The 55,179-nt window shown below is 71.5% G+C and carries 57 protein-coding genes and 2 pseudogenes (1 of these 59 running past the window's edge); 32 read left to right on the top strand and 27 right to left on the bottom strand.

What is annotated here, in order from left to right:
* The 8 genes in view from ACZ7OU_RS22280 to ACZ7OU_RS22245 are tightly spaced (at most 3 nt apart) and all read right to left on the bottom strand, a layout consistent with a single transcriptional unit that may run on beyond the window.
* Window positions 1-730: the 5' portion of an SDR family oxidoreductase gene (locus ACZ7OU_RS22280; protein ID WP_470238199.1), read on the bottom strand. It extends 41 nt beyond the left edge of the window; the window shows 730 of its 771 coding nt (coding positions 1-730); the start codon lies at window positions 728-730; its stop codon lies off the left edge, out of view.
* A complete protein-coding gene (locus ACZ7OU_RS22275; protein WP_470238200.1) occupies window positions 727-1,788 on the bottom strand; it encodes a zinc-dependent alcohol dehydrogenase in 1,062 nt (353 codons plus the stop codon). The genes ACZ7OU_RS22280 and ACZ7OU_RS22275 overlap by 4 nt, the downstream gene beginning before the upstream one ends.
* Window positions 1,785-2,624, bottom strand: a complete 840-nt coding sequence (locus ACZ7OU_RS22270) for an amidohydrolase family protein (protein WP_470256488.1) — start codon at window positions 2,622-2,624, stop codon at window positions 1,785-1,787. Before ACZ7OU_RS22270 ends, ACZ7OU_RS22275 begins: the two co-directional genes overlap by 4 nt.
* Window positions 2,621-3,559, bottom strand: coding sequence for an aldo/keto reductase (locus ACZ7OU_RS22265; RefSeq protein ID WP_470256487.1), 939 nt, complete (start codon window positions 3,557-3,559; stop codon window positions 2,621-2,623). Before ACZ7OU_RS22265 ends, ACZ7OU_RS22270 begins: the two co-directional genes overlap by 4 nt.
* The gene (locus ACZ7OU_RS22260; RefSeq protein ID WP_470256486.1) at window positions 3,556-5,475 is read right to left on the bottom strand and encodes a DUF8034 domain-containing protein; all 1,920 of its coding nucleotides are present in this window, start codon (window positions 5,473-5,475) and stop codon (window positions 3,556-3,558) included. The genes ACZ7OU_RS22265 and ACZ7OU_RS22260 overlap by 4 nt, the downstream gene beginning before the upstream one ends.
* A 3-nt stretch (window positions 5,476-5,478) precedes the next feature.
* A complete protein-coding gene (locus tag ACZ7OU_RS22255) occupies window positions 5,479-6,414 on the bottom strand; it encodes a carbohydrate ABC transporter permease (protein ID WP_470256485.1) in 936 nt (311 codons plus the stop codon).
* A complete protein-coding gene (locus ACZ7OU_RS22250; protein WP_470256484.1) occupies window positions 6,404-7,309 on the bottom strand; it encodes a carbohydrate ABC transporter permease in 906 nt (301 codons plus the stop codon). The genes ACZ7OU_RS22255 and ACZ7OU_RS22250 overlap by 11 nt, the downstream gene beginning before the upstream one ends.
* Window positions 7,306-8,658, bottom strand: a complete 1,353-nt coding sequence (locus ACZ7OU_RS22245) for an ABC transporter substrate-binding protein (protein ID WP_470256483.1) — start codon at window positions 8,656-8,658, stop codon at window positions 7,306-7,308. Before ACZ7OU_RS22245 ends, ACZ7OU_RS22250 begins: the two co-directional genes overlap by 4 nt.
* A gap of 229 nt (window positions 8,659-8,887) precedes the next feature.
* Here ACZ7OU_RS22245 and ACZ7OU_RS22240 point away from each other — a divergent pair, with 229 nt between their 5' ends.
* A complete protein-coding gene (locus ACZ7OU_RS22240) occupies window positions 8,888-9,673 on the top strand; it encodes a FadR/GntR family transcriptional regulator (protein ID WP_470256482.1) in 786 nt (261 codons plus the stop codon).
* A 156-nt stretch (window positions 9,674-9,829) separates the two neighbouring features.
* Complete coding sequence (locus tag ACZ7OU_RS22235; protein ID WP_470256481.1) at window positions 9,830-10,201, top strand: DUF742 domain-containing protein; 372 nt, start codon at window positions 9,830-9,832, stop codon at window positions 10,199-10,201.
* Between the two features lie 304 nt (window positions 10,202-10,505).
* On the opposite strand, the gene ACZ7OU_RS22230 is transcribed toward ACZ7OU_RS22235, so the two are convergent.
* Both ACZ7OU_RS22230 and ACZ7OU_RS22225 read right to left on the bottom strand, forming a co-directional pair.
* The gene (locus tag ACZ7OU_RS22230) at window positions 10,506-10,655 is read right to left on the bottom strand and encodes a hypothetical protein (RefSeq protein ID WP_470256480.1); all 150 of its coding nucleotides are present in this window, start codon (window positions 10,653-10,655) and stop codon (window positions 10,506-10,508) included.
* A gap of 251 nt (window positions 10,656-10,906) precedes the next feature.
* A complete protein-coding gene (locus tag ACZ7OU_RS22225) occupies window positions 10,907-12,034 on the bottom strand; it encodes a hypothetical protein (RefSeq protein WP_470256479.1) in 1,128 nt (375 codons plus the stop codon).
* On the opposite strand from ACZ7OU_RS22225, the gene ACZ7OU_RS22220 reads away from it, so the two are divergent.
* Window positions 12,033-12,242 (top strand): hypothetical protein, encoded by a 210-nt coding sequence (locus tag ACZ7OU_RS22220; protein ID WP_470256478.1) that lies wholly within the window; start codon window positions 12,033-12,035, stop codon window positions 12,240-12,242. The genes ACZ7OU_RS22225 and ACZ7OU_RS22220 overlap by 2 nt on opposite strands.
* A gap of 16 nt (window positions 12,243-12,258) precedes the next feature.
* On the opposite strand, the gene ACZ7OU_RS22215 is transcribed toward ACZ7OU_RS22220, so the two are convergent.
* From ACZ7OU_RS22215 to ACZ7OU_RS22205, 3 genes are all read right to left on the bottom strand, one after another.
* Window positions 12,259-12,417 (bottom strand): hypothetical protein, encoded by a 159-nt coding sequence (locus ACZ7OU_RS22215; protein WP_470256477.1) that lies wholly within the window; start codon window positions 12,415-12,417, stop codon window positions 12,259-12,261.
* Window positions 12,418-12,630: 213 nt separating this feature from the next.
* Window positions 12,631-12,888, bottom strand: a complete 258-nt coding sequence (locus ACZ7OU_RS22210) for a hypothetical protein (RefSeq protein WP_470256476.1) — start codon at window positions 12,886-12,888, stop codon at window positions 12,631-12,633.
* Window positions 12,889-12,984: 96 nt separating this feature from the next.
* Window positions 12,985-14,175 carry an AI-2E family transporter gene (locus tag ACZ7OU_RS22205; RefSeq protein ID WP_470256475.1) on the bottom strand — a complete coding sequence of 397 codons (1,191 nt, stop codon included), beginning with the start codon at window positions 14,173-14,175 and terminating at the stop codon, window positions 12,985-12,987.
* A 307-nt stretch (window positions 14,176-14,482) separates the two neighbouring features.
* Here ACZ7OU_RS22205 and ACZ7OU_RS22200 point away from each other — a divergent pair, with 307 nt between their 5' ends.
* Window positions 14,483-14,674, top strand: a complete 192-nt coding sequence (locus ACZ7OU_RS22200) for a hypothetical protein (RefSeq protein ID WP_470256474.1) — start codon at window positions 14,483-14,485, stop codon at window positions 14,672-14,674.
* Between the two features lie 3 nt (window positions 14,675-14,677).
* Here the strand turns inward: ACZ7OU_RS22200 and ACZ7OU_RS22195 are convergent, their stop codons facing one another.
* Together ACZ7OU_RS22195 and ACZ7OU_RS22190 are read right to left on the bottom strand one after the other, a co-directional pair.
* Entirely contained in the window at window positions 14,678-15,373 is a 696-nt protein-coding gene (locus tag ACZ7OU_RS22195) for an SDR family NAD(P)-dependent oxidoreductase (protein WP_470256473.1), read from the bottom strand.
* Between the two features lie 33 nt (window positions 15,374-15,406).
* Complete coding sequence (locus ACZ7OU_RS22190; protein WP_470238214.1) at window positions 15,407-15,772, bottom strand: DoxX family protein; 366 nt, start codon at window positions 15,770-15,772, stop codon at window positions 15,407-15,409.
* Between the two features lie 83 nt (window positions 15,773-15,855).
* On the opposite strand from ACZ7OU_RS22190, the gene ACZ7OU_RS22185 reads away from it, so the two are divergent.
* Window positions 15,856-16,347 (top strand): MarR family winged helix-turn-helix transcriptional regulator, encoded by a 492-nt coding sequence (locus tag ACZ7OU_RS22185; protein ID WP_470238215.1) that lies wholly within the window; start codon window positions 15,856-15,858, stop codon window positions 16,345-16,347.
* Window positions 16,348-16,529: 182 nt separating this feature from the next.
* On the opposite strand, the pseudogene ACZ7OU_RS22180 reads toward ACZ7OU_RS22185, so the two are convergent.
* The 3 genes and pseudogenes from ACZ7OU_RS22180 to ACZ7OU_RS22170 all read right to left on the bottom strand — a co-directional run.
* A pseudogene (locus ACZ7OU_RS22180) lies at window positions 16,530-17,537 on the bottom strand (MFS transporter); the annotation flags it as partial.
* Window positions 17,538-17,690: 153 nt separating this feature from the next.
* Window positions 17,691-19,607, bottom strand: coding sequence for a WD40 repeat domain-containing protein (locus tag ACZ7OU_RS22175; protein ID WP_470256472.1), 1,917 nt, complete (start codon window positions 19,605-19,607; stop codon window positions 17,691-17,693).
* Between the two features lie 45 nt (window positions 19,608-19,652).
* Window positions 19,653-21,188, bottom strand: coding sequence for an nSTAND1 domain-containing NTPase (locus tag ACZ7OU_RS22170; protein WP_470256471.1), 1,536 nt, complete (start codon window positions 21,186-21,188; stop codon window positions 19,653-19,655).
* A 185-nt stretch (window positions 21,189-21,373) separates the two neighbouring features.
* Here ACZ7OU_RS22170 and ACZ7OU_RS22165 point away from each other — a divergent pair, with 185 nt between their 5' ends.
* The 3 genes from ACZ7OU_RS22165 to ACZ7OU_RS22155 all read left to right on the top strand — a co-directional run bounded on the left by ACZ7OU_RS22165 (window position 21,374) and on the right by ACZ7OU_RS22155 (window position 23,437).
* Window positions 21,374-21,856 (top strand): carboxymuconolactone decarboxylase family protein, encoded by a 483-nt coding sequence (locus ACZ7OU_RS22165; protein WP_470238218.1) that lies wholly within the window; start codon window positions 21,374-21,376, stop codon window positions 21,854-21,856.
* 121 nt (window positions 21,857-21,977) lie between these two features.
* Window positions 21,978-22,523, top strand: coding sequence for a CGNR zinc finger domain-containing protein (locus tag ACZ7OU_RS22160; protein WP_470256470.1), 546 nt, complete (start codon window positions 21,978-21,980; stop codon window positions 22,521-22,523).
* Window positions 22,524-22,603: 80 nt separating this feature from the next.
* On the top strand, window positions 22,604-23,437 hold the full coding sequence (locus ACZ7OU_RS22155) for an SDR family NAD(P)-dependent oxidoreductase (RefSeq protein WP_470256469.1): 834 nt from the start codon (window positions 22,604-22,606) through the stop codon (window positions 23,435-23,437).
* A gap of 86 nt (window positions 23,438-23,523) precedes the next feature.
* Here ACZ7OU_RS22155 and ACZ7OU_RS22150 read toward each other — a convergent pair whose 3' ends face one another.
* A complete protein-coding gene (locus tag ACZ7OU_RS22150) occupies window positions 23,524-24,315 on the bottom strand; it encodes an SDR family NAD(P)-dependent oxidoreductase (protein WP_470256468.1) in 792 nt (263 codons plus the stop codon).
* Window positions 24,316-24,421: 106 nt separating this feature from the next.
* On the opposite strand from ACZ7OU_RS22150, the gene ACZ7OU_RS22145 reads away from it, so the two are divergent.
* The gene (locus ACZ7OU_RS22145) at window positions 24,422-24,991 is read left to right on the top strand and encodes a TetR/AcrR family transcriptional regulator (RefSeq protein ID WP_470256467.1); all 570 of its coding nucleotides are present in this window, start codon (window positions 24,422-24,424) and stop codon (window positions 24,989-24,991) included.
* 113 nt (window positions 24,992-25,104) lie between these two features.
* Here ACZ7OU_RS22145 and ACZ7OU_RS22140 read toward each other — a convergent pair whose 3' ends face one another.
* The gene (locus ACZ7OU_RS22140) at window positions 25,105-25,821 is read right to left on the bottom strand and encodes a TetR family transcriptional regulator (RefSeq protein WP_470256466.1); all 717 of its coding nucleotides are present in this window, start codon (window positions 25,819-25,821) and stop codon (window positions 25,105-25,107) included.
* 107 nt (window positions 25,822-25,928) lie between these two features.
* On the opposite strand from ACZ7OU_RS22140, the gene ACZ7OU_RS22135 reads away from it, so the two are divergent.
* From ACZ7OU_RS22135 to ACZ7OU_RS22070, 14 genes and pseudogenes are all read left to right on the top strand, one after another.
* Entirely contained in the window at window positions 25,929-26,342 is a 414-nt protein-coding gene (locus tag ACZ7OU_RS22135; RefSeq protein ID WP_470256465.1) for a hypothetical protein, read from the top strand.
* The gene (locus ACZ7OU_RS22130) at window positions 26,339-27,943 is read left to right on the top strand and encodes a multicopper oxidase family protein (RefSeq protein WP_470256464.1); all 1,605 of its coding nucleotides are present in this window, start codon (window positions 26,339-26,341) and stop codon (window positions 27,941-27,943) included. The genes ACZ7OU_RS22135 and ACZ7OU_RS22130 overlap by 4 nt, the downstream gene beginning before the upstream one ends.
* Before the next feature lie 268 nt (window positions 27,944-28,211).
* Window positions 28,212-28,526 (top strand): annotated as a pseudogene (locus ACZ7OU_RS22125) (undecaprenyl-diphosphate phosphatase); the annotation flags it as partial.
* A gap of 216 nt (window positions 28,527-28,742) precedes the next feature.
* Window positions 28,743-29,684 carry a Rieske (2Fe-2S) protein gene (locus ACZ7OU_RS22120; protein WP_470257645.1) on the top strand — a complete coding sequence of 314 codons (942 nt, stop codon included), beginning with the start codon at window positions 28,743-28,745 and terminating at the stop codon, window positions 29,682-29,684.
* A gap of 153 nt (window positions 29,685-29,837) precedes the next feature.
* Window positions 29,838-30,776, top strand: a complete 939-nt coding sequence (locus tag ACZ7OU_RS22115) for an ABC transporter ATP-binding protein (protein WP_470238228.1) — start codon at window positions 29,838-29,840, stop codon at window positions 30,774-30,776.
* A complete protein-coding gene (locus tag ACZ7OU_RS22110) occupies window positions 30,773-31,612 on the top strand; it encodes an ABC transporter permease (RefSeq protein ID WP_470256463.1) in 840 nt (279 codons plus the stop codon). The genes ACZ7OU_RS22115 and ACZ7OU_RS22110 overlap by 4 nt, the downstream gene beginning before the upstream one ends.
* Window positions 31,613-31,649: 37 nt before the next feature.
* Entirely contained in the window at window positions 31,650-32,957 is a 1,308-nt protein-coding gene (locus ACZ7OU_RS22105; RefSeq protein ID WP_470256462.1) for a sensor histidine kinase, read from the top strand.
* Window positions 32,954-33,631, top strand: coding sequence for a response regulator (locus ACZ7OU_RS22100; protein WP_470256461.1), 678 nt, complete (start codon window positions 32,954-32,956; stop codon window positions 33,629-33,631). The genes ACZ7OU_RS22105 and ACZ7OU_RS22100 overlap by 4 nt, the downstream gene beginning before the upstream one ends.
* A 165-nt stretch (window positions 33,632-33,796) precedes the next feature.
* Complete coding sequence (locus ACZ7OU_RS22095; RefSeq protein WP_470256460.1) at window positions 33,797-35,761, top strand: right-handed parallel beta-helix repeat-containing protein; 1,965 nt, start codon at window positions 33,797-33,799, stop codon at window positions 35,759-35,761.
* A gap of 275 nt (window positions 35,762-36,036) precedes the next feature.
* Window positions 36,037-36,966, top strand: a complete 930-nt coding sequence (locus ACZ7OU_RS22090) for an ABC transporter ATP-binding protein (RefSeq protein ID WP_470256459.1) — start codon at window positions 36,037-36,039, stop codon at window positions 36,964-36,966.
* Complete coding sequence (locus tag ACZ7OU_RS22085) at window positions 36,963-37,802, top strand: ABC transporter permease (protein WP_470256458.1); 840 nt, start codon at window positions 36,963-36,965, stop codon at window positions 37,800-37,802. The genes ACZ7OU_RS22090 and ACZ7OU_RS22085 overlap by 4 nt, the downstream gene beginning before the upstream one ends.
* Window positions 37,803-37,823: 21 nt before the next feature.
* Window positions 37,824-39,071 carry a sensor histidine kinase gene (locus ACZ7OU_RS22080; RefSeq protein ID WP_470256457.1) on the top strand — a complete coding sequence of 416 codons (1,248 nt, stop codon included), beginning with the start codon at window positions 37,824-37,826 and terminating at the stop codon, window positions 39,069-39,071.
* Complete coding sequence (locus ACZ7OU_RS22075; protein ID WP_470256456.1) at window positions 39,068-39,739, top strand: response regulator; 672 nt, start codon at window positions 39,068-39,070, stop codon at window positions 39,737-39,739. Before ACZ7OU_RS22080 ends, ACZ7OU_RS22075 begins: the two co-directional genes overlap by 4 nt.
* A gap of 180 nt (window positions 39,740-39,919) precedes the next feature.
* A complete protein-coding gene (locus tag ACZ7OU_RS22070; protein ID WP_470256455.1) occupies window positions 39,920-41,188 on the top strand; it encodes a hypothetical protein in 1,269 nt (422 codons plus the stop codon).
* Between the two features lie 50 nt (window positions 41,189-41,238).
* Here the strand turns inward: ACZ7OU_RS22070 and ACZ7OU_RS22065 are convergent, their stop codons facing one another.
* A complete protein-coding gene (locus ACZ7OU_RS22065; RefSeq protein WP_470256454.1) occupies window positions 41,239-41,874 on the bottom strand; it encodes a lysozyme family protein in 636 nt (211 codons plus the stop codon).
* Between the two features lie 30 nt (window positions 41,875-41,904).
* On the bottom strand, window positions 41,905-42,174 hold the full coding sequence (locus tag ACZ7OU_RS22060; RefSeq protein WP_470256453.1) for a hypothetical protein: 270 nt from the start codon (window positions 42,172-42,174) through the stop codon (window positions 41,905-41,907).
* 93 nt (window positions 42,175-42,267) lie between these two features.
* Between ACZ7OU_RS22060 and ACZ7OU_RS22055 the strand changes: the two genes are divergently transcribed.
* The 7 genes from ACZ7OU_RS22055 to ACZ7OU_RS22025 all read left to right on the top strand — a co-directional run bounded on the left by ACZ7OU_RS22055 (window position 42,268) and on the right by ACZ7OU_RS22025 (window position 49,775).
* Complete coding sequence (locus ACZ7OU_RS22055; RefSeq protein ID WP_470256452.1) at window positions 42,268-42,957, top strand: phosphatase PAP2 family protein; 690 nt, start codon at window positions 42,268-42,270, stop codon at window positions 42,955-42,957.
* Between the two features lie 84 nt (window positions 42,958-43,041).
* Window positions 43,042-43,665, top strand: coding sequence for a hypothetical protein (locus ACZ7OU_RS22050; RefSeq protein WP_470256451.1), 624 nt, complete (start codon window positions 43,042-43,044; stop codon window positions 43,663-43,665).
* Window positions 43,665-44,354 carry an ABC transporter ATP-binding protein gene (locus ACZ7OU_RS22045; RefSeq protein WP_470256450.1) on the top strand — a complete coding sequence of 230 codons (690 nt, stop codon included), beginning with the start codon at window positions 43,665-43,667 and terminating at the stop codon, window positions 44,352-44,354. Before ACZ7OU_RS22050 ends, ACZ7OU_RS22045 begins: the two co-directional genes overlap by 1 nt.
* A complete protein-coding gene (locus tag ACZ7OU_RS22040) occupies window positions 44,351-45,028 on the top strand; it encodes an ABC transporter ATP-binding protein (RefSeq protein WP_470256449.1) in 678 nt (225 codons plus the stop codon). Before ACZ7OU_RS22045 ends, ACZ7OU_RS22040 begins: the two co-directional genes overlap by 4 nt.
* Window positions 45,025-47,655, top strand: a complete 2,631-nt coding sequence (locus ACZ7OU_RS22035; RefSeq protein WP_470256448.1) for an ABC transporter permease — start codon at window positions 45,025-45,027, stop codon at window positions 47,653-47,655. Before ACZ7OU_RS22040 ends, ACZ7OU_RS22035 begins: the two co-directional genes overlap by 4 nt.
* A 59-nt stretch (window positions 47,656-47,714) precedes the next feature.
* Window positions 47,715-48,455, top strand: a complete 741-nt coding sequence (locus tag ACZ7OU_RS22030; protein ID WP_470256447.1) for an ABC transporter permease — start codon at window positions 47,715-47,717, stop codon at window positions 48,453-48,455.
* Between the two features lie 84 nt (window positions 48,456-48,539).
* Window positions 48,540-49,775: a COG4705 family protein gene (locus ACZ7OU_RS22025; RefSeq protein WP_470256446.1), complete on the top strand. Its 1,236-nt coding sequence runs from the start codon at window positions 48,540-48,542 to the stop codon at window positions 49,773-49,775.
* Window positions 49,776-49,791: 16 nt separating this feature from the next.
* Here ACZ7OU_RS22025 and ACZ7OU_RS22020 read toward each other — a convergent pair whose 3' ends face one another.
* The gene (locus ACZ7OU_RS22020) at window positions 49,792-50,178 is read right to left on the bottom strand and encodes a DUF1707 SHOCT-like domain-containing protein (RefSeq protein ID WP_470256445.1); all 387 of its coding nucleotides are present in this window, start codon (window positions 50,176-50,178) and stop codon (window positions 49,792-49,794) included.
* 15 nt (window positions 50,179-50,193) lie between these two features.
* Here ACZ7OU_RS22020 and ACZ7OU_RS22015 point away from each other — a divergent pair, with 15 nt between their 5' ends.
* The gene (locus ACZ7OU_RS22015) at window positions 50,194-50,325 is read left to right on the top strand and encodes a hypothetical protein (protein ID WP_470256444.1); all 132 of its coding nucleotides are present in this window, start codon (window positions 50,194-50,196) and stop codon (window positions 50,323-50,325) included.
* A gap of 120 nt (window positions 50,326-50,445) precedes the next feature.
* On the opposite strand, the gene ACZ7OU_RS22010 is transcribed toward ACZ7OU_RS22015, so the two are convergent.
* From ACZ7OU_RS22010 to ACZ7OU_RS22000, 3 genes are all read right to left on the bottom strand, one after another.
* On the bottom strand, window positions 50,446-51,276 hold the full coding sequence (locus ACZ7OU_RS22010; protein ID WP_470257644.1) for an undecaprenyl-diphosphate phosphatase: 831 nt from the start codon (window positions 51,274-51,276) through the stop codon (window positions 50,446-50,448).
* 105 nt (window positions 51,277-51,381) lie between these two features.
* Complete coding sequence (locus tag ACZ7OU_RS22005; protein ID WP_470256443.1) at window positions 51,382-51,825, bottom strand: DUF1707 SHOCT-like domain-containing protein; 444 nt, start codon at window positions 51,823-51,825, stop codon at window positions 51,382-51,384.
* A gap of 82 nt (window positions 51,826-51,907) precedes the next feature.
* Window positions 51,908-52,591 carry a response regulator transcription factor gene (locus ACZ7OU_RS22000; protein ID WP_470256442.1) on the bottom strand — a complete coding sequence of 228 codons (684 nt, stop codon included), beginning with the start codon at window positions 52,589-52,591 and terminating at the stop codon, window positions 51,908-51,910.
* Between the two features lie 139 nt (window positions 52,592-52,730).
* Between ACZ7OU_RS22000 and ACZ7OU_RS21995 the strand changes: the two genes are divergently transcribed.
* Window positions 52,731-54,026 (top strand): sensor histidine kinase, encoded by a 1,296-nt coding sequence (locus ACZ7OU_RS21995; RefSeq protein ID WP_470256441.1) that lies wholly within the window; start codon window positions 52,731-52,733, stop codon window positions 54,024-54,026.
* Here the strand turns inward: ACZ7OU_RS21995 and ACZ7OU_RS21990 are convergent.
* A complete protein-coding gene (locus ACZ7OU_RS21990) occupies window positions 53,977-55,071 on the bottom strand; it encodes a hypothetical protein (RefSeq protein ID WP_470256440.1) in 1,095 nt (364 codons plus the stop codon). The two genes, ACZ7OU_RS21995 and ACZ7OU_RS21990, sit on opposite strands and share 50 nt — an antisense overlap.
* Window positions 55,072-55,179 lie beyond the last annotated feature (108 nt).

Here is a 55,179-nt window from a genome sequence, read left to right as displayed (position 1 = left end):
CGTGGACGTAGTCCGACGCCGCGGAGGCGAGGAAGACGGCGACGCCGCCGAAGTCCTCGGGGGTCGCCCAGCGGCCGGCCGGGATGCGGTCGAGGATCGCGGCGAAGCGGCCGGGATCGGCTCGCAACGCCTGGGTGTTGTCGGTTTCGACGTAGCCGGGGACGATCGCGTTGACGTTCACGCCGCGTCCCGCCCATTCGTTGGCCAGGGCGCGGGTGAGACCCGCGATCCCCGACTTCGCCGCGGCGTACCCGGGAACGTTGATGCCGCCTTGGAAACTCAGCAGCGACGCGGTGAACACGATCTTGCCGCGGCCGCGCTCGATCATGCGCCGGCCGACCTCCCGGGCGAGGGTGAACTGGCTCGTGAGGTCGACGGTCAGGACGCGGTCCCAGTCGGCGTCGGAGTGTTCGGCGGCCGGGGCCCTGGCGATGGTGCCGGCGTTGTTGACGAGGATGTCCACCGGTCGCCCGAGATCGGCGAGGACGTCCGCCAGCTCCGCGACGGCGGCCCGGTCGGCGAAGTCGGTGCTCAACGCGGTGCAGGTGCGGCCGAGCGCGGTGACGCGCTTCTCGACCTCGCTGCCCGACGGCTCCTGCTGCGCGCTGACGGCCACGATGTCCGCCCCGGCGGCGGCCAGCGCCTCGGCGATGCCGAGGCCGATCCCCCGGCGGGCGCCGGTGACCACCGCCAACCGGCCGGTGAGGTCGAACGGGGAAAGCGGAGTCATCCCGCCTCCCCGGAAGCGCCGCAGTCGATGAGGACCTTCATCACGCCCGCGCCGGATTCGAGGGCCGCGAAGGCCTCGCCGGCCCGCTCGAGGGGTTCGGTCCGCGAGATCAGGGCACCGGCCGGGATCGCCCCCTCGCCGAGGAGCCCGATCGCGGCGGTGAAGTCGTCGCGGTCGTAGAGGCGGGCGCCGACCAGCGTCAGTTCGCGCCAGAAGAACCGGTGGAGGTCCACCTGCCGGGGCGCCGGGTGGATGGCCACCTGGACCAGCCGGCCTCTCGTGGCCAGTGCCCCGACCGCCGTCGCCACACCCGCTTCGGCTCCGGACACCTCGAAGGCCACCGCGGCACCTTCCCCGCCGGTCCACCGGTCGACGGTTCCGGAGAAGCCTTCGGCACGCGGGTCGAGCGCGGTCAGGCCGAGTCCTTCCGCGACCGACCGGCGGAACGGGTCCGGCTCGGCCAGCAGGACGGCCGCCCCGGACCGGCGTGCGACGACGGCGATGAGCAGCCCGATCGGCCCGCCGCCGACCACCAGTGCCCGCTCCCCCGGCCGCAAGGCGGCCTGCCGGACGTCGTGCACGGCCACCGCGACGGGTTCGACCAGCGCGGCGTGGTCGAGCCGGAGGTCGTAGGGCAGGCGCACCAGGGTTTCGGCGGGGACCGTCCAGCTGCTCTGCATCGACCCGGGCGCGTCGATGCCGAGGAACACCAGGCGGTGGCAGACGTGGGAGTGACCGGCCCGGCAGGCCGGGCACTCGCCGCACCACCGCAGCGGCATGACCGTCACGGAATCGCCGGGCCGCCAGCCTTCGACACCGGCGCCGAGCTCCGCGACCCGCCCGGACATTTCGTGGCCGAGCACGCCGGGCGGATGGACGCGGCTGTCCATGTCCCCGTGGTAGATGTGCAGGTCGGTGCCACAGATCCCGGTGTAGGCCACGTCGATCCGGACGTGGCCGGGCGGCGGCGCCACGGGATCCACCGCCTCGACGACGAGGCTCCGGTGGCCGGAGTAGGCGACCCGCCGGGTGGGCGGGTCCTGCGGTGGAGCGTTCATTCCGGGTCCTTTCCTGCTGCTTGCCCGAGGGCTGCGCGGGCGAGGTAGGTCTGCTCGGCGTTGCGGCGGAGCACGGCTTCGGCGGGGTGGCCGTCGAGTGCGGCGTGGACGACGTCCAGCCACGCCTCGGGGTCGGTGGCCAGGGTCATGACGGGCCAGTCGCTGCCGTAGAGGCACCGGCCGGGCCCGAAACTGTCGAGGGCTTCCTTCAGGGTGTCGACCACCTGCGCGCGCGGGGTGCCCGGGGCGGTCTCCGTGGCCAGGCCGGACAGCTTGCACCGCACGTTGGCGTGCCGGGCGAGCCGGCGCAGGGCCCGGCGCCACCGCTCGTACCCGGGGCCGCCGGGCGATGGCTTGCCGAGGTGGTCCAGGACGATGGTGGTCCGCGGGCAGGCTTCGGCCAGCGCGGTCAGTTCGGGCAGCTGGTGCGCGCGGACGCAGGCGTCGAACGGCAGCCCCGCCTCCCCGAGCGAGCGGACGCCCGCGCGGAAGCCCGCACCTTCGAGGAAGCCGGGGGCCTCGTCCTGCACGTTGCGCCGGACGCCGACCACGAACGGGTCGCCGGCGAACCGGCCCGCTTCCTCAGGACGCTCGAGGTCGGCGTGCGCCACGATCCCGCGGATCCAGGGGTACCGCCGCGCTTCCCGTCGCAGCCAGGCGATCTCGGCCCCGGCGTCCCCGGGGATCCGCCCGGCCTCCACGACGATGACGTCGTGCCGGACGGGGAAGTGCTCCGGGGTGAACGGCCGGTTCAGCCGGGCGACGTCGTCGAGCCACGGGTAGCGCAGCCGCCGTGGGTCCCAGAAGTGGACGTGGGAGTCGAGGACCGCGGTCATGCCGCCACCTCCGGTTCCTGGTTTTCCGCGCGGCCGCTGGGCCACGAGCGGTCGCGGACCGGCTCGAGGCACTCCTCGACGGCGCGCAGCAGGTCGTCGTCCACCGGCTCGGTGATCCAGCGGACGTCCCGGCGCACCTCCTCCGGATCGGCCGCACCGACCAGCGTCGAAGCGAAGCCTCCGGTCCCCACCGCGAACCGGAGGGCGACGCGCGCGAGGTCTTCGCCCCGGTCCCGGCACAGCGCGGCGGCCTCCGCGCACCGCCGGAGGATGTCTTCCGGTGCGGGGTGCCAGGACGGTGCCCCGCGGTCGGTGAGCGCTCCCATCGACAGCGGCGACGCGGTGATGACGGCCGTTCCGTGGCGCGCGAACCATTCCCGCCACGCGGCGAGCCGCCGGTTCTGCAGCGTGTACTGGCAGTAGGAGATGACCGTGTCGACCCGGGTCCGCCCGACGACGTGGGCGAGCGCGGGCAGCGGGAAGCCGGTCACGCCGACGGCGCCGATCACACCGGTCTCCTGCAGGGCCCGCAGGGCGGGAATCGTCTCGTGCACGACCTGGTCGAGGTCGCCGAACTCGACGTCGTGGCACTGCACGAGGTCGAGGTGGCCGGTCCCCAGCCGGTCGAGGCTTTCCCGCACGCTCCGGGTGACCCGCTCGGCGCCGAAGTCGAACTCCGTCTCGCCGTACCGGCCGACTTTGGTGGCCAGCACGTAGTCCGAGCGTTCGACACCGCGCAACGCCTTGCCGAGCACGGTTTCCGCGTTCCCGTAGAACGGGGAGACGTCGAAGAAGGTGATGCCGAGCTCGAGTGCGGTGTGGACGGCGTCGATGCCGCGGTGTTCCCCGCCGCGGGGCAACCGGCCCAGCGGGGCGGCGCCGAAACCGAGTTCGGAGACCGTCAGCCCGGTGTCGCCGAGTGGCCGTCGGTTCACGCGGCACGCTCGTCGAACGGGGTGACGTAGGACGGCGTCCGGGCCCGCAGGGCGATCCGCAGCGTCAACCGGATCCGGCTGGACCGGGGCAGGTCCACCCGCAGCCACGGGCCGTCGAGCTCGATCGACGCGGTCGTCACGGCCGGTTCGCGGTGGCCGTAGTCGTAGAGATCGCCGATCCACGACGGGTCCTCGCACGCGTCGTACTCCACGCCGCGGATGTGGTGCTCGGCGAACGCGCCGGCCTGGACGACCACCGACCGCGGCTCCCGCGGGTCGAGGTTGACCAGCTCGACGACGGTCGCCTCGGGGTCGATGCCGGACACCAGCGCCGCCACGGACGGCGGCAGGCCCGGCCGTTCCGCCCGCGCGTCGTAGTAGCGGACGCGGGCCTGCTGCAGCCCGCCGTTGTAGACGACCTGCGGAGCGCCCCAGGTGAGCTGGACGAGGGCTTCGGTCACCACGGGGTTGGACTGCTGCCACAGGTGGATGTCGGCTTCGGTCACGGCCCGGCCGCGGTAGCGCTCCATGCGGGTCAGCCGGTGCCGTACCTGGGCCTGGGCGGCGGCCAGGATGCGCTCCGGGTAGTCCGGGTTGTCACCCGCGAGGTAGGCGAGCCACGGCTCCTCGTGCCCGGCTTCCTCCTTGCTGCGGAACGGCCGCACGGTTCGCCAGTCGTGGCCACCGGCCACCCGCAGCCGTTCGAGGCGTTCGCGGTCTTCCGGCGCGGCCGTGTGGTGCCACAGCGCGGCCGGGACGCCCATCAGCATCGGGTTGTAGTCGAACCAGCCCCGGTCGTCGTAGCGGAAGGGGACGTGCAGCGCCGGGGTGTCCACGTCTTCCCGCAGCTGCACCGACCACTTGGAGCCGAGGCTGGAATCCGCCTCGGTGAACGCCATGACCTTGCCGTGGGCGATGATCTCGTCCAGTGCCGGGCGCACCAGGTCGGTGAACGTCTCGTCGCCCGTGGCGAGCGCGGCCGCCAGGGCGGCGACGACGGCGGCGTGCCCGACGCTGTACCAGCCGTGCGGCCAGGACCACCCGTAGTGCCCGCCGTACCAGCGTCCGTCCAGCAACCCGCCCACCGTCCCGTCCGGGCCGACGTTGTCGGGGAGGATGCCGTTGTTGGCCGACGCGCGGTCCCGCCACGCGCCCACGTACTCCGCGAGCCAGTCTCGGTAGCGCGGGTCGCCGGAGAGCAGGAAGGCGTTGAAGACGAGCCCGGAGGCGGCCAGGTTGACCGCGGTGTCCCCCTCCCCCGTTCGCCGCCGCATCTGCTCGCCCAGCCGCGGGTCGCGATCCCGCGGGGGCTCCTCGGCGTCCGCGGGCAGCAGCCACTCCAGCGGAAAGCCGTACGTCGCGGCCTCTCGGGGCAGCCACGGGTACGAGCCACCGTCGAAGATCCCCTCGCGCGCCGGATCGCTGCCGTTGTGCGGCCGACGGATGATGCGGTGCACGGGGTCGTAGTTGCCGTGAGCCGGGTCGACGTAGAGCTCCGCGAACCGCAGCGCGCGCTCCCGCCACCGCTCGGGCGCCGCCATGCACAGGAAGTACAGCAGCAGCAGGCTTTCGCCCTGGTGGAACCAGTCGTAGCCGCGTTCGTACTCGTCCTTCAGCATGTCCAGTTCGGTCAGCTGCCGGGTGACACCCTCCCAGTGCAGCTCCGACTCGGCGAGCAGGTCGTCGGCGCCGCCCAGCAGGTAGAGCTGCGGCCAGTTGAAGAAGGTTTCGTAGAAGTCGTCGACGCCGTCGCGGGTGCTGAGCCCGTCGTCGTAGGCCAGCCGTCCGTCCGGGCCGGTGAAGTCGCGGGCGAACCGGCGCCAGGCCTGGTCGAGCAGGGCGAACAGCTCTCGCTGGGCGATCGCCCAGCCCGGTGGTTCGAGCAGGGGTACCGAAGCCGTGATGACGGGGTACATCGGCTACTCCTTGGTTGCGCCGGCCAGCATCCCCGTGACCAGGAAGCGCTGGGAGAAGAGGAAAACGACGAGGACGGGCGTGATCGCCAGCAGCGTGGCCAACGCCAGTTCGGGGCGCTGCACCGCCGCGGTACCGACCGTCGGGTTGAACTGGGGAACCGAGTTCAGCAGCGTGCCCAGGCCGACCTGGACCGGGAACTGGTCGCTTTGCGGCAACAGGACGTAAGGCAGGAAGTAGTTGGTCCAGTTGGCCACGAAGCTGAAGAAGCCGACGAGGGCCACGATCGGCGCGGCGAGCGGCAGGGCAATCCGGCGGAACACGCCGAACTGCGAGCAGCCGTCGAGCTTCGCCGCATCGATCAGGTCCCGCGGCACAGCGGTGGTGAAGTAGATGTAGGTCAGGTAGACGCCGAAGGGGTAGAACGCGTACGGCAGGATGATCGACCACATCGAGCCGATCAGTCCCACCGCGTTCACCTCGAGGAACAACGGCACCACGAGGGTGGCGTTCGGCATCAGCATCACCACGAGCGTCGCGACCAGCAACGTGCGCCGGCCGCGGAACTCGGTCATCGCGAGGGCGTAGCCGGCCGGGATCGCCACGCACAGCGTGATCGCCAGCGCCACGAACGAGTACACCGCGGAGTTGCCCAGCCACTGGAAGATCGCGTTGTCCTGGAAGGACGTGAGCGCGTTCCAGTTGTCCGCCAGCGCGTGCCACGACCCGAAGGACAGGGGGTTTCCGCGCACGAGCTGGTCGTCGGTCTTCGTGGCCGCCAGCAGGAGCCACAGCACCGGCAGGACGAAGAAGACGAGGAACAGCACGAGCACCAGGGCCGCGAGCGGGTTCGGCAGTTTCCGGGCGCGACGCCGCCGTGGAGCGGCCGCGGGGCGCACCGGCTCGTTCACGTGCGCGGGACGACGGGTGTCAGTCGGCATCGAAGAACCCCGATCGGGCGACGAACACGCCGGCGACGACGAGCCCGACCAGCAGCAGCTCCACCGAGATGGCCGCGGCGGTGTTCACGTTGTTGTTCTGGAAGGCGAAGTCGTAGGAGAGCTGGTTGAGCGAATAGTCGCGGCCGGCGACCCCGACGCTCGCCTGCGAGAGCAGCTGCGGTTCGACGAACAGCTGGGTTCCGCCGGCGAAGGCGAGGATGACCATGTAGACGATCCACTTGCGCAGCAACGGGATCTGGATGCGCCACGCCGTCTGCCACGCGCCCGCGCCGTCGATCCGGGCCGCCTCCAGCAGATCGGGCGAGATGTTGTTCAGTGCGCCGAACATCACCACGATCCAGCCACCCGCCCCGGTCCAGAAGGCGATCAGGGTGAACAGGACCGGGAGGTGGTCCGGCGCGACGACCTGGCCGAAGGTGTCGAACCCGGCCACGCGCAGCAGCGCGCTCACCGGGCTCACCGACGGGTCCAGCATGAACAGCCACACCATGACGCTCGCGGCCCCGGCGAGCGCGCCCGGGATGTAGTACAGGAAGCGCAGGGCCTTGCCGGTCCCGCTCGAGGTCAGGCGGTGCAGCAGCAGCGCGAGCCCGACGACGAACACGACCAGCGAAACGAGCCAGAACACCAGGTAGAGCGCCACGTGTCCGACGGCGGAGAAGTACCGGAAGTCACCGGCGGCTTCGACGAAGTTCGAGAAGCCGGCGAAGGTGTCGCCCGCGTCGGTGAAGGCGAAGTACACCGCGTAGACCGTGGGAACGACACCGAACGCGATCAGCAGCACCACGTAGGCGGCGACGAACAGGTGCCCGGCCCGGCCCGGCCGGAAGACCCGCCGCCGCGACGGGTTCCCGGCCGGGACGACACTGGTCACTGGCTGACCTCGTACCCGTTGGACCGCGCGTAGTTCGTGATCGCGGCCTGCCACTCGGGCAGCATCGAGACGATCGTCTTGCCCGCGGTCAGCGCCGGTGTCACGGTCGCCGCCCAGATCGCCTCCTGGCTGAACTGGCCGTAGCCCCACCCCGGCCACACCTGCGGGGCGGCGGCCTGCAGCGGCGCCGCGATGTCGTTGGCGTAGTACTTGCCCGAGGACTGCTTCGCCAGCCAGGTCTTCGCCGCCGCCGCGTAGGCGGGGTAACCCGGTGAGACGGTGCCCTGGTACTCGTCCGAGGTGGTGACCCAGGTGAGGAAGTCGGTGGCGGCCTTCAGGTTGGCGCTGTGGGCGGACAGCAGCCAGGTGCCGCCGCCGACGTTGCCGACCGACGGGGACGGGTCGCCGGCCCACTGCGGCAGCGGGGCGGCCGCGATCTGACCGGCCGGGGTCTTGAACGACTCCTGGAACACCGAGCCGCCGAACCACGACGGCCCGGGCATCATGAGGATCTTGTCCGCGGCGTTCTTGTCGAAGTCGGAGCTGAACACGCTGCTGGTGGACATCGTGCGGTTCTTGACGAGCGTGTCGAGCAGCGACGCCATCCGGGTGCAGTTCGGGCTCGTGGTGTTCACCTTGACCGACTTCGGGCCGGTGATCTCGTTGGCCCCGCACTTGGACGCCCAGAGGTAGATCTCCGGGGTGAAGTTGTCCCCGGCCGTGCCCACGAAGTAGCCGGGGTGCTCGGTGGCGACTCGCTGGCCCAGCGCCTGGTACTCCTCCCAGGTCTTGGGCACCTGGTAACCCCACGACTGCATCAGCGGGGCGTTGTACCAGAGGACGGTCTGGGCGAGGTCGTTGCGCAGGCAGTAGAGCGTGCCCTCGACCGTGCACGGGTCGTTGGCCCCGGCGGTCCAGCCGCTCAGGGTGGCGTCGGGGATCTGGCCCTTGTTCAGCGGAGCGGTGAACCCGGCCTGCACCGCCCAGCTGACCTCGTTGTTCTGCGAGCTGAACACCACGTCCGGCCAGCCGCTGCGGGTCCGGTTGAAGAGGCCGACCTTGGTCTGCAGGTAGTTCGAGCCGTTGGCGTCCCCGTCGTAGGTGACGATGTCCATCGGCACCTCGGGGTGCTGCTTCTGGTAGAGCTGGGCCGCGGGCAGCCGGGTGGAATCGACCCAGACGGCGATCTTCCCGCCCGTCTGCGGCACCGGCTGGAACCCGGCCTGGGCACCACCGCCGCTCCCGCCGTTGCCGCAGGCTGTGACCGCGGCGAGGAGGACCGCGACGCCGAAGGCCAGCACCGCGTACCGCCTTCCTCTGACTCCGGTGGCGCGCACATGAGCTGTCATGAGGAACTCCACTTCATCGTGGCACCCGCAGGTCGCACCTGACGAGGCGACGGCACGTCATATGTGTCGTACACATTGCTGCGAGCGGTCTCTAACGGGGACTATCACAGCTGGCCGAGGCATCTTCGTCAAGGGGTCTCGTCGGAGAAAATAAGTACTACACATTGTTGCCAGGGTGAGGCAGATGTAGGGTTCACGGCACCGAGCCGCGGACGAAGGAGACACCTGGGTGGACGACACGCGTGCAGCGGGCGAGCCGGTGCCCCGGGAAGCGGCCTACCGGCCCGGGTACGAGCGCGTCGCCGAGGAGATCCTCCGGCTCATCGCCGAACTGCGGCTGCGGGCCGGAGACCGCATGCCGACGGAGAACGACCTCGCCGCCCGGCTCGGCGCCTCGCGCACCGTGGTGCGCGAGGCGATCAAGATCCTCTCCGCCATCGGGCGGGTGCGCGCCCAGAAGGGGCGCGGTCTCTACGTGGCCGACGACGAGGGGATGCTCGGGTCGGCCCGCTGGTCGGGCTTCTTCCTGCCGACCGACCTGGACCACGTCTACATGCTGTTCGAATTCCGCCGCGTGCAGGAGATGACGGCCAGCAGACTGGCCGCCACCCGCGCCACCCCCGTCGAGCTCCGGGCGATCGAGGCGGCCGCGGAAACCTGCCGCCAGGGGTACCTGACCGGCGAAGCGCCGCTGTTCGATCGCGGCGACGAAGATTTCCACCTGGGCATCGCCGCCGCGTCCCACAACCAGTTCCTCCTGGCCGCCGTGCGCGAAGTCCGGCGGCTGCAGCACCAGTCCAGCACCATCGGTCTCCACGGCACGGTCGGCGGGCACGCCGCGGAGGCGGTCGAGGAGCACACCGCGATCTACACGGCCATCCGCGACGGCGACCCGGAAGCCGCCGCCCAAGCCGCCGCGGTGCACCTCGACAACACGCTCGAGGACTACCGCCGCGAGATCCAGCGACGCGTCTTCGGCCAAGTTCCCGCCCCGCACGTCGACAGAAGCCCCTGAACGCACCCTCGCTGATCACCCACGGCGCGACCATGGGCCTGCTGCGATCGTGTCGGCCGCCGTCTGTTACCGGCTCCTACCCGTTCGGTCGATTGCCGACGATCGGTCGACCGTCAAATAATTTTCGGCAGTCGACAATTTCAGTGAGGAGCAGCAGTGGAGCCGGCGTTGGGGCTCGACCCGGGCACGGCAGATCTTGTCCGCCCGTACTTCCGCACCCATGGACGTACGCGGCCCACGCGCACGCTCCCCCTCGAAACCCTCATCGCGGCAACCGAGCGAGGCCGTGCTCCAGAGCACGCGTGCTCACGGGAAGAGGCCGCGATCTGCCTCCTGTGCCGCTCGTCGCAGTCGGTGGCCGAAATCGCCGCATATCGACGAATTCCCCTGGGCGTCGCACGAGTCCTGGTTTCCGACCTCGCCGACCGTGGTCTGGTGACCGTCCAAGACACGCGGTCGACCCCCGGCGATCGTCACAGCATCGACTTCATGGAGCGGGTTCTCCGTGGTCTCCACGCGATGACGTAACCACTCGCCACCATTGAACCAGAACGCGGGCACCCGCTCCGTGACAGTCGGTGTCCGCCAAGCAGCGACTCGCCGCGGCTCGGGAGCTGTCGCCGGAACACCCCGCCCCGGCGGCGATCCGGCTTCCGTGGATCCGGCCGTGACGGCGGGGTCATCGGCACGCATCAGGCAACAGTTCGACTGAGCAAGTGATCGCCCGATCGCCCCAGCCGACACGTCCAGCAGGCCGAGGACCAGATCCTGGCCGCGTACCTCAACCTGGTCCAGTTCAGCCGGGCGGTCTACGGCGTCGCCGCCGCTGATCTCATTCCTCGTAGTAATGGCTGTACTGCATCATGACCATCGCCACGGGGGCAGAGCTGTGCGGGTGCTCCGGATGCTTCTCGTTCTGCTCGGCGGAGCCGGGATCACGGCTGCAATCAAGCTGCATCAGGTAGGACTGCTGCAGCGACAAGTCGACCCGCCAGGCCGAGGACCGCCAACTGGTGATCCTCGCGGGAAATCACACCTTTCGAGCCGATCCGCGACCTGACCGAACCGGCCACCTTCGGTCCGTTGCCCCTCCAGGCTGTCGTGCGGATCGCGGCGAAGCTCCGCCGGGTCGACGTCGGGCTGCGGCTGGTCGGCGGCTCGCCCTCGACCGTGGCCGGCGTGCGGTCTCTGGCCAGCCTGCACAGCACGGTCGGCGAGGCCCTCGGAGACCGCTCAGTATTCACCGCCGCTTTCGGTTTCCTCGGCGCGCTCGCGGTTGCGCTGCTGCCGCTCCCGTTCACGCCGGCTGTAGGTCGCCCGGCGGACGCGTTCCTCGTCTTCGAGGCTCGAGCCCATCGCCCCGGCGACGATGCCCACGGAGGTCGCGAGCCACACCAGCTTGAGGTACGAAGCCGGCCCGGCCGGATGACCGAGGACCTGCCCGAAGTAAGTGCCCTCGACCAGGACGATCGACGCCAGGAACGCCAGCGCGAACAGGATGGCGTACATGCAGGCCACCCCGATCGACAGCGTCAACGCGGTCGAGGCGTTGTACAGCAGGGCTTTCCGCCGGTCGAGGTGCCCCGACGGCGAGTCCCACAGGTGGTTGTGCACCATCAGCCAGCCCGCCATGACCACGACCGCCAGCACCGTGATCCCGGCCAGCCGCAACGCGGGCAAGGCTTCGGCCAGCTTCCAGAACGAGGTCGTGATGATGCCGTACGCGGCCGTGGCCGCCGCGGCCGCGGTGGCACCGGCGAGGTTGGGCACCAGCCGCCACGGACGGTTGTCCCGGATCATCCCGGCGAGCAGTCGCAGGCGGCCGCGCACCCCCACCAGGGCCAGGTGCTCGTCGGCGGCGCCGCGGCCACGGATGTGCCGCGTCGGCGCTACCAGCTCCCGCAGCCGGTCGAGGATCCCCCGCGGCGGATCGGCCTCCTTCGCCGCGCGGCGCGCCACCAGGTGCCGGACCAGGTGGACGATCAGCCGAGACACCCGGCCGCGCAGCCGCAGGGCCCCGAGCGCGGGCAACGACACCATCGCGACACCGTGGTCGGCGTTGTAGTCCGACGCGATCGGGACCGTGCCGGCCCGCCGCGGGAGGTCGGTGATCAGCACCAGCAGGTCCCAGCCGTGTTCCGACCTGCGCTCCTCCGCGAGGGCCAGCATGGGGATGTCACCCTCCTCGGTCAGCGGAAGGGACTGCGTCTCGTGCTCGACGCGCCAGGCCGTCTCCTCGCCGAGGTCACGGGTCAGGCGGGCGGGCAGACCGTCCGCGATTCTCCCGGCGACCTGCCTGGGCAACCCGTTATCGGTCAGCAGGCCCACCACCAGGGCCTCCGGCGCACATTCGGCGGTCATGCTCGAGCCTCTCCTCCCGCTCCGAAGGGAACTCCCCGGGTTCCCGGCTCGACCGACGGCAAACGGCCGGGCGGTCGCCGTCCGGGATCTCGCCACCACGCTGCGGCAACCCAGCGAGCAGGAACGGCTCATCGTGCTCGGCGACCTCAACGACGAAGCCGCGCGGCCACCACCCAGATCCTGCTCGGCCCGTCCGGCTCCGCTCTGAAGCCCCGCGTCGCTGATTACCGCCGACCAGCGAATCCCGGGTCGACAACGACGCACGCGAACTCATCGACCACATCCTCGGCGAACAGCTGCCCGCTGGTGCAGAAGCCGATCGCGCTGGGCCCTTGGTCCGCGAGCAGGTCCTTGCTGCGCTCGCCAACCGAGGACAGCGCCACCCGAACAGGTCTTTCGGATCCAGGCGACCCCGGTGGACGCGATCGTCGGCGCGGCCCCGCACGCCGACGATCGAGCCGTCCTTGACCGCCAGGTCAAGCCCGTCGCCGTTGGAGTGCAATACAGCGGCGGTGCGGACCCAGATGATCTGGGTGCACGTCGAGGACGGCGAGATCGTCCTCAACACTGAAGCGCACCGAACAGGATCCATACCGCTACGCCGAAGTACCCGGCAAGGTCACCGGTGTCGAAACCGGCGAGCGCGCCCGGCACAACGGCGCGGCCGACTGAGATAGCTCCGAACCACGACAAGAGGCACCATGTCGCACGACCGAGCCGACGTCGACGTTTTCCCTGGTGTTCTGGACTTTGATCGCCTCCGTGAGGCCCATCCGCGCGAGGACTTCGCGACCGGCGCCCCGGACGTCCACGTTCTGGTCGCCGTCGCGGAAGGCTTCGGCTCGCTGCAGCACGGTCACTTCCCAGCCGGTTCGCCGCAGCCGGAAGGCCGCCGAGAGGCCGGCGATGCTCGCCCCCGGAAATCACTGCGCGCCGTGTGGTCATCCGGCTCACGCCCTGTCCAGCCGGGGGTAGGCGACTTCGCGGAGGATGAGCAGGAGCGCGGCGGCGATCGGGATCGCGACCAGCGCGCCGACCACCCCGAGCAGGACCCCGCCGAGCAAGACCGCCACCACCGTGACCAGCGCCGGGACCTCGACCGCCTTCCCGATGATCCTCGGCACCAGCAGGTAGTCCTCCAGCAGCCGGTAGACCAGGAAGAACCCCGCCGTGGCCAGCGCGACCGGCCACGACACCGTCAGCGCCACCAGCGACACCCCGATCCCGGCGATGGCCGTCCCGAGCACCGGCACCAGGTCCAGCAACGCGACCAGGATCGCGAGCAGCAGCGCGTACGGCACGCTGAAGATCAGCAGCCACGCGAACGCGACGGCGCCGGCGATGAGCGAGATCAGCGCGTTGCCGAGCACGTACCCGCCGACCTTGGCGAAGATCTCGTCACCGATGAGGATCGTGCGGGGGCGGCGGGTGTGCGGGACCAGCCGGTAGAGCCCCGCGCGGATGCGGGGCAGGTCGGCCAGGAAGTAGATCGTCAGCACGACCACGATCAGCAGGTCGCCCACCGTTCCCAGCACGGCCTTGCCGGCGTTGAGCGCGCCTTCGAAGCTTCCGCCGTCGAGCAGCTGCTGCAGGTGCTGCTGGATCCCGAACCGGTCGTTGAGCTGTCCCAGCGGGGAATTGTGGTCCTTGAGGTCCTGCAGGTACTGCGGAACCTGGTGGGCGAACGCGGTGGCCTGCTCGACGAGGACCGGAATCGCCGCGGCCAGGAACCCGCCGCCGATCAGCACCAGCGCCAGCAGCACCGTGAGCACGGCCGCCCAGCGCGGGAACCGGTGCCGGGCCAGCCACGACACGGCGGGCTCCAGGCCGATCGCGATGAACAAGGACAGTCCGATCAGGACCAGGGTGTCCTGGGCCGTCACGATCAGCTCGGCCACCAGGTACGTCACCGCGACCCCGGCGGCGCCGAGCATCCCGATGAAGAACGGCGACTTCCGGTCCAGCTTCCGCCCTGGCTCGCCCAACGGGGCTTTCCCGGTGCTCAGCTCGGCCGCCTCGGCTTCCGCTTCGGCGACCGATCCCTCGTCTTCGGTGTGCGGCTGGGCGACGAGGTCGTGGTGGCCTTCTCGCGCTTCTTCGGGCTCGTTGCCGCCTTTGTCGATGTCCGAGGGTTCCGGCATGACCAGCCTTCCTTCCGCCACCGCGAGGTGGGTGGGCGCACAACTCGATCCCCGACCCGGCGGCTGAGGGCTTGACCCGGGTCACCGTGGCCCCAGCGCAGACCGACGCTCGGCGTAGGCGAGATCGAGTCCCGGCTACCCCGGCCACGCGGCGGCAAACACCTCGGTCGACGAACTGGGAACGCGGTCACCGAAGCGGGCGCTGTTCGGGAACGACGCCGCGATCCGGCTGACGTTGACCCCGCGGGGCCTGCGAAGGGGCCCGCCGAGCGCAGGTCGACACCACCCGCGCGAGTCGTCGGCGCCGGTGCCCTTCGTCACCGAGGTGCTTGCCGAGTCCGAAGTGGACGAACTGGGTACCGTGATGCTGATCGAGATCACCTCCGCCTCGCTGCGCGCCCTCGCGCTCTGGCGGCACGACCACACGGCGGTACCGCGCGTCAGGCTGGTGGACGCCCCGTGGCTGGTCACCGAACCACGGGTACCGCCCTCGTCCTGAGGGTCACCACGGGGAGATCCCCTTCGCGTCGAAAAAGCCGCCAGTCGGATCCGCCGGGCCGAACCGGGCGGCCCGCACGATCGGTGCCGCGCCGGACTCGACGGGCTGTACGCCGGGGAGTGAGTTCATGCCGGTTGCCGTGGGGCCCGGGTCGACGATGTTGATCCGGAGGCCCGGGTACGCCTTCGCGTACTGGACAGTCATCATCGACAGGGCCGCCTTTGACGCCATATAAGGGATTTCGACGAGGCGGGACTCCATCCGGGCCGGGTCGTGGACGCGGCCGAACGAACCGGTGCCGCTGCCGACGTTGACGACGACGCCGTGGCCTGCCTTCTCCACCAGCGGCAGGAACGCGTGCATCACCCGGACCACGCCGGTGACGTTGGTGTCGAAGACCCTCCGCGCGTAGGCAGCGGTCACCTCGGACACCGGCTTCAGCTCCGGCCGGATCGCGGCGTTGTTGACGAGCACGTCGAGGCGGCCCCGCTCGCGCTCGACGAGCGCGGCCGCCGCCGTCACGGAGTCGTCGTCGGTGACGTCGAGGGTGAGGGGCCGGACCCCCAGCTTCGCCGCCGCCTCGGCGGCTTTGTCTCCGTCACGAGCGGCGACGTAGAGGTCGAAGCCGGCGGCGGCGAGCTGCCTGGCCGTTTCGAAGCCGAGGCCGCGGTTGGCGCCGGTCACCAGTGCGATGGGCAACGGTCATCCCCTTTCGTTCGTAGTGCTTCCGGCTCAGAACGCGTACGGCCCGAACCGGCCCCACGCCACCACCGCCGCCAGGATGAGCAGCACCCCGCTCGGCACCAGCGCCGAGAGCTCCCCGCGCCGCAGGTGCAGCACGACCGCGCCGGCCATCACCAGGGCCAGGCCGGTCGCGGCGAACGGGACCAGGATCGGCGCCACACCGGCGGGCAGGATCAGGCCGAGGGCGCCGAGCACCTCCAGCACGCCGATCGTGCGAGGCGCCCAACTTGGCGCGTCCTCGGCCCAAGGCTGCGCCGCGACGTACTTCTCGTGCGGCAGAGCGAGCTTGAAGACGCCGGAGAACAGGAAGCCGGCGGCGACCAGCCCGGCGACGACCCAGAGAGCGGTATTCATGGCAGATAGTCTACTCAGTAGACGATCTACTCGAGAACCCATCTGTCTTGCAAGTCATCTCGGGGACCACCTACCATCACGGTGTGACACCCCGACCCTCCGAGCGCGACGAACCCCTCGGCCTGGACAGCGACCTGGGCTGGGCACTCCGGGTGGTGTCCGGCGAGTTCCGCCGGACCGCCACGAGCTCCGTCGCCGCGTTGCCCGGTGGCCCCCGGGGCTACCTGGTGCTGATGGCGGTCGTGTCCGGACCTCCGCGCTCGCAGCTCGCGCTCGCCCAGCAGCTGGCGCTCAACAAGACCGTGATGACCTATCTCCTCGACGACCTCGAAGCCGAAGGCCTGCTCACCCGGCAGCAGGACCCCGTCGACCGCCGGGCGCGCCAGGTGCTCATCACGGAAAAGGGCACCCAGGCCCTGAAACAGGCTCGCGAGCGCCTGGGCGAAGCCGAGTCAGCGCTGCTGTCCGATCTGGACTCCGCCGAGCAGCAGCAGCTGCGGACGTTGCTGGAGCGGGTCGCGCGGACCGCCCACCGCGAAGAGAACGACCCCGACGACTGCCGCCTGCAGGACTGAAGCCGACCGGTCCCGGGTACGGCGCGACGCCGGGGTGCCGGGCCGCACGTCGTGACGAGCACGACGACGAAGGCGCCGGCAGCAGCACCCGGGAACGGCCTCGATGCTCGTCGACACCAGAGGTGACACGCCCGCCTCCAAGGGTTATCGCCGACGCGTGACCTACCTGCTCATCGACCTGCTCACCGAACGAGGGCCGGCCGGACCCGGTCGCGCTCGGCCCAGCGCACGACAGCCGGCACCGCGAGGCCCGTCGCCGCGAAGATTCCGCCGACCACCAGCCAGCCCGGTGTGCCCCAGGTGATGCACAGCGCGATCAGCACCGCCGGCCCGAGCGTCACACCCAGGCCCAGCCCCATGCCGAACAACCCCTGGTACTGCCCGACCGCGTGCGGCGGGGCCAAGGTGAACGACAGCTCGAACCCGCCCGCGGCCTGCCAGATCTCGCCGACCGTGTGCACGACCACCGCGGCCAGCAGCAGGACCAGCGCCAGCCACGTCGGCGCGCCCGCCATCGCCGCGATCGCCACGCAGGCGGCGAAGAACGCGAACCCGGCGCGCCGGAACGCCACCGCGCCCGCCTTCGTCGTGTCAATCCGGCGGCTCGCCCGGACCTGGAAGAACACCACGATCACCGTGTTGACGACCATGACGCCGGAGACCGTCCAGTTCGGCGCCGTCGTCCGGGCGACCAGCCACAGCGGGACGGCCGCGGTCAGCACCCGGTACTGGATCGCCATGACGCCGTCGAGCAGCGTCAGCACCAGGTACGGCCGGTCCCGCAGCGCCACCCACCGCGGGCCCGCCCCGGCCGGTTTCGGAGGCACCGTCGGCAGGAACAACACGATGGCCGTGCTCGCCGCGTACGACACCGCGCTGCCCGCGATGAGCAGCAGGTACGCGTTGCGGGTGTCCGCCGCGACGCCCCAGCCGGCCAGCAGCGCGCCGAGCGCGATGCCCAAGTTCGTCACCGACCGGAGGTAGCCGCGGAACTCCGCCGGCCGGTCGCCGCCGTACTCCTGCACCAGCGGGCTGCGGGCGGCCGGCCCGGCCGTCTGGGCCGCGGCGCCGAGGCTCGCGAACACCACGAACGTCCAGAACCCTTGCGCCAGGCACAGTCCCGCCATCGAGACCGCGCCGAGCACGAGCGTGAGCGCGTAGACCGTGCGGGCGCCGTGGCGGTCGGCGAGGTGCCCGAGAGCGACACCGCGCCGCGATGGTCAGCCCGAGGCCGACCTGGCCGGCCGGCAGCTGGACGACGCGGGTGAAGTACAGGACTCCGGCGGTCAGGTACACGCCGTTGCAGAAGCCCTAAGCTGTCTGGGAACCGGCGGCGCACGGTCTCAGCGGAGCAGCATCCGGTCCCGCTCCGCCGGAGTCAGCTCGCGGAACACCCGGTCGTGCGCGAGCTCCAGAAGTGCTGCCGCATCAGGCAGAACCGGCCACACGCGGGCGGTGCCGTCGCCGGACGCCGTGACCACCGCCGTGCCGTCGGGCGACCACGCCACGCCCTCCGCCCAGGCGCGATGGCCCCGGTGGACCGCCAGCTCGACGGCCGCGACCAGGTCCCACACACGCAAGGAGCCGTCGTCGAGGACCACCGCGACCCGGTCACCCGCCGGGGCCCACGCGAGGTCGCGGACGACTTCTTCCTGCTCCCCCAGGTCGGCGGCGGGTCGTCCGGACTCCGCGTCCCACACCAGCAGCCGCCGGTCCTTGGCGCCGGTGGCGAGCCGGGTGCCGTCGGGTGACCACGCCACGCCGGTCACCGCGTCGGTGTGCTCGGTCAGCACCGCCTGCGCGGGGCCGCCGGTGGCGTGCCACAGCCGGACGGTGCCGTCGTTCGAGCCGCTCAGCAGCCGCGATCCGTCCGGGGACCAGGCCAGGCCGCGGACCGTCGCGCGGTGTCCGGAGAGGACGGCGAGCTCGGCGCCGGTCGCCGCGTCCCACACCCGGATGGTGTCGTCGCGCCCGCAGCTGGCGACGCGGGAGCCGGCCGGGTCGAAGATCGCGCGCCGCACGCCGTCTTCGTGGCCGGAGAGCAGCCGCGACTCCGTCCAGCCGCCGGCGTCCCACAGGCGGACGACGCGGTCGTAGGACGCGGTCGCGAGCGTCCGCCCGTCCGGGGCGAACGAGACTCCACGGACCTCGCCGCCGTGCGCGAGGCTCACCAGCGCCGCGCCCGTCACCGCGTCCCACACCCGGGCGGTCCCGTCGCGGGAGCCGGTCGCGACCAGGCGCCCGTCCGGCGACCACGCGACCGCCCGCACCCAGCCGGTGTGCCCGCGCAGCCCGAGCAGTTCCGGGGACGGCGCGGCATCCCAGATCCGGATCGTGCCGTCGCGCGACGCGCTCGCCACGCGCGTGCTGCCGGGCGCCCACGCGACTCCTTCGACCCAGTCGGCGTGCCCGCGGAGCACGGCGGTCTCCTCGCCTTCGCCGGCGTCCCACAGGCGGACGGTCGTGTCCCGCGAGGCGCTCGCGATGTGGAGCCCGTCCGGCGACCAGGCCAGGTCCTCCACCACGCCCTCGTGGCCACGGATCACCAGCCGCTGGTCGGCCCGCTCGGCGTGCCAGACCCGCACGGTCGTGTCGCGCGAGCCGCTCGCGAGGCGCTTGCCGTCCGGCGACCAGTCCACCGTCTCGACCCAGTCGCGGTGCCCGCGCAGGTGCACCAGCGCCGGATCGGCCAGCGGCCAGAGGCCGGCCGTGCCGTCTCCCGACGCGCTCGCCAGCGTCGCCGAGTCCGGGGCGAACGCGACGTCCTGGACCCAGTCCCCGTGTCCGGTGAGGACGGTGAGCTCGGTCCCGTCGGCGGCCGACCACAACCGGACGGTGTTGTCGCGGGCGCCGGTCGCGACCATCCGGCCGTCCGGGCTGAACACCGCCGCCTCGAGCCGTTGCTCGTGCCCCGTCAGCAGGAACAGCTCCGCGCCGGACGCGGTGTCCCACATCCGCGCGGTCTTGTCCTGCGCGGCGGACACCAGCCGGGTGCCGTCCGGCGAGAAGGCGACGGTCGCGACCTTGTCGGTGTGCGCGCGCAGCACGCGGAGTTCGGTGCCGTCCCGGGAATCCCACAGCCGGACGGTGTGGTCGTGCGACGCCGACGCGAGCGTCCGCCCGTCGGGAGACCAGGCGACACCCCAGACCCAGTCGTCGTGCCCGCGCAGCAGGACGCGCTGGCGGCTCGCCCGCAGCGCCCGGTGCAGGGCGCGGAACGCCAGCGGGCGCGGCGCGCACTCCTCGATCGCGGCGAGCACGGTGAGAATGGCCAGCTCGGGGTCGACCTCGGTGGTGAGCGTCGCCTACGCCGCGAGCGAGTCGGCCAGCCGCTCCCGCCACACCTGGTCGTCACCCCGGGAGGCGGCGAGGAACTCCGCGACCTCCGGCACGGCCTGCTCGGTGCTGTCGGCCATCCAGCGCATCGCGGTGTGCAGCCGCTCGCCGCGCAGCAGGAACGCCCGCAGCCGGCCCGACCGCAGCCACTCCCCGGCCCACCGTTCCAGCTGCGTGCGCCGGCGCAGCGCCTCGGCGTGCGACTCGACCTCCTGGCGCAGCGGCGCCCAGTACCGGAACAGCGCCTCGTGGGCGACGTCGAGGACCACGTGCCCGCTGCTGCTCCGGCTGATCAGCAGCCGGGCGTCGACGAAGGCGTCGGCGATCCGCCGCTCATCCTCGGTCAGGTCGGCGGCCCGCACCCGGCGCCGAGTCGGCTCCCGCCCCTCCCACGTGACGAACCTGCGCAGGAGCTGGAGCACCCGGTCCTCCGCGACTTCGCCGGACAGGTCGTGCAGCACGGCTTCCGCCTGAGTCGCGATCGCGCCGCGCACGCCGCCAAGCCGTTCGTAGTCCTCCACGGAGATCACGCCCCGGCCGCGGCTTCGCACGTAAAGCCGCTGCAGCACGTAGGCCAGCAGCGGCAGGGAATCGCCGCCGCCGGTGTCGGCGACCATGCGGCTCACCAGCCCCGACGCGAAGCTGACGCCGGCGAGCTCGGCGGGCCCCTCGATGACCTCGCTCAGCGCGTCCGCGTCGAGGGCGCCGACGGTCACCGGCTGCTGGGCCAGCGCGGCGAACCGGGACTCCAGCAGATCGGTCAGGAACTCCGAGCGCAGCGTGGCGACCACCCACAGGTTCGGGTTCGCCGCCAGCGCATCGCTCACCAGCGTGAGGAACTGGTCGCGTTCTCCGGCGCCGGCCAGAGTCGACAGTTCCTCGAACTGGTCGATGACCACGAGGTGCCGGTGCCGCCCCGACACCGCCTGGATCCGAGCGCCCAAGGTGGCCTGGTCGGCCAGGAGCCGGGCTTCGAGCTTGTCGGCGGGCACCTGGGGCGGCAACTCCGCCAGCGCCTGCGCGAGGGCGGCCACCGGCCTGGTGCCCGGCTGGAACGCCGGGCTGATCACCCAGCGGGTGCGCCGCTGTCGCAGCGCCGGGATCACCCCGCCCTGCACCAGCGACGACTTGCCGCTGCCCGAGGGCCCGATGACCGCGACGAACCGCCGCGAGTGCTCGCGGACCACCGGATTCAGCCGGTCGACCAGGTCCTGCGTGGGAACCGCCCGCCCGAAGAACACCGCGGCGTCCTCCGGGGCGAACGCCTCCAGCCCCGGGTAGGGCGGCCGGTCCGCGGACCAGAACCTGTGGGCGGTCCCGCCCTTGACCAGCTCCTGCGCGACGACACCGGCGAACGCCGTGGCGAACAGCGCCAGGGCGGCGAGCAGCGAGGTGCTGCTCCCGGTGACCACGGTGAGCGCGGTCGCCACCCCGAGCACGACCCCCGCGGCGAGCCACACCCGCAACCGGTAGCGGAACCGCTGGGACCAGACCCGCCTGCGCATACGGGAATGCTCGCCAAACCGCTCCCGCAAGCCAAGACCCGATCGGGTCGCATCCACCGCGCGTCAGCAGGGGGCCGGTGAGCCTCTCCGGTGTGGCCCACGACACAAGGCCGTGGTGTCACAGGGACGGGCCGCACCGGTGTCTGGTGGTCGTCCGCTACACGACACCACGTGAGGATGAAGTCATGGAAGCCCGATTCGCCATGTTGGACAACGCGTTCGCCGTCAAGGCCGGAAAGCGACTGGCCGGACTCGACGTGCTGCTCTCCCAGTCACCGCTCCCGAGGTCACTGCAGGAGCTGGTGAAGTTGCGCGCCAGCCAGATTAACGGCTGCGGCTTCTGCACCGACATGCACAGCAAGGACGCGGCGGCCGCCGGTGAGACCGCGGTTCGGCTCAACCTGGTCGCTGCCTGGCGCGAGGCCACGGTGTTCACCGAGCCCGAGCGGGCAGCATTGGCCCTCACCGAGGAGGCCACCCGGATCGCCGACAGCCACGGCGTGTCGGACGAGACCTGGAGCCAGGCACGGAAACACTTCGACGACGACCAACTAGCCGCGCTGGTCTTCGTCATCGGGCTGATCAACGCCGCCAACCGGATGAACGTTGTCGTCCGGACCCCGGCGGGAACCTACGAGCCCGGCATGTTCGCCGATTTCACGCACTGAGCGCTGGCGATGCCCGGCTCCCGCTTCGCACTGCCTGTCGGGTCGCCACATCAGTTGTGACCGTGAGAGTATAGCCACTATCGAAAAGTGACTCTGGCGGCGCAGGAGTTACCATCGACTCATGGTCGAGAGCACCGAAGCCGTACTGCGATTCGTGAACACGCACGCCGACGCCGGTGGGCGCAAGGAGCTGTTCGGCACCGCACAGGGCTTCGCGAGCTGGGCGGCCGGACACGAGCTGCTGCCCTCGGACGTCGCGGTCGCCGAATCCGACGCCGCCGCGGCGCGCGAGCTGCGCGACGCGCTCGTCACGGTGCTGCTCGCCCACTCGGGCGATCCCGCGCCGGGGCTCGCCGAAGCGGAGGAGTACCTGGCCCAGGCCGGCACTCGCTACCCGCTGACCGCCGTGGTCAGCCGGGAAGGCGCGCGGCTGCGGCCCGCCGTCGGCGGCGTGCCGGGCGTGCTGGCCGGCGTGCTCGGCGCGGTCACCGAAGCGACCCAGGGCGACACTTGGGGACGCCTGAAGGCGTGCTGCAATCCGCCGTGCCACTTCGGGTTCTTCGACCGCACCCGCAACCGCTCCGGGCGCTTCTGCAGCCCCGGGTGCAGCTCGCAGGTGTCCATGCGCGCGATGCGTCAGCGCCGCAAGGAGTCGGCGACACCCTGAGCCTTCAACCGACCCTAAGCCACAACTGTAACCGGCCTCACTCTTGTGTAGTTGCGATCTAAACGCTTATGGTCACAACCATGACGAACGCAGCGAACACCACCGACTCCACATCCACCCGCGTCTGGTTCATCACCGGCGCCTCTTCCGGCATCGGCCGCGAACTGGTCGGCCAGGCCCTCGAAGCCGGCGAGCGGGTCGTCGCGGTCGCCCGCGACGCCGCCGCGCTCACCGGCCTCGGCCCCGCCGAGCGACTGCTGACGATCAGCGCCGACGTCCGCGACGAGAAGGCCGTGCAGCAGGCGGTCGAGCAGGCCGTCACCCGGTTCGGGCGCATCGACGCCTTGGCCAACAACGCCGGCTACGGCGTCTTCGGCGCGGTCGAGGAAGCCACCGACACCCAGGCGCGCGCGCTCTTCGACACCAACGTCTTCGGCGTGCTCAACGTGCTGCGCGCGGCCCTGCCGGTCCTGCGCGCCCAGCGGTCCGGGCACATCCTGCAAGGCTCCTCGATCTTCGGCCAGACCGCCGCGCCGGGGTTCGGCATGCTCGCCGCGAGCAAGTACGCCGTCGAAGGGCTCTCCGACGCGCTCGCTCTCGAGGTCGCGCCGCTGGGCATCAAGGTGACCCTGGTCCAGCCGGGCCCGACTGCCACCGCCTTCGGCGCGAACGTCGACCCGGCCCAGGACGCGCACGCCGACTACGACGCCACCGTCCGGGCCCCGCAGGCCGAGACACCCGCGTCCAGTGCGGCGAAGGTCGCCGAAGGCATCCGCGCCGCCGTCGCCGACCCGAACCCCCCGCGACGACTCGCGCTCGGTGTCCTCAGCGCGACCGCGATGCGCGACGCCCTCACCGCACGGCTGGCCGACCTCGACACCTGGGCAGGCGTCAGCGAAAAGGTCGACGCCTGAACCACCGGGCACGGTGCCCGCGTTCATCACCGGAACGCTTCCGCACCAGGATCGCCAACCGAACAGCTGCACCACCTGCTCCGAGATCAGGCGGTTTTCACAGCACCGCCGTCGACCAGGTAGTCCTGCCCGGTGATGCTCGCGGCCCGCGGCGAGGCCAGGTAGGCAACCAACGACGCGACCTCGTCCGGCTCGACCATGCGGCCGGACCGGATCCCGGACGCCGCCGCCAGGCCGGCCAGCAGGTCGGCGTGCGCCACCCCCTGCGCCGCGGCGACAGCGCCACCGAAACCGTCGGGGTCGGTCCACAGCGACGTCCGCGTCGGCCCAGGCGACACCGTCACCACGCGCACGCCCTGCTCACCGACCTCCTCGGCCAGCGCCTTGCTGAACGCGGTCAGCGCGGCCTTCGCGGTGGTGTAGGGCACCGGCCCGTCGTGGGGCACCCGCGCCCCGATGGAGGAGATGTTCACGATCAACCCGCGACGGCGGGTCAGTCCGGCGATCGCGGCCCGGCAAGCGCGCACCGCCGAGAAGAAGTTCAGGTCGAACTGACGCTGCCACGCCGCGTCGTCGTAGCCGAAGAAGTCCCGCAGCTCCCGCTGGTCCTGCTCATTTCCCCCGCCGACATTGTTGACCAGGACGTCGAGGTCGCCGTGCTCGGCCACCACCGACGTCACGAGGTCGTCCGGGCCGGACGGCGTCGACAGGTCGGCCACCACCGGGTGGGCGCCGCTGGCGGCCAGCTCCTCGGACACCGTGCGCGCGGCGCCGATCACCGTCGCGCCTTCGGCCACCAAGGTCCGTGCGATGGCCAGCCCGATCCCCCGGCTCGCCCCCGTGACCAGCACGGTCTTCCCCTTCAACTGCAGGTCCACGACTGCTCCCTCTGCTCTGCACCGTTGATGACGCCATTGAAGCACAACTTGCGTCAGACGTGTCGCAAGTCGAGTCACGGGTAAGACCGTCACGTAGCCTGACGCCGTGACGAAGCAGGACCGGCCGCATCGAGCGGACTCCGCGAGAACGATGCGCACGATCCTCGAAGCCGCCGAGCAGGTCTACGGCGAGAACCCGGCGGCGACCATCGAGCAGGTCGCCGACGCCGCCGGCGTCGCCCGGTCCACGGTGCACCGCCGTTTCGCCACCCGCGAGGCCCTGCTCGACGCGTTGTCCACCTGGGCCGACGAGCAGTTCCACGCCGCGGTCGACGCGGCCCGTCCCGAGACGACCCCGCCCCTGGTCGCCCTGTACCAAGTGACGGCGAACGTGTTGCGGGTCAAGCGAAGCTGGGCGTTCGCGATGAACCAGAACGGCCACACCGACCCCGGCATGGCCGGCCTGCTGGCCCGCTGCGACGAACTGTTCCGCCGCGCCCAAGAGGCCGGCCTGCTCCGCGACGACGTGGACCCTCACTGGGCTACCCGCGTCTACCGCGCCCTCATCGACGAGGTCTGCCACACCGACACCGACGCCGAAGACCCCGACGTGCTCGCCACCGCGGTCGTGGACACGCTTCTCCGCGGTGTCGGCTCCCCGGCAGCTCGCCTCTGAACTTCACAGCGCCGCCGGAGCTCCGAAAGGGCTCTTGCGAAGCGCGGCTGAGTTGATCAGGCGTACGCCCGACGCGGGTACATCCGACCAGCCCGAGTAAGTCCGAGCCGGGCTCAGTCCCGCCCCGCGAACTCCGGGAGGGCCGCGAGCCCCGCTTCGACGAGCCGCGCCGCGCGGCCGACGTCGGCCGCGACCAAGTTCTCGACCTGCTCCGGCGTGCGGGTGACGTCGAGGTGCTTGGCCATCGACTGGAACTGGATCTGCCAGAGCGCGACGAGCGCGGCCGCCAGCACCCGCGGTTCCGGCTCGTCCGGCGTGGTCCCGGCCCGCTCGGCCAGCGCCTCGGCGGCGACCACGACCAGCTGTTCGGTCATCTCCAGGCGGTGCGCGCGCAGCGCCGGCGTGGTCGCGATCAGCAGGCCGAAGCGCCGGGACTTCGCGATCGCCTCGGCCTGGTCGTCCTGCTCGACCAGCCAGGACAGGACGGCGGCGCGCTCCTCCGCGAGGATCCGCAGCGTCGCTTCGACCGGGGACACACCGGGCTCGGCCAGGTCGGTCCGCAGCGCGATCAGCGCCGTGTCCGGGTGGTCGAGGATCAGCGCCTCCTTGGTCGGGAAGTAGTTGAAGACGGTCTTCTCCGACACCCCGCACGCCTCGGCGATCTCCGCCACGCGCACGGCGTCGAAGCCCCGCTCGACGAACATCTCGGTCGCCGTGTCCGAGAGCTGCTGGCGCATCAGCCGCTTCTTGCGCTCTCGAAGTCCCTCGACCTCGGACTCCCCGTCGCGCCGGGTGCGTGAGGCAGCCCAGTTCACCGTTCGCGGACTCATGTCACCAGCTTAGTGCACCGGCCGAATATTTTCTGCTACAGTAATTTTTCAGTGACAGAAACTTTACCGCTTCCTCCCGAAGTCCCCACGGAGAAACGAGTCTTGTGATGGACCCTGTCCACAACCCGATCAGCAGCGGCGCGCTCGTGCTGCTGCGGGCGAGCGCCGTCGTGGCGGCCGCGCTCGCCTGCCTGCAGCCGGTGCTGGCCGGCGCCTTCCTGCAGGGCCACTATTCGATGCTGTCCGCGCACCGCATGTCGGGCATGCTCTTCGCGGTAGCCCTGTTGCCCACGCTGCTGGCCGCACTGGTGGTGTGGCGCGGGGGCCGCGGTCCGGGCCGTCCCGCGCTGTTCGCCGCGCTGGCGCTCGTGCTCTGCGCCGCGCAGATCGTGCTGGGCTTCACCCGGGACCTGGTCGTGCACGTGCCGCTCGGGGCCGCGTTGCTCTACCTCGTCGTCCGGATCGTCATGCTCTCGTGGGCGAAGCAGCCGGTGTCGCGCTACGCCGGAGCCCCGGCGTGAGCCCCGCGATGAGCCGCCGCCGGTTCCTCGGCGTCAGCACCGTGGCCCTGGCCGGCGCCGGTGCGCTCGCTGTCGCCGGGACGCCGTTCCTGCGCGAGTTGTTCGCCGACGGCCAGCCCGGGCTGCTGCTGTCCAGCCGGGCACCCGTGCCGCCACCGTTCCGCGCCGAACTGCCGATCCCGCCGGTGCTCGCCCCGGTCCGCAGCGACGCGACCACGGACTTCTACGAGATCGTCCAGCGGCCGGCGGCTCTGGGCATCCTGCCCGGGCTCACCACCGAGGCGTGGACCTACCAGGGCAGTTTCCCCGGCCCCACCCTGCGGACGCCCGCCGGGCGCAAAGCCGTCGTGAAGCACACCAACCAGCTGCCGCACCCGACCGTGGTACACCTGCACGGCGGGCACACCCCAGCCGACAGCGACGGCTACCCCACCGAGCTCGTGCACCCCGTCGGCGGCGAGCAGGCGAACCCGGCGTCGGGGATGACCGGCATGGCGGCGATGTCCGGGATGGCGGGCATGGCGAAGCTCGACACCGGCGGCGGGCAGACCAGCCGCACCCACACGTATCCGTTGGACCAGCGCGCCGCGACGCTCTGGTACCACGACCACCGGATGGGCTTCACCGCCGCCAACGTCTGGCAGGGCCTGGCCGGCTTCCACCTCGTGACGGACGACGAAGAAGCGGGTTTGCCGCTGCCGCAAGGGAAACGGGACATCCCGCTGATGATCTGCGACCGGTCGTTCGGCGCGGACGGCAGCTTCACCTACCCCGCGCTCGCCGGGGGCCAGCAGCTGCCCGGCGTCTCGGCGGCCTACATGGACGGCGTGCTCGGTGACGTCATCCTCGTCAACGGCGCGCCGTGGCCGGTGTTGCGCGCCGACCGCGCCCGTTACCGCTTCCGGATTCTCAACGGCTCCAACGCCCGGCGGTATTCACTGGCGCTGAACCCGCAGCCTCCGGGCGGCGGCGCTCTGGTCCAGATCGGCGGCGACGGCGGCCTGCTGGCGAGCCCGCTCACCCACGACAGCATCGACGTCTCCCCCGCCGAACGCTTCGACGTCGTGATCGACTTCGCGCGCTACGAGCAGGGCACGCGCGTCCGGCTCGTCAACAAGCTCGGCTCGGGCGGGACGGCCGAGGTGATGTGCTTCGACGTCGGCACCGACGGCCGTGTCGCGGACGACAGCCACGTCCCGGCGAAGCTGTCGGAGATCGCGGTCCTGAACCGGGCCGGCGCGACGACGACGCGGGACTTCCTGTTCCAGAAGTCGTCGGGCTCCTGGACGATCAACGGCGCCCCTTACACCCCGGGCCGCGACCTGGCGCGCGCCAAACTCGGCACGACGGAGATCTGGCGCTTCACGAGCGACGTCCACCACCCGGTGCACCTGCACCTGAACCACTTCCAGGTGCTGAGCCGCAACGGCCACGCGCCGGGCCCGTACGACGCGGGCTGGAAGGACACGGTCGACGTCCGCCCGTCGGAAGCCGTGGAGGTGGCGGTGAAGTTCACGGACTACGCGGGCCGGTACATGCTGCACTGCCACAACCTCGAACACGAGGACATGGCGATGATGGCGGACTTCTCCACGGAGTAACACGCGCGACGACGGCCTGCCCGGGATTTCCGGGTAGGCCTTTCCGCCACTCCAGCCCAGCCGGGGTGTCCGATGTGGATGGTCAGCCGCCGAAGAAGTTCGGCTACCTCGACCTCGCGATCGATGTCCGGGAAGCGAAGTTGAAGGCCGGGCAGAAGTTCACCAGGTTTCAGCTGACCGCGCTCGACCGCTGCGCCCGATCCTGGCCCAACGGAACCCACCGCTGGTGTCCGATCTGGACAGCAAGTTCGCCGACCGAGCCGCCGAGCTGTCCCGGATGTCCTTCGGCCGCGGCATCCTCATCGGCACCGCGCAGGTGCTCGCCCTGCAGCCCGGGATCAGCCGCTCCGGGGTCACGATGACGGCCGGGCCGCTGCGCGGGCTGTCGCACGAGGACGCCGCCCGGTTCTCGTTCCTGCCGGCGACGCCGGTGATCCTGGCCGCCGGCGTGCTCGAGATCCCCGATCTGTTCGGCCCGCTCGGTACCGGCATCCACGGCCGGGTGCTCGCCGGGAGCGTGGCGTCGTTCGCCAGTGCGTACGTCACGCTCTACTGCGTGCTGGCGGGCGCCGGTGCGCCGGCCGCCACCCCAGCGCTCGCCGCACTGCGCGGCACCCGCACCCTGGCGGCTCCACTCGCGGTGTACCTCACGGATCCCGCCGTGCACCGGCTGTGCGTGCATCCGTCGGCCGATCTGCACCTGGCCCAGAACCGCTACGCCGCAAGCGAGGCCCGGGCGTTCGGCGCACCGGACGTGGCCGTGGCGGCACCCTTGGTCGGCAGGCGGTTCCGCCCGCCGATGGCGGCGGAACGAAGCGAGGCGCGGCGAGCCTTCGGCCTGCCCGAGCGAGGTCGCCTGGCCCTGGTCGTCGCCGGATCGTGGGGCGTGGGCGACGTCCGCGAGACGACCGCCGACGTCGCCGCGTCCGGCGCCGCGATCCCGGTCGTCGTCTGCGGCCGCAACGCCGCACTGCGCGAGCAGCTCACGGTCGCGGGTCACGGGCACGTTTTCGGGTGGGTCGAGGACATGCCACGGCTGCTGCACGCCGTCGACGTGGTGGTGCAGAACGCCGGCGGGCTGACCACGTCCGAAGCGCTGGCCGGTGGTTCATGGAATCCTTGGCCGGCTGGGGATATCTCGTCTTGGTCTCACACCCACCTAAAGCGCAAACCTGACCGTGCTCGACGGAGCCGCGGTGCCGGCCGCGGGCGATCGGCTGGTCGACGTCTGGGCCGACGACCCCGTTTCGCCGCGTCACAAGCGGCCCGGCTCGACGCACCCGCCCCCGATCGGTCACACACCCGCCGCCGCGTGGTCCGGACCGCCGGTGTCGCCGCGGCCTCGCTCGCCGCGGGCGTCGGAATCGATCGTCTCGTCCCAAGCGCCGACGCGCCCGCCTCGCCACCGCCGGTCGCGGGCGCCTGGCGCACGGTCGCGGCGAGCGCCGACCTGCCGGCCGGTGGCGTGCGCGAATTCGAGCTGGACACCTTGATCGGCTTCGTCCAGCGGACCCCGGACGGCCTGCGCGCGGTGTCTTCGACCTGCACCCACCGGGGCTGCCGCCTGCGGCTCGTCACCTCCACCAGCCGGCTGCGTTGCCCCTGCCACAACGCGATCTTCGCGCTGACCGGCGAGATCGTGCACTACGACCTCCGGGTGGACATCCCGCCACTGCCCCTGTTCGCGGTCCGGGAACAGGACGGAGACATCCAGGTCCACGCGCCCGCCGAACGCGCGTGAGCCGGCGGGCGAGGCCGTCTCCGCGTCGTACCGCGGTACTACGGGTTCGCGGGATTGCCACCCGCGGTACCACGGCCGCCCCGGTTTCCCTCCCTACCGTTGCGGGCAGGACGAGCCGGGACACCCGGCCCGCGTACCCAGGGGATGACCACGATGATCGAGGCACACCAGCTGACCAAGCGCTACGGGGAGAAGACCGCCGTCGACCGGCTCGACTTCACCGTCCGGCCGGGCGCCGTCACCGGCTTTCTCGGGCCGAACGGCGCGGGCAAGTCCACCACCATGCGGCTGATCGTCGGGCTGGACGCCCCCACCGGCGGCTCGGTCCGGGTCAACGGCCGCCACTACGCCCAGCACACCGCCCCGCTGCAGGAAGTCGGTGTCCTGCTCGAGGCGAAGTCCGTCCACCCGGGACGGTCGGCCTACCACCACCTGCTCGCCCAGGCCCAGACGCACGGCATCCCGCGACGGCGGGTGGACGAGGTCATCGAGCTGACCGGGCTGCAGTCGGTGGCGAAGAAACGCGTGGGCGGCTTCTCACTCGGCATGGGCCAGCGCCTGGGGATCGCCGCGGCCCTGCTCGGCGACCCGGCCACCGTCATGCTCGACGAACCGGTCAACGGGCTCGACCCCGAAGGCGTCCTGTGGATCCGGAACCTGCTCACCCGGCTCGCCGCCGACGGGCGCACCGTCTTCGTGTCCTCGCACCTGATGAGCGAGATGGCGCTGGTCGCCGAACACCTCATCGTCGTCGGCCGCGGCCGGCTGCTCGCCGACACCACGGTCGACGACCTCGTCCGGGAGGCGGGCGGCGACACCGTCCAGGTGGCCACCGCCGACCCGGCGCGGCTGCGCGAGATCCTCGCCGGGCCCGGCGTCGAGATCAGCGGCCACGCCGGTTCCGAGGAGCTGCAGGTCACCGGTCTGTCCGCCCGGGCGATCGGGCTCAAGGCGGCCGAGCACGGCATCGCGCTGTTCGAACTGACCGCGCGCTCGGTCTCCCTCGAAGAGGCGTTCATGGACCTGACCCGCGACGCCGTCGAGTACCACGGCGTCACCACCGGCACCGACGCGCTCGGGAGGGCGGCATGAGCACCATGACCACGAGCCCGGCCGCGACAGCGGCGCCCGCCCGGCCGGTCTACCGGGTGACCACGCGCAACGTCCTGCGCTCGGAGTGGACGAAGCTGTGGTCGCTGCGCTCCACCTGGATCACCCTGGGGCTCGGTCTGGTGTTCCTGCTGGCGTTCGGCTTGATCTCGGCCGCCCGCTACCGCTCGAACATCACTTCCGGCCAGCCGATCGACCCGGACTTCGCGGGCGCCACCGCGGTCGGTCTTTCTCTGTTCGGGACCAACTTCACCCAGCTGGCGCTCGGGGTTCTCGGTGTGCTGGTCGCCGCCGGCGAGTACTCGACCGGGATGGTCCGCTCGACGCTCGCGGCGGTTCCGCGCCGGCTGCCGGTGCTGTGGTCCAAGTCGGTGGTGTTCGGTCTCGTCGCGCTCCTGCTGGGCGTGGTCGGCGCGTTCGCCGCGTTCCTCTTCGGGAGCTCCATCGTCTCCGGCACCCCGGCGGCCATGACGCTGTCGGACCCGGGCGTCGTCCGCACTCTCCTGGGCGCCGGCCTCTACCTCGGGCTCGTCGGCGTGCTCGGCGTGGCGCTGGGCGCGCTCCTGCGTTCGGTCGCCGGCGGCATCTCGGTCCTCGTCGCCGCGCTCATGCTGGTCCCGGGCCTCATCTCGCTGCTCCCGAAGACCTGGCAGGCCGACATCGGCCCCTACCTGCCCAGCAACGCGGGCCAGTCGATGTTCGCCCTGACCCACGACAGCACCAGCCTCTCCCCCACCGCCGGGCTGCTCGTGTTCCTGGGCTGGACAGCGCTGGCGCTGGGTGGCGCCGCCGTCCGCCTGGTCCGGTCCGACGCCTGAGTTCCCGGTACCGGCGATCGTCGTCCACGATGACCACGTGAACCCCGTGAGCGGCAGCGACCCGGCCGGCGACGGAGTGTGGCCCGCCCACTCCGCCGTCGGCCGGCTGACGCGGGCCGGCCAGTGGCTCCGGCAGGCGGACCGGCGCCGGCCCTGGGTGCTGGACGTCGCCGTCATCGCCGTGATGTTCCTGATGTTCTGCCTGCCCGACCTGGTCCCGTACGAGGACGATCCCGGTCCGGAGCGGCTGCTGCAGACGTTCACCCAGCTGCCGGCGGGCGCCACCGTGGCACTGCAGGCCGGGCTCTTGCTCCCGCTCCTGCTGCGGCGGCGGGCTCCGGCGGTGGCGCTGGCCCTGGTGGCGGCGGCGTTCGTGGTCCAGTGGTCACTCGGGGTCTTCCTGCGCGCCGACATCGCCCTGCTCGTCGCGTTGTACAGCGTGGTGCTGCACGGGCGGCTCCGGCGCCTGCCGTGGGCCTGCGCGGCCGTGGTCACGCTGGTGTTCCCGGTGGCGGTCAGGGTTTCACGGACGTTCAGCGTGGTGTCCCTGTGGGAAGCGCTGTTCTTCCTGCTCAGCGCCGTGACCGCGGCGGTCGCGCTCGGGCTGACGGTGCGGATCCGCCGGGCCCAGCTCGCCGGCCTCCGCGATCGGGCGACCCGGCTGGAGGTCGAACGCGACCAGCGCAGCAAACTGGCCGCCGCCACCGAACGCGCCCGTGTCGCCCGCGAAATGCACGACATCATCGGCCACAACCTCTCGGTCATCATCACTCTCGCCGACGGCGGCGCGTACGCCGCGGACGGCAGCCCGGAACGGAGCAAGCAGGCCCTCCGGCTGGTCGGCGACGCCGGCCGCCAGGCCCTCGGCGAACTGCGGCGCATGGTGGGCGTGCTGCGTGACCGCGCGGACGCCCCCGACCTCAACCCCCAGCCGGGCATCGCCGACCTCGAGCAGCTCTGCACCCGGTTCCGCACCGCCGGACCGGACGTCGTGTACCGCTCCGCCGGCGAACTCGACACCCTCGACCACGGAGTGCAGCTGATGGCCTATCGCATCGTCCAGGAGGCGCTGACCAATACGCTCAAGCACGCCGGTCCGCGCACCCGGATCGACGTCTCGGTCGCCGCCGCGGACACGGAGCTGCGGGTCCGCGTCCACGACACCGGCCGGCCCGACGGCTCCGGCCGGCTCGAGCCACCCGCCGAGGAGGGACACGGCCTCGCCGGCATGCGCGAACGCGCCGCTCTGTACGGCGGCACCGTCGACGCGGGTCCCGCGCCGAGCGGCGGCTGGGCCGTGCAGGCCGTCCTGGACATCACCCCGCTCCCCGGCGGTACGGCGTGACCACCGTCCTCATCGTCGACGACCAGCCGCTGCAGCGCTTCGGCTTCCGGATGCTGCTGGAGGCCACCCCCGACACCGAGGTCGCCGGGGAGGCCGCCCACGGGACCGAAGCCGTGCGGCAGACGGCGGCCCTGCGGCCGGACGTCGTGCTCATGGACGTCCGGATGCCCGGGATGGACGGCATCGAGGCGACTCGCCGGATCGTCGCCGCCGGTGGCCGCTCCCGCGTCCTCGCGCTCACCACGTTCGACCTGGACGAGTACGCCTACGCCGCGCTGCGTGCCGGGGCCAGCGGCTTCCTGCTCAAGGACGCGCACCCGGAGGAACTGCTGGCCGGGATCCGCGCCGTCGCCGGCGGCGACGCCGTGATCGCTCCCGCGCTGACCAGGCGGCTGCTCGACACGTACGCCCACCGCCTGCCCGCCGGCGCGGGAGGCCCGCCGGAACGGACGGACGCCCGCTGGCGATCCCTGACGGAGCGCGAACAAGAGATCCTGGTCGCGATCGGCCGCGGGTGGACCAACGGCGAGATCGCCGAGCGCCTCGTCCTGTCGGAGTCGACGGTCAAGACCCACGTGGGCCGGGTGCTCTCGAAGGTCGGCGCCCGCGACCGCATCCAGGCAGTCATCCTCGCCTACGACCTCGGCCTGACCCGTCCCCACTCGTCCGGCTGACCGGGGTCCACCAAAATAGAGATCCGATGACCGGAACATAATAGTGCGAAAAAGCCCTATTCACACCATTGATCCGGATGAGTCATCCGATCAATCGTTGACAGTTCCTCGTTATGCCGGTCAAACTCTGAGCCGCCCAGAGCCTCCGACGAAGGACGGTCATCGGTGCGTACACGAGTCAAGGCGGCATTGTTCGCGACCGGCCTCGCGCTGGCGGGGACCGGGGCAATCGTGACCCCGGCGACGTCGGCGCCGCAGCAGGTCGTCCACGTCGCCCCGAACGGCGACGACACCCACGACGGCACGAGCGACGCCCAGGCCGTCCGGACGCTGCAACGCGCCCAGCAGCTCGTGCGCGGGCTGATCCCGGGCATGACCGGCGACGTCTCCGTCAGCCTCGCCGGTGGCACCTACGCGCTGAGCGCGCCGCTGCAGCTGACCGCCGCCGACTCCGGCGCCAACGGCCACCGCGTGCTCTGGACCGCCGCGCCCGGCGCCCGGCCGGTCCTCAGCGGCGGCGTCCCGATCACCGGCTGGAAAGTGGCCGACAGCGGCAAGAACATCTGGTCCGCGCCCGCCCCCGCGACGCTGCGGACGCGCCAGCTCTACGTCAACGGTGTCCGTGTCCCCCGCGCGACCGGCACCCTTCCGGTGACGCTGACCAGGATCACCGGCGGCTACACGACGTCGTCGGCCGCGATGGACAACTGGCGCAACCCCAAGGACATCGACTTCGTCTACACCGGTGGCCTCGGCGCGTGGACCCAGCCGCGGTGCCCGGTGAACACGATCTCGCCGACGACGATCAAGATGGCGCAACCGTGCTGGAACAACTCGACGAAACGCGTGATGCGCACCGACGACTCCGGTCGCACGGTCGAGCTGGTCGGCCGCCAGGCCATCACCGAACTGCCCACCGCGGTGGAAAACGCCTACGAGCTGCTTTCCGCCGGCGAGTGGTACCTCGACAACACCGCGCACACCGTCTTCTACGTGCCGAAGCCGGGTGAGGACATCACCAAGGAGACGGTGACCGCGCCCGCGCTGGAAACCCTGGTGTCCGGCATCGGGACGGCCTCGGCGCCGGTCCACGACATCACGTTCGCCGGCCTCCAGTTCTCCTACGCCACCTGGAACTTCCCGAGCACCCCCGAAGGATTCTCCGAGATCCAGGCGAACTACACGCTGACCGGTGCGCACGGCTTCGACCAGCAGGGGCTGTGCCAGTTCGTCGACAGCGGGAAGTGCCCGTACGGCAACTGGACCAAGGAACCGGGCAACGTCTCCTTCGCCTACGACAAGAACATCAGCTTCACGCGGGACGCGTTCACCCACCTGGGCGCGGCGGGGCTCGACCTCGGCACCGGTTCGCAGAACGACCTGGTGCAGGGCAGCGTGTTCACCGACATCTCCGGCAACGGGCTGGAGCTCGGCGGCGTCGACATCACCCTGCCCACCGCCGCGGCGCAGCACACCAGCGGCAACCGGCTGCTCGACAACCACGTGTTCACCACGTCGGTGGAGTACGCGGGCGGCATCGGGATGGACATCGGCTACACCGAGCACACCACGGTCTCGCACAACCAGATCGACCACGTGCCCTACAGCGGGATCTCGATCGGCTGGGGCGGCTGGCCGGACAAGGTGAAGATCAAGGCGGAACCCAACTACAGCAACAACAACACGCTGTCGAACAACCTGATCTTCGACCACATGCAGCTGCTCGCCGATGGCGCCGGGATCTACACCAACGGCAACACCGGACCGAACATGGCCGGCGGCGAGAAGGTCACCGGCAACGTGATCCACGACCAGAAGGGCGCGGGCAAGGCCGTCTACACCGACAACGGCGCGGGGAACATCACGATCACCGGCAACGGCCTGTACAACGCCGATCTCGCGTGGGGCTCGAAGCACACCGACTACACACTGAACAAGGGAACCTACGACCCGCTCGACATCGAGAACAACTACTGGGAGAACGGCAGCGCCGACTACAACCAGAAGTCCGTGGTGGTCAAGAACAACCACGCGATCACCGACGCCGGCGGCATCCCGGCGAGCATCCGCACCAACGCGGGCGTGGAAGCGGCGTACGCCGACATCCTCGACTGGACTCCGGCCGGCTGACGCGTCGCCCTCAGTTTCCCCCGAAGCCGCGCCGGAACTCCGCGGCCAGTGCATCACCCCCGCCGGCGACCAGGACCCGCAACCGGTCGAGCAGCGCGGCCGGCTCGGCCCGCTCCTCCGCCGTGACGGGAACGGCCGGCCATGCGACTTCCGGCGTACGCGCTACGCCGGAAGTCGCACGCCGAACGCCCGGAGATCGCCCGTCAGACCGTCGTCGCGCCACCCCGTCCGGTTCTAGGGTTCGGCCACTCCGGCCGAAAGGACCAGCACGCCCCATGATCGAAGCTCGCGCGGTAACCAAACGCTACGGTGACAGAACCGCCGTGGACGACCTCACGTTCACGGTGAAACCCGGTGTGGTGACCGGGTTCCTCGGCCCGAACGGCGCGGGCAAGTCCACGACCATCCGGATGATCATGGGTCTCGACGCGCCCACGTCCGGCTCGGTCACGGTCAACGGCAAGCTCTACCGCAAGCACGCGGCGCCGTTGCACGAGGTCGGCGCCTTGCTCGAGGCGAAAGCCGTCCACACCGGACGATCCGCCTACAACCACCTGCTGGCCCTCGCGTTGAGCACCGGCATCCCGCGCCGGCGCGTCGACGAGGTCATCGAGCTGGTCGGCCTCGGTGACGTCGCCCGCAAGCGCGTCGGCGGGTTCTCCCTCGGGATGGGCCAGCGCCTCGGCGTCGCCGCCGCGCTGCTCGGCGATCCCGCGACCCTCGTGCTCGACGAGCCGGTCAACGGGCTCGACCCGCAGGGCATCCTCTGGATCCGGAACCTGCTGCGCGGCTTGGCCGCCGAGGGCCGGACCGTCTTCGTCTCCTCGCACTTGATGAGCGAGATGGCTTTGACCGCCGAGCACCTGATCGTGATCGGCAAGGGCCGGCTCATCGCCGACACCTCGGTCGAAGAGTTCGTCCAGCGCGCGTCCAGCCGAGTCGTGCGGGTTCGTACGCCGGAAGCCGAGCGGCTGCGCGACCTGGTCGCCGGATCGGGGGTCAGCGTCACCGACCTGGCGCCCGGGCTGCTGGAAGTCAGCGGGCTCGACGGCGCGGAGATCGGCCGGATCGCCTGCCGCGAAGCTGTCCCGCTCGAGGAGCTCACGCCGGTTCAGGCGTCCCTGGAACAGGCGTTCATGGAGCTCACCGACGACGCTCTCGAATACCGGGTTACCCCCAGCGCCCAGGAAAGGTCCGCGTCATGACGACCACCGCCGCCCCGGCCACCAGCGACGGCGCGCGGGCGTCGCTGCCGGGTGACCTCGAGGTGACGCCCGTCCGGGTGCTGCGCTCGGAGTGGCTGAAGTTCCGCACGGTCCGCTCTTCGCCGCTGGCGGTCGCCGTGACCGTGGTCGGCATGATCGCCCTCGGCTGGATCTTCTCGGCCGCCGACGCGAGCCGCTGGCCGGTCATGCGTCCCCAGGCCAAAGCCCACTTCGACCCGACCGACGTCAGCATCCGCGGCTACGTCCTCGCGCAACTGGTCCTCGGCGTCCTCGGCGTGCTCGTCGTCTCCGGCGAGTACGGGACCGGGATGATCCGCGCGACCTTCTCCGCCGTGCCCACCCGGACACCGGTGCTGTGGGCGAAGCTCGCCATCTTCGCGGTCGTGTCGTTCGTGGTGGGCACGGTCAGCTCCTTCGCCGCGTTCCTCGGCGGGCAGGCGTTCCTCAGCTCCCAGCACATCGAGACGACCCTGTCGGCGCCCGGGGTGTTCCGCGCCGTGTTCGGCGTCGGCCTCTACCTGACCGTGGTGGGCATGCTCGGCGTCGCGCTCGGCTGGCTGATCCGGCACACGGCCGGCGCCATCGCCACCTTGTTCGGCCTGCTGCTCGTGCTGCCCGGGATCGCCGAGGCCCTGCCGGACAGCTGGGCCCCGCACATCGTTCCGTACCTGCCGAGCAACGCCGGTCAAGCTCTGCTGGCGGTGCGACCGGATCCGGTCATGCTCGCGCCGTGGACCGGTTTCGCGGTGTTCTGCGCCTACGTCGCGGTGGCGCTCGTGGCCGCGGTCGTGGTGCTCGAACGTCGCGACGCCTGACCGGTGGGGGATGATGGCGGGGTGAGCGACGCGGGTGCGGCGTGGCCGGTGTCCGAACACGGCCTGGTCAGCGGGTGGCCCGGAGCCGACCGGCTCCGGAACTGGACCCGCCGCCGTCCCCTGGCCACCGACGTGCTGCTGGCCGGTGCGCTGCTGCCGCTCGCGCTCGCCGTCGAGCACCGCGGGGTGGCGCCCGGCGCCCGTCCGGTCCTGTTCGGGCTCGGTGTCCTGCTGGTTTCGACGCTCGCGTTCCGCCGTCGCCTCCCGCTGACCACCTTGGCCGCGTCGAGCACCGTCGCGCTGGTCCAGGGGTTCATCGGCACGGCGTTCCCGCCGACCGTGATCGCGGTGCTCGTCGCCGTCTACACGGTCGGCGGGCACACCGGACGACGGCAGGCGCTCACCGCGCTGGCCGCGCTCGGAGTGGTGATCGCGGTCGTGGTCTTCCGGAACGACGAGTTCGCCGAGTCCGCCGCCCGGTTCGTGTTCGCCGTCGCCATGGTCGTCGCGGCGTTCGTGCTCGGCGTGAACGTCCGGATGCGCCGGGTCTACCTGGCGTCGCTGCGGGACCGGGCGTTGCGCGCCGAACGCGAACGCGACCAGCAGTCCCAGATCGCGGCCGCGCGCGAGCGGGCGACCATCGCCCGGGAGATGCACGACATCGTCGCGCACAACCTGTCGGTGATGATCGCCCTCGCCGACGGCGCCGCCTACGCCGCGCGAACCGACGCGGCCGCCGCCGAAACCGCGTCGCTGCACGTCTCCGCGACCGGACGCCAAGCACTCGACGAAATGCACCGGCTGCTCGGTGTGCTGCGCGGCACCGGCGGGGAAAGCCCTCGCACGCCGCAACCCGGGGTCGCCCAGATCGACGACCTCGTCACCCAGGTGCGCACGACCGGCCTGCCGACGTCGTGGACGATCACCGGCGAACGGTTCCCCCTCTCCCCCACCGCCGGGCTCGCCCTCTACCGCGTCGCCCAGGAAGCGCTGACCAACGTGCTCAAGCACGCCGTCCGGCCGTCGGCCGCGCACATCCGCCTGACCTACGCCGACCCGGTCGTCACGCTCGAAGTCGACGACGACGGCGCCGGCCGCGACACCGCGGCTCCCGCGGCCGGGCATGGGCTCAGCGGCATGCGGGAACGCGCCGCCGTCTTCGCCGGCGACGTCGCCGCCGGACCGCGGCCCGGCGGCGGCTGGCGGGTCGCGGCCCGGCTCGAACCCGGTCGCGTCCCCGGTGACACCGCGGCGGTGGCCGGCACATGATCAGCATCCTCCTAGTCGACGACGAACCGTTGCTGCGCCTGGGTTTCCGGTTGGTCCTGGAGTCCCGGCCGGACTTCACCGTCGTCGGTGAGGCCGCCGACGGCGCGGCCGCGGTCAGCCGCACCGCCGAACTCGACCCCGACGTCGTCGTGATGGACGTCCGCATGCCCGGGATGGACGGGATCGAAGCGACTCGCGAGATCGTGCGGACGCACCCCCGCTCCCGCGTGCTCATCCTGACCACGTTCGACGTCGACGAATACGCCTTTCCCGGCCTGAAAGCGGGCGCGAGCGGGTTCCTGCTGAAGAACGTCCCGCCCGAGGACCTCATCTCCGCGATCCGGGCGGTCGCCGGCGGCGACGCCGTCGTCGCCCCGAGCGTCACCCGGCGGCTCCTGGACGCGATGGCCGCCCGGCTCCCCGACCCGGCGGCGGCCGACGGAACCCCGGTCACCGAGCGCGGGCTCGACCGGCTGACCGACCGCGAGCTCGAAGTCCTCCGCAAGCTCGCCCGCGGTTTGTCCAACGCCGAGATCGCCGACGAGCTGGTGCTGTCGGAGGCGACGGTGAAGACCCACGTCGGGCGCATCCTCAACAAGCTCGAGCTGCGCGACCGGGTGCAGGCGGTCGTGCTCGCCTACGACGTCGGCCTGGTCCGGCCGGCTTGACCGCACCGAGCGGCGACAGCAATTCTTTCCGCTCTCGCTAACCTGACGCTAACCTTCGCACTGGTACATCGGAACGTTCGCGGATCTCCTTTTGTTTCAAGGACAATTGCGCTTTCTGTGAACCTCCTCTCATCGCCCGTCGTGTCCTGTGACGAGGTGGCGACCTGAGAGGAGGGGCTGATGCCCCACGTGCGCACGGCCGGACGGCACCGCAAACCGGCGACGATCGGACTCGTCGCCCTGCTGGGTGTCGCGGGCGCGACCGCGACCGCGATCGCCTTGAGCAGTCCGGCGAGCAATGCGGCGACGGCGAACTGTTCCAGCCTCGACACGGCATTGCAGAACAACCTCACCTACATCGCGAGCCAGCAGGTCGCACCGGACGCCCAGTCCGCGGCCCGGATCGCCGACGGCAAAGCGAAGGCCGGACAGATCCAGCAGAACCGGCAGAACGCCGGCTGCCAGGCGAAGGTCGCCGCGAACAAGGCGGCGGCCGACTGCGCGAAAGTCGCCGGGGCGGCTGACGCCGTCGCGGCGGCCGATCAGAGTGGCATGGCGAACCGGAAAGGGATGAAAAACGGGGCCGCCGCTCAGAACGACGTGAACCAGCAGGACATGGCCGGCGCGAACGGCATGGCCGGTGCGCAGGACATGGCCGGCGCCGCCGACCAGGGAACGGCCGGACAGCAAGCCTGCGCGGTCGTCCAGCAGTGCCTCGCCCAGCAGGCCGCCGCCACGGACACCAACGGCATGGCGACCACGAGCGCGACGGCGAGCCCGACCGCGGCGGCCAGCCAGAACGGCATGGCCGATCAGAACAGCGCGGGTAACCAGAACGGCGCCGCGGACCAAAACGGCATGGCCGGCCAGAACAGCGCTGCAGACTCGACTGCGGCGACGGCACCCCAGGACTCGACGGCCGGTCAGGACTGCGCCGCCATCCTGCAGTGCGTCGACCAGGCCGCCGGCACCGCCGCGGCCACGATGGGCCAGCAAGGCATGGCCATGGGCCATAACGGCGCCGCCGACCAGAAGGCGAAGAACAAGAACAAGGCCGACCAGCAAGCCGCCGACCAGGCAGCGACGGCCGCGGCCGACTGCGTCGCGGCGGCTTCCACCGGCGGCACCCAAGCCCCTGACACTCAGGCAGCCGACAGCCAGTCGGCCGGCTCTCAGGACGCGAGTTCCGCGGCTGCCTCCGGCGACGTCGTCTGCTCCGGATCGACCGTCACCCTCTCGGGCGACGCCGGATCTCCCGCCGCGTCCAGCAACCAGTTCCCGGTCGGCACCATGCTCAAGGTCACGAACCTGGACAACGCGAAGTCCGTCACCGTGCCGGTCACCTCGACGTCCGGCAGTTGTGTGCTGCTGAACAACTCGGCCTTCGCCAAGATCCACGAGGCGGGCAAGCAGGTCGTCCGGCACGCGAAGGTTCAGCGGGTCGGCTGACGAACCCGGTGGTGTGTGCGCCGCGGACGTCGGTGCGCACACCACCGGACTCAGCCGTTCTTGACCGCGGCGCCGGCCTTCGCCCAATTGGCCCGCAGGTTGTCCAGGTAGGTCCGTGCTTGCGTGCCCGGTGCGGTTCCCTTCGCGAACGCCTTCATGTTGCCGGGCCCGGCGTTGTAGCCCAGCGCCAGCAGCTCGTCGGTCGTGTACTGGCCGACGTGCTTCGCGGGCAGCTGGGCGGCCAGATCGTGCAAATACCAAGCCTCGGCCTCGATGGCCAGATCCGGGTCGTCGGGCAGCTCCTGCCAGTTCCGGCCGGCGAACGGCCGCCCGCGGCGGGTGTCGTCGAACGTGGCGCGGTGCATGTTCGCCACTCCGAACGCCGCGTCCGGCTTGAGCTGCTGCCACGAGCGCTCGAGCTGCGGATCGTGGGGCTTGTAATCCTCGTTGTAGAGGACGGCCAGCACGAGCTGCGGGTCGACGCCCGCCTCGCGCGAGCGTGCCACGACCTGCGGCACGAACTTGGCCGGATCGGGATTCACCCCGGTCGACTCGGTCGACTGGCTGGTGGTCGGCGAGGCCGACGGGACCGACGACGCGGGAGCGGTCACACCGGAGGGCGCGGCACACCCGCTCACCGCCGCGGCGACGACGCACCCGAGCACGAACCCGCGATACACCCGCACAGCTTCCCCTCTCGTAGGTCCCCAGCGAGATCACTTTCGCCTCCAGCTGCGCAGCACGACGCTCGCCACCAGGACTACCAGAGGCGCGAGCACCGACGTCGTGCACACGGCGATCAGCGGCAGGCCCGGGCGCGGCCGGCCGGTGACCCCCGGCGGCGGGTCGGGTGGGCGGAAACGCAGGCTCGTGGTCATGTGGTGCCAGACGAAGATCTCGCGGTAGATCGTGTACCAGCTGAACGCCCACACGAGCACAGCGCCTCGTCGCACCCATCGCAGCGACCGGTCGTGATCAGCCGGCATGGCGATCAGCTCCTCCTCCGGTGCTCGCAGGTTAACGCGCTTTAGCGCACCGGGAACCCGCTGCTGGCCATCGCCGCCATAGTTTCGAGTCTCGTGGCTTCGAAGTCGTCGCCGGCGCACCCTGCCGGCCTGAGTGTCCGGAAACCCTTCTGGGCGGCAGCCGTCGCGCTCGTGGTTTTCCTCGCGCTTCTCGCTTCGGCGAGTGACTTCCTGCCCTGGGCCACCGGCTTCGACCTCGACGCGCACGCCTGGTTCGTGGCACACCGCACGGCCGGCTGGACCACCGCGGCCGCCGTGATCACCTCGACGGCATCCTCGGCGTACACCGCTCCCTTGGTGTTCCTGGTCGCCGCCGCGCTCACGCGGGGCTCGGTCCGGGCGCGGCTGACCCGGGCCGTGCTGGTTCTGCTGCTGATGTTGTCCGCCGTCCTGGGCCGGTTCGCGATCTCCGAACTGATCGCGCGGCCGCGCCCTCCCACGGCGGACTGGGCCGTCTACGCCGGCGGCTTGTCCTTCCCCTCGGGCCACACCTCCGACGCCGCCTTGGCCGCCGGGCTCATCGCCTGGCTCGTCGTGCGCCGGTTCGACCGCGCTCCGCGGTGGCCGGTCTGGCTGCTCGCGGCCGGCTATGCCCTGCTGATCGCCTGGACGCGGGTCTACCTCGGCGTGCACTGGCCGACCGACGTGCTCGGCAGCCTCGCGTTCGTCACAGCCTGGCTGTCCGCCGCGCTGGTCTTCCAGCGGCTCGACGAGCGGGTCGCGACGTCGTCGTATCTCGCGTGACTTTGCCTTGCTCGAACCTTGCGCGAGCAGTTCCCTTCCGCGCCGGGTTCTAGCGTGCGGGAAATGGCAGCGCAGGGAGAACCCATGTCCACAGCCACCCCGGCCCGCATCGCCTCCGCGGCGGTCTTGATCTCGGTGCTCGCCGCCTGCAGCAGCGGCACTTCGGCGCCGGTCCCGAGCTCGTCGGCCCAGCCCTCGGGCGGCGCGCCGGCGAGCAGCAGCCCCGCCGAGACGGAAACCAACCCCGCCGGCGACATCCCCGACAACCAGGCCTACGTGCCCTTCACCCCGGCGGGCGGTGGCTTCACCGTCAAGATCCCGGAGGGCTGGGCGTCCTCGGCCGCGGGCTCGACGACGACCTTCACCGACAAGCTCAACCAGGTCCAGGTGACGTCGTCGCGCACCGGCGGGGCACCGACCGCGGCGTCGGTCACCACGTCCGATGTGCCGTCGGTGAAAGGGAAAACGCCGAACTTCGCGATGGGGCAGGTGTCGACGGTCGCCCGCACCGCCGGCCCGGTGGTGCTGCTGACCTACCAGGGCGACTCCGCGCCGAACGCCGTGACCGGGAAGGTCGTGCGCGACGCGTTCGAGCGCTACAGCTTCTTCCGGGCCGGGCTCCGGGTCGACCTGACGCTCTCCGGGCCCACCAACGCCGACAACGTCGATCCCTGGCGGACCGTCACCGACTCCCTGCGCTTCTCGTGATGTCCGCCGGCGCCCTCGACTGGTCGACTCCCGCGCTGCGGGCACGCGACCTCTACCGCTTCTTCCGCACCGGCGACGACGAGACCCTCGCCCTGCGCGGCGTGTCGCTGACCGTCGCCCGCGGCGAGATCGTCGCGGTCGTCGGCCCGTCGGGCTCGGGGAAGTCGACGCTGCTCGCTTGCCTGGCCGGATTGGACGAGCCGGCGGGCGGCAGCGTCGAGATCGTCGGCGAACGGATCAGCCACCGGCCGGAAGCGGTCCGCGCGAGGATCCGCGCGCACCGGATCGGGGTGCTCCTGCAGTCCCGCAACCTCCTCCCGCACCTCGACGTGCGCGGCAACATCGACCTGGCGCGCCGGGCCCTGCGGTACGGCAGCTTCCGCCCGTCGATCACCGAACTGCTCGACCAGGTCGGTCTCGCGCACCGCGCCAAGGCGACTCCCCCGCAGTTGTCCGGAGGAGAGCTCGCCCGGGCGGGCCTCGCCGTCGCGCTGGCCAACGAACCGGCCGTCCTGCTCGCCGACGAGCCGACCGGTGAGCTCGACGGCCACACCGAACAGGAGATCCTCGACTTGCTCCGCACGCACGCCGACCAGGGCACCGGACTGCTGATCGTGACCCACAGCACCGAAGTCGTCGCGATCGCCGACCGGGTGCTAACCATCGAGGACGGGGTGGTGGCCGCATGAGCGCCGGACCACTGGTCGTCTGCGACGACGTGGCTCGCACGTTCGGCACCGGCCCGTCCGCCGTCGTCGCCGTCCACGGGACCAGCTGCGGTGTCCACAGTGGAGACCGGATCGCCATCGCCGGGCCATCCGGCTCCGGCAAGTCGACCCTGCTGCACCTGCTGGCCGGGCTGGAGGTCCCGACCCGCGGCAGCGTCCGCTGGCCCGGTCTCGACGACGGGAAGCGCGCCCGGGACATCGGGGTCGTGTTCCAGAGCCCGAGCCTGATCCCGGCCCTGGACGTGCGCGAAAACGCCGAGCTGCCGCTGATCATCGCCGGGGTCGAGGAGCCCGCGCGCAGCGAACGCGTGGCCGAGGCCCTGGCCGTGGTCGGCGTCGAGGACCTCGCCGCCAAGCTGCCCGAGGAGATCTCCGGCGGCCAGACCCAGCGGGTCGCGGTCGCGCGGGTCCTGGCCCAGCGACCTCGCCTGCTGCTCGCCGACGAGCCCACCGGACAGCTCGACCACGGCGCGGGGCAACGGCTGGTGGACGCGCTGCTGGCCGCGACCGGCCACCTCGACGCCGCGCTCGTGGTGACCACGCACGACAACGCCGTCATCGAGCGCCTGGAGACCCGGTGGAGCATGCACGAAGGCCGGCTCCACACCACCGCGACCCCGGCGGTGCCGTCGTGATCCTCCTTTGGCTGGGCGGGTTGCTGCGACGGCGGGCGGGACGGCTCTTCGCGACAGCCGGCGGGATCGCGCTCGCCGTCGCGCTGATCGCCGCGCTCGGTTCGTTCCTCGCCGCGTCGCAGGCCACCATGACCGCCCGCGCCCTGCGGTCGGTGGCCGTGGCCTGGCAGGTCGAGGTCCAGCCCGGCGGCGATCCCAACATCGTGCAGAACGCCCTGCAGGCCCTCCCCGGGACGGGCGCGGTCCGGACCGTCCACGTCACGCGCACCAGCGGTCTGCTCGCCACCACCGGCGGCACCACCCAGACCACCGGACCCGGGGTCGTCCTCGGCCTGCCGCCCGGCTACGCGGCGGCGTTCCCGGAGCAGATCCGGCAGCTCAGCGGCTCCCCGGACGGGGTCCTCATCGCGCAGCAGACGGCGTCGAACCTCCACGTCCACCCGGGCGACCGGGTGGACGTCGGCGGCTCCGCCAAGCCGGTCACCATCGCCGGGGTCGTCGACCTGCCGCAGGCCGACACGCTCTTCCAGAAAGTCGGCACCCCACCGCAAACGCAACCCTCCGCCCCGCCGGACAACGTGCTCCTGCTCCCCGAGTCCGTCTTCGCCGACGTGATCACGGGGAACGTGGTCACCCAGTTCCACGTCGCCCGCGACGCGCCCGCCTCGCAGGATCCCGCGACCGCCTACGAAACCGAGATCGCCGCCGCGCACAACTTCGAGGCCCAGGTCTCCGGGGCTGCCCTGGTCGGCAACAACGTCGGTGCCGCCCTCGACGCCGCCCGCGGGGACGCCGCCTACGCGCAGATGCTGTTCCTCTTCCTCGGTCTCCCCGGGGTCGTTCTCGCCGCCCTCCTCACCAGCGCGCTCGTCAAAGCCGGCGGCGACCGGCGACAGGCCGAACAAGCGCTGCTGCGGACCCGCGGGCACACCTCGAGAGCCGTGGCCGGGATCGCGGTCACCGAAGCCGCGTTCGTCGCGGCGCTGGGCGGTGGGGCCGGGCTGGTCATCGCCGCAGTCGCCGGACGCCTCGCGTTCGGCCCCGCGCCGGAAGACCGGAGCACGACCGCGACCGCGTGGTGGTACGGGATCGCGGTCGTCGCCGGGCTGCTGATCACGACCGTCACCGTGCTGGTGCCGGCCATCGCCGGACTGCGTGGGCGCACGGTGACCCAGACGCGGCAGGCGATCGGCACGCGGCGCTCCCCGTGGTGGGCCAAGGCCGGGCTCGACGTCCTGCTCCTCGTCGCGGCTCTCGTCGTGTTCTGGGCGTCGAGCGGCAACGGCTACTCCCTCGTGCTGGCACCGGAAGGCGTGCCGGCGATCTCGGTGTCCTACTGGGCGTTCCTCGGCCCGGCCTTGCTGTGGCTCGGGGCCGCGGCGTTGCTGTGGCGGCTCACCACGCTCGGGCTCAAGCACGGCCGAGTCCCCCTTCGCCGCATTCTGCTTCCGCTGTCCGGCCGATTGGCTCAGCCCGGCGCTGCCGCGCTCGCCCGGCAAAGCCGTCCGGTGGCACGCGCGATCGTGCTGCTCGCTCTCGCGTTGTCGTTCGCGGCCTCGACGGCGGTGTTCAACAGCACCTACGAGCAGCAAGCCGAAGCCGACGCCCAGCTCACCAACGGCGCCGACGTCACCGTCACCGAACCGCCGGCCACCGAAGTAACGCCCGCCGCGGGAACCCAGCTGCAGAACGTCGCCGGCGTCCGGCACGTCGAACCGGTCCAGCACCGGTTCGCCTACGTCGGCGCCGACCTCCAAGACCTCTACGGCATCCGACCGGACAGCATCCGGCAGGTCACCGCCCTGCAGGACGCCTACTTCCAAGGCGGCACCGCCGCCGAACTGATGGCCACGCTCGCCCACCGGCCCGACGCCATTCTCGTCAGCGCCGAGACCGTCAAGGACTTCCAGCTCAGCCCGGGCGACTTGATCAACCTCCGCGTCCAGGACTCCCGGACCAAGGCGCTACGGACCGTGCCCTTCCACTACAGCGGCATCGTCAAGGAGTTCCCGACGGCCCCCAAGGACAGCTTCTTCGTCGCCAACGCCGCCTACCTCGCGCAGGCCACCGGGTCCGACGCGGTCGGCGCGTTCCTCGTCGACACCGGGGGCAGCGACCAGCCCGACGTGGCCGGCAGGCTGCGAGCACAGCTGGGCACGGCCGCGACCGTCACGGACATCACCGAGACGCGCGCGCACGTCGGCTCCAGCCTGACGTCGGTCAACCTGCACGGGCTCACCCGCCTGGAGCTGACGTTCGCCGTGCTGATCGCCGCCGGCGCCGGGGGCATCGTGCTGGCGGTCGGCTTGGCCGAACGCCGGCGCAGCCTGGCGATCATGGCCGTGCTCGGAGCCCGGCGACGGCAGCTGCGCGGCCTGGTGCTCGGTGAAGGCCTCGTCGTGATCGCCGGCGGCCTGATCGGCGGCGGCCTCATCGCGTGGGGACTTTCGCGCATGCTCGTGAAGGTCCTGACCGGGGTCTTCGACCCGCCGCCGGACACGATCGCGGTGCCGTGGACCTACCTGGCCGTCACGGTCGCGGCGGTCGCGGTCGCGCTGGTGGTCGCGGCGCTGGCCGGTGCCCGCGCGTCCACTCGCCCCGCCGTGGAGGAACTCCGCGAGCTGTGACTGTCCACTGAGTACATTGTGAGCCGGAATTGACTGGGAAGTAGGGCAGAATCGGCAGCGTGAACAACGGAGCGATCACCTTCGGGCCCGCCCTCGTCGCGGTACTGGCCCTGCTCACCGCCGCCGGGGCCGCCGTCGTCCGATGGGGAGAGATCGGTCAGGGCCGGGCTGTCGTGATCGCCGCGGTCCGGGCCGTCGCACAGCTCGCCCTGGTGTCGCTGGTGATCACCGCCGTCCTGCGGTCGGCCCCGCTCACCGGCCTGTTCGTGCTGCTGATGTTCACCATCGCCGCGGTGACGTCCGCCCGCCGCGTCGGAACCTGGGCGAACCTGCCGTGGACCGCGGCAGCCATCGCCGCCGGAGTGGCCCCGGTGCTCGGCCTGGTACTGGGCGCCGGTGTCGTCCCGCTCCGGCCGATCGCCGTCGTGCCGATCGCCGGCATCGTCATCGGCGGCGCGATGACCGCGACGTCACAGGCCGCCCGCCGCGCCCTCGACGAGCTGAAATCCCGCCACGGCGAATACGAAGCCGCACTCGCCCTCGGGTTCCTGCCGCGGCCGGCCGCACTGGAAATCTGCCGCCCCTCAGCCGGGCACGCACTGATCCCGGCGCTGGACCAGACCCGCACGGTCGGCCTGGTGACACTCCCCGGCGCTTACGTGGGCGTGCTGCTCGGCGGCGCCGGACCCATCCAAGCGGGCCTGACGCAGGTGCTGGTGCTGATCGGGCTGCTCGCCGCCGAAGCCGTGTCGATCCTGGTCACCGTGCAGCTGGTCGCGGCCGGCAAGCTCGCCAAGTGATTCACCCGGCCGTGTCCCTCGGTTTTGCCAATCGCTCACGTCGCATTGGCGGAGCGTGAACACGGTTCTCGTTACGGTCCGCCGATGACTTCCACTCGAGTCCACAGGTCCAATCGCACGCTGCTCAACAAAGTTCCGGAAGTCACCCTGTACTTCTGGCTCATCAAGGTGTTGTGCACGACCGTCGGCGAGACCGCCGCGGACTTCCTCAACGTCGACCTCGGCCTGGGGTTGTCCGGGGTTTCGGTGATCACCGGCGTGCTCCTGGCCGTCGCGCTGGTGTTCCAGTTCCGCGCCACCCGCTACGTCGCCGGGCTCTACTGGCTGACCGTGGCGATCGTGAGCGTGTTCGGCACGCTGGTCACCGACAACCTCACCGACAACGCCGGGTTCCCGCTCGAAGCCAGCACCATCCTGTTCGGCGTTCTCCTCGCCGTCACGTTCGTGGTCTGGTACGCGTCGGAGAAGACGCTGTCCATCCACTCGATCGTGACCCGCCGCCGGGAGACGTTCTACTGGCTGGCGATCCTGTTCACCTTCGCCCTCGGCACCGCGACCGGCGACCTCATGGCCGAGGTGCTCGGCCTGGGCTACCTCGTCACCGGCGCCATCGTCGCCGCGCTGATCGCCGTGACCGCCGCCGCCTGGCGGGCCGGGCTGCACCCGGTGCTCGCTTTCTGGTTCATCTACGTCCTGACCCGGCCGCTCGGCGCGTCGCTGGGCGACTACCTCTCCCAGCCGTCGGACCAGGGCGGGCTGGGCCTGGGTGCGACCGTGACGAGCCTGATCTTCGTCGCGGCGATCATCACCACCGTCGTGTACCTGTCGGTGACGAAGTCCGACGTCACCTCCGGCGGAGCGGTCGCGCGGGCCGAGGAGCCGGCGCGGGGCGGGCTGTGGCAGACAGTGGTGTTCCTCGCCGTGATCCTCGTCGCCGGCGGCGTGGGGTACACCCTCCGCACCGCGGCACTGCAGGACGACACCTCGATCCCGGTCGCGCTGCCCCCCGCCCCCGGCGAGCCCGCGCGACCGGCGCCGGCCCACGCGTCGCCGCTCGGGGACGTGTCGACCTTCCGCGGCATCACGCAGGACACCTTGAACCTGCTCGACGGCGGAAACCAAGCGGCCGCGACCAGCCGCGTCGACGACCTCGAAATCCAGTGGGACAACGCAGAAGCCCGGTTGAAGCCCAAAAACCGGACCGAGTGGACGCGGGTCGACGGAAAGATCGACAAGGTCCTGCGCGAGCTCCGAGCGACCAGCCCGGACCAGACCGGGGAAAAGGACGCCCTCGGGGCGCTGCTGACCGCACTCGGCTGACCTCGCCGGGGCGCGGTCAGCCGTGGCCGTGCTCGACCGCGCCCATCTCGTGGCCTTCGAAACCGTGCACGGCACCCACGACGATCGCCGCGGCGATCAGGAGTCCGATGAGGACAGTCAGGACGACCAGCAGCCGGCGACGGCCGGGCAGGACCGCGACGTCGGCTCTGAACGCGGCACCGGCAGCGGCCAGGGTCCGGCGCCACCCGTCGGCGGCAGCCTGCTCCGGCACGGGCAGGTCGGCGGTCATCGAGGCCAGCTCGTGCCGGTAGCGGATCTGCTCAAGGCGCCCCAGACGTTCTTCGACCTCGGCGATCGTCAGCCTGCCCTCACCGGCCGCCGCGCAGAGGGCGGCGCGGACCTCCTCGCGTTCCGCGTCCGAGCAGCGGATCCCTTCGGGCACAGTGGTACCGAGCTCGTGCACCACTACGCCGAGGCCGACGTCTTCTGCATGCCCGGCACGGCCGAGCTGCAGAGCCTCGCGACCATGGAGGCCATGGCGGCGGGCCCCCGGTCATCGCCGCCGACGCGCTCGCCCTGCCCCACCTGATCCACCCCGGCGAGAACGGCTACCTGTTCGAACCGGGCGCGTTGACCACCGCGGCATGGCACGCCGTGAACGCGCCGCATCGGGTCGTCGAACTGCTTCCGGAGTGAACCGCGCGGCCGGTCACGCGTTCAGCACACCGGTGCCCAGCAAGCCGAGCAGGGCGACACCGGCGATGATCCGGTACACGACGAAAGCCGTGAAGGTGTGACCCGCGACGAACTTCAGCAGCCACGCGATCGCCCCGTACGCCACGACGAACGACACGACCGTCCCGACCAGCAGCGGTACCACGTCGAGGCCGCCACCCAAGGCGTCCTTCAGCTCGTACAGCCCGGCTCCGGTCAGCGCCGGGATCGACAGGAAGAACGACAGCCGCGTCGCCGCGACCCGGTCCAGGCCGCGCAGCAAGCCGGTCGAGATCGTCGCGCCGGAACGCGAGAAGCCCGGGAACAGCAGCGCCAGGATCTGCGACGAGCCCACCAGCATCGCGTCGGTCAGCGTGCTGTCGGCCTCGGCGCGCTTGCCGGTGCCGAAGCGGTCGGCGGCCCACATGATCGCGCTGCCGACGATCAGCGAAGCCGCCACCACCCACAGCGAAGCCAGCGGCCCCTTGACCAGCGACTGGAACAGCAGGCCGGCGGCCACGATCGGCAGCGTCGCGAGGATGACCCACCAGGCGAACTTGTAGTCGAACTCCTGCCTGGCCTCGGCGTTCACGATGCCCCGGCCCCAGGCTCCGACGATCCGCACGATGTCGCGGAAGAAGTAGACGAGCACCGCCGCGATGGCGCCGACCTGGATCACCGCGGTGAAGCCGACGACGGACTGGTCGTCGACGGGGATGCCGAGCAGTCCCTCGGTGATCTTCAGGTGCCCGGTGGACGAGACGGGCAGGAATTCGGTGAGGCCCTCCACGATGCCGAGGAGCACGGACTGGCCGAGGTCGATCACGCTCAAGAAAGGTTCCTTCACAGGGAGGTGGCAGGCACCCGGAAGGGGTCGAGGGGGAACCTCGGGTGCCTGCCGAGATCGAGCTGGAATCCCTCGTGGTCGTGCTCAGCCCCGGTCGACTCCGTGGTGCTCGAAGCCGTCATCTCCGAAGCCGTGGAACGCGGCGACGACCGCCGCGGCGAACAGCAGAGCCACCGCCAGCACCGCGAGCAGGACGACCAGCCGGCGCCGCCTGCTCGCGACCTCCGCGCCACGCCCGAACAGCGCGGCGAGGTCCGCCCCGAGCTGGTTCCTGGCCGACGCCAGGACCGGTGACCAGCCTGCGGACGAGCTCGCCGCAGCCGCCTGTGGGGGCAGGTCCGCGGTGGCCTCGGCGAGCTCGTCCCGGTAGCGGGCCGCGGCGACCCGAGTCAGGCGTTCTTCTACTTCGTCGACCGTGAGCCTGCCTTCGCCTGCGGCTTCGGCCAGCTGCTGCCGGGTCCGCTCCCGCTCGGCGTCCGAGCAGCGGATCCCGCTCGGATCGGTCATCGTCCGCCCCGGATCGATCATGGTTGTCTGCTTTCCGCCGCCAAGCTATCGGGTTTCGCGTTCGCCACCGGCTAGGACCGGGTTAACGCCGGGCAAGAACGGCTCACGACGCAGGCACCTCGAGCCGATAGCCGTACCCGCGCACGGTGGTGATGGTGGGTGCGTTCCCGGCAGCCTCCGCGAGTTTCCGGCGCAGCGTCACGATGTGGACGTCCAGTGTCTTCGTCGAACCTCGCCAGTGGGTGTCCCACACGTCGGCCATGAGCGTGTCCCGGCTGATGGCCGCGCCGGGCTCCTGCGCCAGGCGCTGCAACAGATCGAACTCCTTCGGCCGCAACGCGAGCTCGTCCCCGGCCAGCATGACCCGGCGGGCGGCCACCTGGACGACCATGTCGCCCACCCGTAAGGGGAGCACGTTCGACGAAGTGCCGCGGCGGAGGTGCGCGTGCAACCGGGCCAGCAGTTCGCGCAGCCGGAGCGGTTTCGTCAGGTAGTCGTCCGCGCCGACTTCCAGCCCCACGACGACGTCCATCTCCTGCGTCCGTGCCGTGGTCATGATGATCAGGGCGGTGGGGGTGATGGTCCGCGCGCGGCGGCAGACCTCGATGCCGTCCAGGTCCGGCAGGCCGAGGTCGAGGAGGATGACGTCGTACTCGTCGAGCTGCATCCGGCGGAGTGCCTCGCCACCCGTACGGGACCACATCACGTCGTAGTCGTGCATGCGGAGGGCGGATTCGAGCAGGCTTCCGATGGTTTCATCGTCTTCGACCAGGAGAACTGCCGCCATGGGGAAATGCTAGCGAATGTCGGTTAAAGAACCATGAGAACCGGACGGTTAACCCCGATCGAGCACAACGCTAACCTCGCGCTAACCTTATTCCTCCGCGCTTTGACGACAATCGCCCCGCCGCGGGCAGACTGTCGCCATGCGCAGACGCATCATTCTGCTCGCCGTCGCGGCGGCCCTGCTGGCCACCACCCTTTTCGGGGCACCGCTGGCGGTCGGCGTCGCCAGCTACTTCGCCCAGGACGAGCGCACGGAACTGGAACGCGCCGCCGACGCGGCCGCGCTGTCGGTCGCCGACGACGTGCTCATGCACACCAGCCTGCCGCAGTTCCCCGGATCGGAAGAGGACACGACCGGGCTCTACACGTCCGACGGCGTGCTGCTGACCGGAAACGGCCCGGCGACCGGCGACGCGATCGTGCAGCAGGCCCGCGGCGGCGACGTCGCGACCGGCGACGTCGGCTCGGACCTCGTCGTCGCGGTGCCGATCCTGCACGACTCCGTCCTGCAGGGCATCGTGCGCGCGTCGACCCCGCACACCGAGTGGTACCAGAAGGTCGCGGTCTCCTGGCTGGCGATGGCCGGACTGGCGATCGCGGCGATCGCCTTGACCTGGTTGCTGGCCGCGCGGCTCGCCGCCCGGGTGGCCGGTCCCCTCGAACAGCTGTCCACCGCCGCCGCGCGGCTCGGCGGGGGCGACTTCACCGTCCGGGCCCCGGTGAGCGGCATCGGCGAGATCGACCAGCTCGCCGAAGCGCTGGACCGGGCGGCGGTCCGGATCGGCGATGCCCTGGACCGGCAGCGCGCGCTGGCCGCGGACGCTTCACACCAGCTGCGCACCCCGTTGGCCGGCCTGCGCCTGCAGCTCGAGTCCGCGCTCGATCCCCCCGGCCAGGATCTGCCGGCCGCGGTGGAAGCCGCGCTCACCACCATGGACCGGATGGAGACGACGATCGACGACCTGGTGAGCCTGGCCAGCCGGCCCCCGGCCGACCGCGGGGTGATCCAGCCCGACGGCCTGCTGCGCGACGTCGTGGCCGGCTGGCGCGGCCTGCTCGCCGGCCAGGGCCGCCGTCTCCGGATCGACCGTCAAGCGACTGGACGCCCGAAAGCCGCCGAGGCCGCCGTCCGCCAGATCCTCGGGGTCCTGCTCGACAACGCCGTGATCCACGGCCGGGGGACGGTGACCATCCGGACCCGGGACACCGGCGACGCCTTCGCGATCGACGTCGCCGACGAAGGCCACGACGTCACCGACGCGCCGCACGTGTTCACGCGCGGCCACAGCGGCGCGGGCGGTTCGGGCATCGGCCTCGCCTTGGCCCGGGACCTGGCCGAGGCCGAAGGGGGACGCCTGCAGCTGGCGAGCCCGGCGCCCACGACGTTCACCTTGCTGCTGCCGACGGCCCCCGCAGCGCACCGCTCCGGGCCGTGACCGCGAAGAAGTCCCGCTGGTCGGCCGACAGGTAGCGGTCCGCGGCGGTGGGCATGTCCGGCGTCAGCGTCGTCGGGGCCGAGCCGGCGAGGTCCGGCCGGAACAGGCTCGCCGAGACCATTCCGCCGTGGATGTCCAGCTCCATGCCGCGCACCGCGCCGGCCGTCGCCAGCGCGTTCGCGAGCGCGGTCAGGGTCAGCTGGTTGCCCGCGACGTAAAGCAGCCTGCCCTGCGCGTCGACGCCGGCCCCGGACCGCCAGGTGAACTGGAACTGGTTCTTCGCGCTGCCCCACTGCCCGGCCGGGTTGCCGGACAGCCCGGGCACCGGCCGGCCGCCGTCGACGACCAGCTCCAGGTTCTGGCGCACCGCCGCGATGTCCGGGGTCGGCTGGGCGTCCCGGCCCCACAACGCGACGTTCGCGACGCCGGACTTGTCGATGACCAGCGACGCCATCCCGTTCTTGAGCGGGATCCCGGTCTGACCGTCGGCGTAGAACCCGCCCGGGGTGTCGCGGAACTTGAAGCCGGAGTTGAAGGTGGCCAGCAACGACGGACGCAGGGCGTCGGGGACCTGGGCGCCCTCGGGCCAGTGACCGCCGGGCTCCTTGGTCCCGGCGATCAGGTGCAGGTCGGTCCACTTCTGGTCGAACGCCACCACCGCCGCCACCACGCTGGTGTGGTCGGGATCCGGCCGGAGGAACGTCGTGAAGTCGGCAGGCTGACCGCCGGCCATCCGGGCGCCGGGGAGCCACGTCCCCTCCCCCGCCAGCGCACCGGGCAGGGTGGGCAGCGGGGCCGGAGCGTTCGCCGTGTCCCCGGTCCGGGTGCGCGGCACCACCGGCACGGCATTCGCGTCGGGTGTGCTGTTGCCCGGCGGATGCCGGGTGTAGTACCAGTTCTCCAGTGCGTTGACGACCGGCCCGGCCCCCATCTGCCGGGCCCAGTCCGCGGTGCGCGCGGTGAACGTCGCCGCCCCGGGCGCGGTGAGCGCCTGGACGTAGGTGACGGCCGGGTAGACCATCAGCACCAGAAAGACGCACAGCACGCGCCGCAAACGCTTTCGGCGGCGCTTGACCGGCCGCGGCGGAGAAGACGGCCGCCCGGCGGAAGTGGCTGCATCGACCATATTTCACGGTAACGAGACCGTGGTTCG

The organism is Amycolatopsis sp. NPDC114505 (genome assembly GCF_055633615.1).
Note: the sequence above shows the minus strand (reverse complement) of the source record. Positions and strands in the feature narration are given on the sequence as shown.

What these genes read in the sequence shown, in the direction of transcription:
- ACZ7OU_RS22275 (WP_470238200.1), bottom strand. Translation starts at nt 1,788, where the DNA reads ATGAACGCTCCACCGCAGGACCCGCCCACCCGGCGGGTCGCCTACTCC.
- ACZ7OU_RS22270 (WP_470256488.1), bottom strand. Translation starts at nt 2,624, where the DNA reads ATGACCGCGGTCCTCGACTCCCACGTCCACTTCTGGGACCCACGGCGG.
- ACZ7OU_RS22260 (WP_470256486.1), bottom strand. Translation starts at nt 5,475, where the DNA reads ATGTACCCCGTCATCACGGCTTCGGTACCCCTGCTCGAACCACCGGGC.
- ACZ7OU_RS22255 (WP_470256485.1), bottom strand. Translation starts at nt 6,414, where the DNA reads ATGCCGACTGACACCCGTCGTCCCGCGCACGTGAACGAGCCGGTGCGC.
- ACZ7OU_RS22245 (WP_470256483.1), bottom strand. Translation starts at nt 8,658, where the DNA reads ATGACAGCTCATGTGCGCGCCACCGGAGTCAGAGGAAGGCGGTACGCG.
- ACZ7OU_RS22220 (WP_470256478.1), top strand. Translation starts at nt 12,033, where the DNA reads ATGCTCGAGCCTCTCCTCCCGCTCCGAAGGGAACTCCCCGGGTTCCCG.
- ACZ7OU_RS22225 (WP_470256479.1), bottom strand. Translation starts at nt 12,034, where the DNA reads ATGACCGCCGAATGTGCGCCGGAGGCCCTGGTGGTGGGCCTGCTGACC.
- ACZ7OU_RS22205 (WP_470256475.1), bottom strand. Translation starts at nt 14,175, where the DNA reads ATGCCGGAACCCTCGGACATCGACAAAGGCGGCAACGAGCCCGAAGAA.
- ACZ7OU_RS22190 (WP_470238214.1), bottom strand. Translation starts at nt 15,772, where the DNA reads ATGAATACCGCTCTCTGGGTCGTCGCCGGGCTGGTCGCCGCCGGCTTC.
- ACZ7OU_RS22170 (WP_470256471.1), bottom strand. Translation starts at nt 21,188, where the DNA reads ATGCGCAGGCGGGTCTGGTCCCAGCGGTTCCGCTACCGGTTGCGGGTG.
- ACZ7OU_RS22165 (WP_470238218.1), top strand. Translation starts at nt 21,374, where the DNA reads ATGGAAGCCCGATTCGCCATGTTGGACAACGCGTTCGCCGTCAAGGCC.
- ACZ7OU_RS22160 (WP_470256470.1), top strand. Translation starts at nt 21,978, where the DNA reads ATGGTCGAGAGCACCGAAGCCGTACTGCGATTCGTGAACACGCACGCC.
- ACZ7OU_RS22155 (WP_470256469.1), top strand. Translation starts at nt 22,604, where the DNA reads ATGACGAACGCAGCGAACACCACCGACTCCACATCCACCCGCGTCTGG.
- ACZ7OU_RS22140 (WP_470256466.1), bottom strand. Translation starts at nt 25,821, where the DNA reads ATGAGTCCGCGAACGGTGAACTGGGCTGCCTCACGCACCCGGCGCGAC.
- ACZ7OU_RS22135 (WP_470256465.1), top strand. Translation starts at nt 25,929, where the DNA reads ATGGACCCTGTCCACAACCCGATCAGCAGCGGCGCGCTCGTGCTGCTG.
- ACZ7OU_RS22120 (WP_470257645.1), top strand. Translation starts at nt 28,743, where the DNA reads ATGGCGGCGGAACGAAGCGAGGCGCGGCGAGCCTTCGGCCTGCCCGAG.
- ACZ7OU_RS22115 (WP_470238228.1), top strand. Translation starts at nt 29,838, where the DNA reads ATGATCGAGGCACACCAGCTGACCAAGCGCTACGGGGAGAAGACCGCC.
- ACZ7OU_RS22110 (WP_470256463.1), top strand. Translation starts at nt 30,773, where the DNA reads ATGAGCACCATGACCACGAGCCCGGCCGCGACAGCGGCGCCCGCCCGG.
- ACZ7OU_RS22090 (WP_470256459.1), top strand. Translation starts at nt 36,037, where the DNA reads ATGATCGAAGCTCGCGCGGTAACCAAACGCTACGGTGACAGAACCGCC.
- ACZ7OU_RS22085 (WP_470256458.1), top strand. Translation starts at nt 36,963, where the DNA reads ATGACGACCACCGCCGCCCCGGCCACCAGCGACGGCGCGCGGGCGTCG.
- ACZ7OU_RS22075 (WP_470256456.1), top strand. Translation starts at nt 39,068, where the DNA reads ATGATCAGCATCCTCCTAGTCGACGACGAACCGTTGCTGCGCCTGGGT.
- ACZ7OU_RS22070 (WP_470256455.1), top strand. Translation starts at nt 39,920, where the DNA reads ATGCCCCACGTGCGCACGGCCGGACGGCACCGCAAACCGGCGACGATC.
- ACZ7OU_RS22060 (WP_470256453.1), bottom strand. Translation starts at nt 42,174, where the DNA reads ATGCCGGCTGATCACGACCGGTCGCTGCGATGGGTGCGACGAGGCGCT.
- ACZ7OU_RS22050 (WP_470256451.1), top strand. Translation starts at nt 43,042, where the DNA reads ATGTCCACAGCCACCCCGGCCCGCATCGCCTCCGCGGCGGTCTTGATC.
- ACZ7OU_RS22045 (WP_470256450.1), top strand. Translation starts at nt 43,665, where the DNA reads ATGTCCGCCGGCGCCCTCGACTGGTCGACTCCCGCGCTGCGGGCACGC.
- ACZ7OU_RS22040 (WP_470256449.1), top strand. Translation starts at nt 44,351, where the DNA reads ATGAGCGCCGGACCACTGGTCGTCTGCGACGACGTGGCTCGCACGTTC.
- ACZ7OU_RS22025 (WP_470256446.1), top strand. Translation starts at nt 48,540, where the DNA reads ATGACTTCCACTCGAGTCCACAGGTCCAATCGCACGCTGCTCAACAAA.
- ACZ7OU_RS22005 (WP_470256443.1), bottom strand. Translation starts at nt 51,825, where the DNA reads ATGATCGATCCGGGGCGGACGATGACCGATCCGAGCGGGATCCGCTGC.
- ACZ7OU_RS22000 (WP_470256442.1), bottom strand. Translation starts at nt 52,591, where the DNA reads ATGGCGGCAGTTCTCCTGGTCGAAGACGATGAAACCATCGGAAGCCTG.
- ACZ7OU_RS21995 (WP_470256441.1), top strand. Translation starts at nt 52,731, where the DNA reads ATGCGCAGACGCATCATTCTGCTCGCCGTCGCGGCGGCCCTGCTGGCC.